General features: G+C 73.4%; 53 protein-coding genes and 1 pseudogene (1 of these 54 only partly in view). 16 read left to right on the top strand and 38 right to left on the bottom strand.

Features of this window, described 5'->3' with window-relative positions; translation table 11 throughout:
* Positions 1-130 precede the first annotated feature (130 nt).
* Complete coding sequence (locus AB0C22_RS10140; protein ID WP_357534545.1) at positions 131-1312, top strand: tyrosine recombinase XerC; 1182 nt, start codon at positions 131-133, stop codon at positions 1310-1312.
* A 182-nt stretch (positions 1313-1494) separates the two neighbouring features.
* Positions 1495-2676, top strand: a complete 1182-nt coding sequence (locus AB0C22_RS10145) for an aminotransferase class V-fold PLP-dependent enzyme (RefSeq protein WP_357534547.1) — start codon at positions 1495-1497, stop codon at positions 2674-2676.
* 237 nt (positions 2677-2913) lie between these two features.
* On the opposite strand, the pseudogene AB0C22_RS10150 reads toward AB0C22_RS10145, so the two are convergent.
* Positions 2914-3426 (bottom strand): annotated as a pseudogene (locus tag AB0C22_RS10150) (peptidoglycan DD-metalloendopeptidase family protein); the annotation flags it as partial.
* Between the two features lie 282 nt (positions 3427-3708).
* Between AB0C22_RS10150 and AB0C22_RS10155 the strand changes: the two are divergent.
* Complete coding sequence (locus AB0C22_RS10155) at positions 3709-4815, top strand: sulfite oxidase (protein ID WP_219468336.1); 1107 nt, start codon at positions 3709-3711, stop codon at positions 4813-4815.
* 66 nt (positions 4816-4881) lie between these two features.
* Here the strand turns inward: AB0C22_RS10155 and AB0C22_RS10160 are convergent, their stop codons facing one another.
* From AB0C22_RS10160 to proS, 12 genes are all read right to left on the bottom strand, one after another.
* Positions 4882-5205: a DUF2469 domain-containing protein gene (locus AB0C22_RS10160; protein WP_011905215.1), complete on the bottom strand. Its 324-nt coding sequence runs from the start codon at positions 5203-5205 to the stop codon at positions 4882-4884.
* On the bottom strand, positions 5202-6014 hold the full coding sequence (locus AB0C22_RS10165; RefSeq protein WP_219468333.1) for a ribonuclease HII: 813 nt from the start codon (positions 6012-6014) through the stop codon (positions 5202-5204). Before AB0C22_RS10165 ends, AB0C22_RS10160 begins: the two co-directional genes overlap by 4 nt.
* Positions 6008-6487 carry an NUDIX domain-containing protein gene (locus AB0C22_RS10170; RefSeq protein WP_357534550.1) on the bottom strand — a complete coding sequence of 160 codons (480 nt, stop codon included), beginning with the start codon at positions 6485-6487 and terminating at the stop codon, positions 6008-6010. The genes AB0C22_RS10165 and AB0C22_RS10170 overlap by 7 nt, the downstream gene beginning before the upstream one ends.
* Before the next feature lie 58 nt (positions 6488-6545).
* Positions 6546-7181: a signal peptidase I gene (gene lepB, locus AB0C22_RS10175; protein ID WP_208567189.1), complete on the bottom strand. Its 636-nt coding sequence runs from the start codon at positions 7179-7181 to the stop codon at positions 6546-6548.
* Positions 7178-8155, bottom strand: coding sequence for a signal peptidase I (gene lepB / locus AB0C22_RS10180; protein ID WP_357534552.1), 978 nt, complete (start codon positions 8153-8155; stop codon positions 7178-7180). Before lepB (AB0C22_RS10180) ends, lepB (AB0C22_RS10175) begins: the two co-directional genes overlap by 4 nt.
* A 193-nt stretch (positions 8156-8348) precedes the next feature.
* Entirely contained in the window at positions 8349-8705 is a 357-nt protein-coding gene (gene rplS, locus AB0C22_RS10185) for a 50S ribosomal protein L19 (protein WP_007456548.1), read from the bottom strand.
* Between the two features lie 142 nt (positions 8706-8847).
* Positions 8848-9636: a tRNA (guanosine(37)-N1)-methyltransferase TrmD gene (trmD, locus tag AB0C22_RS10190; protein WP_219468325.1), complete on the bottom strand. Its 789-nt coding sequence runs from the start codon at positions 9634-9636 to the stop codon at positions 8848-8850.
* 16 nt (positions 9637-9652) lie between these two features.
* Entirely contained in the window at positions 9653-10237 is a 585-nt protein-coding gene (gene rimM / locus AB0C22_RS10195) for a ribosome maturation factor RimM (RefSeq protein WP_219470760.1), read from the bottom strand.
* Positions 10238-10239: 2 nt separating this feature from the next.
* On the bottom strand, positions 10240-10500 hold the full coding sequence (locus AB0C22_RS10200) for an RNA-binding protein (protein ID WP_172862164.1): 261 nt from the start codon (positions 10498-10500) through the stop codon (positions 10240-10242).
* A complete protein-coding gene (gene rpsP / locus AB0C22_RS10205) occupies positions 10475-10966 on the bottom strand; it encodes a 30S ribosomal protein S16 (RefSeq protein ID WP_208567192.1) in 492 nt (163 codons plus the stop codon). Before rpsP ends, AB0C22_RS10200 begins: the two co-directional genes overlap by 26 nt.
* A gap of 287 nt (positions 10967-11253) precedes the next feature.
* A complete protein-coding gene (locus AB0C22_RS10210; RefSeq protein ID WP_219468322.1) occupies positions 11254-11901 on the bottom strand; it encodes a DUF402 domain-containing protein in 648 nt (215 codons plus the stop codon).
* A gap of 206 nt (positions 11902-12107) precedes the next feature.
* Entirely contained in the window at positions 12108-13514 is a 1407-nt protein-coding gene (gene proS / locus AB0C22_RS10215) for a proline--tRNA ligase (protein WP_219468320.1), read from the bottom strand.
* A 69-nt stretch (positions 13515-13583) separates the two neighbouring features.
* On the opposite strand from proS, the gene AB0C22_RS10220 reads away from it, so the two are divergent.
* On the top strand, positions 13584-14105 hold the full coding sequence (locus AB0C22_RS10220; protein ID WP_219468316.1) for a hypothetical protein: 522 nt from the start codon (positions 13584-13586) through the stop codon (positions 14103-14105).
* Positions 14106-14189: 84 nt separating this feature from the next.
* On the opposite strand, the gene AB0C22_RS10225 is transcribed toward AB0C22_RS10220, so the two are convergent.
* The 12 genes from AB0C22_RS10225 to ftsY form a co-directional block, all read right to left on the bottom strand.
* Positions 14190-15269, bottom strand: a complete 1080-nt coding sequence (locus tag AB0C22_RS10225; protein WP_219468309.1) for an amidohydrolase family protein — start codon at positions 15267-15269, stop codon at positions 14190-14192.
* Positions 15270-15287: 18 nt separating this feature from the next.
* Positions 15288-15869, bottom strand: coding sequence for a Uma2 family endonuclease (locus AB0C22_RS10230; RefSeq protein ID WP_219468306.1), 582 nt, complete (start codon positions 15867-15869; stop codon positions 15288-15290).
* Between the two features lie 68 nt (positions 15870-15937).
* The gene (ffh, locus tag AB0C22_RS10235; protein WP_208567196.1) at positions 15938-17494 is read right to left on the bottom strand and encodes a signal recognition particle protein; all 1557 of its coding nucleotides are present in this window, start codon (positions 17492-17494) and stop codon (positions 15938-15940) included.
* A gap of 175 nt (positions 17495-17669) precedes the next feature.
* Entirely contained in the window at positions 17670-18326 is a 657-nt protein-coding gene (locus AB0C22_RS10240) for a response regulator transcription factor (protein WP_219468303.1), read from the bottom strand.
* Positions 18323-19450: a sensor histidine kinase gene (locus tag AB0C22_RS10245; protein WP_357534557.1), complete on the bottom strand. Its 1128-nt coding sequence runs from the start codon at positions 19448-19450 to the stop codon at positions 18323-18325. Before AB0C22_RS10245 ends, AB0C22_RS10240 begins: the two co-directional genes overlap by 4 nt.
* A 19-nt stretch (positions 19451-19469) precedes the next feature.
* Positions 19470-20291: an ABC transporter permease gene (locus AB0C22_RS10250; protein WP_357534559.1), complete on the bottom strand. Its 822-nt coding sequence runs from the start codon at positions 20289-20291 to the stop codon at positions 19470-19472.
* Positions 20281-21183, bottom strand: a complete 903-nt coding sequence (locus AB0C22_RS10255; RefSeq protein ID WP_219468294.1) for an ABC transporter ATP-binding protein — start codon at positions 21181-21183, stop codon at positions 20281-20283. The genes AB0C22_RS10250 and AB0C22_RS10255 overlap by 11 nt, the downstream gene beginning before the upstream one ends.
* Positions 21184-21309: 126 nt before the next feature.
* The gene (locus tag AB0C22_RS10260) at positions 21310-23634 is read right to left on the bottom strand and encodes a [protein-PII] uridylyltransferase (protein WP_357534562.1); all 2325 of its coding nucleotides are present in this window, start codon (positions 23632-23634) and stop codon (positions 21310-21312) included.
* 13 nt (positions 23635-23647) lie between these two features.
* Positions 23648-23986 carry a P-II family nitrogen regulator gene (locus tag AB0C22_RS10265; protein ID WP_067307311.1) on the bottom strand — a complete coding sequence of 113 codons (339 nt, stop codon included), beginning with the start codon at positions 23984-23986 and terminating at the stop codon, positions 23648-23650.
* A 25-nt stretch (positions 23987-24011) separates the two neighbouring features.
* Positions 24012-25424, bottom strand: a complete 1413-nt coding sequence (locus AB0C22_RS10270) for an ammonium transporter (protein ID WP_208567198.1) — start codon at positions 25422-25424, stop codon at positions 24012-24014.
* A 340-nt stretch (positions 25425-25764) separates the two neighbouring features.
* The gene (locus tag AB0C22_RS10275) at positions 25765-26628 is read right to left on the bottom strand and encodes an aminoglycoside phosphotransferase family protein (RefSeq protein ID WP_172898393.1); all 864 of its coding nucleotides are present in this window, start codon (positions 26626-26628) and stop codon (positions 25765-25767) included.
* A gap of 7 nt (positions 26629-26635) precedes the next feature.
* Positions 26636-27817, bottom strand: coding sequence for a signal recognition particle-docking protein FtsY (gene ftsY / locus AB0C22_RS10280; RefSeq protein ID WP_357534564.1), 1182 nt, complete (start codon positions 27815-27817; stop codon positions 26636-26638).
* A gap of 148 nt (positions 27818-27965) precedes the next feature.
* Between ftsY and AB0C22_RS10285 the strand changes: the two genes are divergently transcribed.
* The 6 genes from AB0C22_RS10285 to AB0C22_RS10310 all read left to right on the top strand — a co-directional run bounded on the left by AB0C22_RS10285 (position 27966) and on the right by AB0C22_RS10310 (position 35665).
* Entirely contained in the window at positions 27966-29678 is a 1713-nt protein-coding gene (locus tag AB0C22_RS10285) for an alkaline phosphatase D family protein (protein WP_357534566.1), read from the top strand.
* A 23-nt stretch (positions 29679-29701) separates the two neighbouring features.
* Positions 29702-30139: a MarR family transcriptional regulator gene (locus AB0C22_RS10290; protein WP_307826066.1), complete on the top strand. Its 438-nt coding sequence runs from the start codon at positions 29702-29704 to the stop codon at positions 30137-30139.
* 313 nt (positions 30140-30452) lie between these two features.
* Positions 30453-32072, top strand: a complete 1620-nt coding sequence (locus tag AB0C22_RS10295; protein ID WP_219468280.1) for an MDR family MFS transporter — start codon at positions 30453-30455, stop codon at positions 32070-32072.
* Positions 32069-32560 carry a universal stress protein gene (locus tag AB0C22_RS10300; RefSeq protein WP_357534568.1) on the top strand — a complete coding sequence of 164 codons (492 nt, stop codon included), beginning with the start codon at positions 32069-32071 and terminating at the stop codon, positions 32558-32560. The genes AB0C22_RS10295 and AB0C22_RS10300 overlap by 4 nt, the downstream gene beginning before the upstream one ends.
* 125 nt (positions 32561-32685) lie before the next feature.
* A complete protein-coding gene (locus tag AB0C22_RS10305) occupies positions 32686-33207 on the top strand; it encodes a DinB family protein (RefSeq protein ID WP_357534570.1) in 522 nt (173 codons plus the stop codon).
* Between the two features lie 169 nt (positions 33208-33376).
* On the top strand, positions 33377-35665 hold the full coding sequence (locus AB0C22_RS10310; RefSeq protein WP_357534572.1) for a tetratricopeptide repeat protein: 2289 nt from the start codon (positions 33377-33379) through the stop codon (positions 35663-35665).
* Between the two features lie 15 nt (positions 35666-35680).
* Here AB0C22_RS10310 and AB0C22_RS10315 read toward each other — a convergent pair whose 3' ends face one another.
* From AB0C22_RS10315 to AB0C22_RS10325, 3 genes are all read right to left on the bottom strand, one after another.
* Positions 35681-36298, bottom strand: a complete 618-nt coding sequence (locus AB0C22_RS10315) for an HAD-IA family hydrolase (RefSeq protein ID WP_357534574.1) — start codon at positions 36296-36298, stop codon at positions 35681-35683.
* A complete protein-coding gene (gene smc, locus AB0C22_RS10320; protein ID WP_357534576.1) occupies positions 36298-39906 on the bottom strand; it encodes a chromosome segregation protein SMC in 3609 nt (1202 codons plus the stop codon). The genes AB0C22_RS10315 and smc overlap by 1 nt, the downstream gene beginning before the upstream one ends.
* A gap of 290 nt (positions 39907-40196) precedes the next feature.
* Complete coding sequence (locus tag AB0C22_RS10325) at positions 40197-40391, bottom strand: hypothetical protein (protein WP_067305353.1); 195 nt, start codon at positions 40389-40391, stop codon at positions 40197-40199.
* Between the two features lie 374 nt (positions 40392-40765).
* On the opposite strand from AB0C22_RS10325, the gene AB0C22_RS10330 reads away from it, so the two are divergent.
* Together AB0C22_RS10330 and AB0C22_RS10335 are read left to right on the top strand one after the other, a co-directional pair.
* Positions 40766-42547, top strand: coding sequence for a CAP domain-containing protein (locus AB0C22_RS10330; RefSeq protein WP_357534579.1), 1782 nt, complete (start codon positions 40766-40768; stop codon positions 42545-42547).
* Positions 42548-42654: 107 nt separating this feature from the next.
* Complete coding sequence (locus tag AB0C22_RS10335; RefSeq protein WP_357534581.1) at positions 42655-43560, top strand: endo alpha-1,4 polygalactosaminidase; 906 nt, start codon at positions 42655-42657, stop codon at positions 43558-43560.
* A gap of 123 nt (positions 43561-43683) precedes the next feature.
* On the opposite strand, the gene AB0C22_RS10340 is transcribed toward AB0C22_RS10335, so the two are convergent.
* The 9 genes from AB0C22_RS10340 to rsmD form a co-directional block, all read right to left on the bottom strand.
* The gene (locus AB0C22_RS10340) at positions 43684-45903 is read right to left on the bottom strand and encodes an MMPL family transporter (protein ID WP_357534583.1); all 2220 of its coding nucleotides are present in this window, start codon (positions 45901-45903) and stop codon (positions 43684-43686) included.
* Between the two features lie 223 nt (positions 45904-46126).
* Complete coding sequence (mutM, locus tag AB0C22_RS10345; RefSeq protein ID WP_219468259.1) at positions 46127-46984, bottom strand: bifunctional DNA-formamidopyrimidine glycosylase/DNA-(apurinic or apyrimidinic site) lyase; 858 nt, start codon at positions 46982-46984, stop codon at positions 46127-46129.
* Entirely contained in the window at positions 46977-47774 is a 798-nt protein-coding gene (gene rnc, locus AB0C22_RS10350; protein WP_357534585.1) for a ribonuclease III, read from the bottom strand. Before rnc ends, mutM begins: the two co-directional genes overlap by 8 nt.
* A gap of 108 nt (positions 47775-47882) precedes the next feature.
* Positions 47883-48905, bottom strand: coding sequence for a phosphate acyltransferase PlsX (locus AB0C22_RS10355; protein ID WP_219470756.1), 1023 nt, complete (start codon positions 48903-48905; stop codon positions 47883-47885).
* A gap of 114 nt (positions 48906-49019) precedes the next feature.
* Entirely contained in the window at positions 49020-49193 is a 174-nt protein-coding gene (gene rpmF / locus AB0C22_RS10360; RefSeq protein ID WP_088646032.1) for a 50S ribosomal protein L32, read from the bottom strand.
* A gap of 5 nt (positions 49194-49198) precedes the next feature.
* The gene (locus AB0C22_RS10365) at positions 49199-49762 is read right to left on the bottom strand and encodes a YceD family protein (protein WP_208567211.1); all 564 of its coding nucleotides are present in this window, start codon (positions 49760-49762) and stop codon (positions 49199-49201) included.
* Between the two features lie 110 nt (positions 49763-49872).
* Positions 49873-50370 (bottom strand): hypothetical protein, encoded by a 498-nt coding sequence (locus AB0C22_RS10370; protein WP_208567212.1) that lies wholly within the window; start codon positions 50368-50370, stop codon positions 49873-49875.
* A gap of 175 nt (positions 50371-50545) precedes the next feature.
* Complete coding sequence (gene coaD, locus AB0C22_RS10375; RefSeq protein ID WP_219468256.1) at positions 50546-51031, bottom strand: pantetheine-phosphate adenylyltransferase; 486 nt, start codon at positions 51029-51031, stop codon at positions 50546-50548.
* Positions 51028-51591, bottom strand: a complete 564-nt coding sequence (gene rsmD / locus AB0C22_RS10380) for a 16S rRNA (guanine(966)-N(2))-methyltransferase RsmD (RefSeq protein ID WP_219468253.1) — start codon at positions 51589-51591, stop codon at positions 51028-51030. The genes coaD and rsmD overlap by 4 nt, the downstream gene beginning before the upstream one ends.
* 306 nt (positions 51592-51897) lie before the next feature.
* Here rsmD and AB0C22_RS10385 point away from each other — a divergent pair, with 306 nt between their 5' ends.
* From AB0C22_RS10385 to AB0C22_RS10400, 4 genes are all read left to right on the top strand, one after another.
* Positions 51898-53163 (top strand): cell wall anchor protein, encoded by a 1266-nt coding sequence (locus AB0C22_RS10385; protein ID WP_357534587.1) that lies wholly within the window; start codon positions 51898-51900, stop codon positions 53161-53163.
* Between the two features lie 98 nt (positions 53164-53261).
* Positions 53262-54137: an ABC transporter ATP-binding protein gene (locus AB0C22_RS10390; RefSeq protein WP_255597919.1), complete on the top strand. Its 876-nt coding sequence runs from the start codon at positions 53262-53264 to the stop codon at positions 54135-54137.
* Complete coding sequence (locus AB0C22_RS10395) at positions 54134-54895, top strand: ABC transporter permease (protein ID WP_357534589.1); 762 nt, start codon at positions 54134-54136, stop codon at positions 54893-54895. The genes AB0C22_RS10390 and AB0C22_RS10395 overlap by 4 nt, the downstream gene beginning before the upstream one ends.
* A gap of 30 nt (positions 54896-54925) precedes the next feature.
* Positions 54926-55696, top strand: a complete 771-nt coding sequence (locus AB0C22_RS10400) for a MerR family transcriptional regulator (protein ID WP_357534591.1) — start codon at positions 54926-54928, stop codon at positions 55694-55696.
* A 129-nt stretch (positions 55697-55825) separates the two neighbouring features.
* Here the strand turns inward: AB0C22_RS10400 and recG are convergent, their stop codons facing one another.
* Positions 55826-57671, bottom strand: the 3' portion of a protein-coding gene (gene recG / locus AB0C22_RS10405) for an ATP-dependent DNA helicase RecG (protein ID WP_219468245.1). The gene runs 359 nt beyond the window's last position; 1846 of the gene's 2205 nt are visible here — the last part of the coding sequence; the start codon falls outside the window, past its right edge; the stop codon is at positions 55826-55828.

Raw genomic sequence — 57671 nt, forward strand, 5'->3', positions numbered from 1 at the left:
GCCGTCGCGCTCGCTCCTGCCGCTGGCGTCGGTGCCCGTAAGCTGGGTCGGTGGATCCGGACCCGAGGGCAGGTCGGCGGCCGCCGCACCCCGGCAGCGTCCACCGGCCGGTCTCGGCACGGGCGTGGCGATGAGCCGGCGAGCTCCGGGCACCCGGGTCACCCACCAGGCCCTGCCACCGGCCATGCGGGACGCCGTGGACGAGTTCGCCGCGCACCTGGCCCAGGTGCGCAACCGGTCCCCGCACACCGTCCGGGCGTACGTCGCCGACCTGGTGTCACTGCTCGACCATGCCGTCCGGATGGGCTGTGCCGCACCCGGCGACCTGGACCTGGGCGTGCTACGCAGTTGGCTGGCGAAGCAGCGGACGACCGGCACGGCCGCCAGTTCGGCGGCCCGTCGAGCCGCTGCGGTGCGGACCTTCAGCGGGTGGGCCCACCGCTGCGGTCTGCTGGTCACGGATGTGGCCGCCCCGTTGGCCACCCCGAAGACGCGTCGGGAGTTGCCGGTGGTGCTCCGGGCCGACCAGGCCGCCACCCTGGTCGAGGCTCCGGGTCGGGGTCGGCCTCCCACCCCGGGCAGCGGCGGGCCCGCCGTCCCGGGCCGCGGCGACACCCCCGACGAGGGGCCTCCCACCCCGGGCGACAGCACCTCTCCCGCCTCGGACGACAGCACCTCTCCCGCCTCGGACGACAGCACCTCTCCCGCTTCGGGCGGTAGCGGACCTACCGCTTCGGGCGAGGGCGGACCTACGTCCCCGGGCGGGGGCGGGGGCGGAGCCGTCGGGTCGGTGGCCGGGGCGGACGAGCCGCTGCTGTTGCGCGACCGGGCGTTGCTGGAACTGCTCTACGCGACCGGCGCGCGGATCAGCGAGGTGTGCGGGTTGGACAGCACGGACGTCGACCACGACCGTCGGGTGGTCCGGGTCCTCGGCAAGGGCAACCGGGAGCGCACGGTCCCGTACGGGCTGCCGGCCCAGCGGGCCGTCGACAGGTGGCTGGCGGTCGGCCGGCCCGCACTGGCCGGCCCGGACTCCGACCGGGCACTGTTCCTCGGTGCCCGGGGCGGCCGGCTGCACCCGACGATGGCCCGGCGGATCGTCGCCGGCTGGGCCAGAGCCGCCGGGCTGCCTCCGACCAGCCCCCACGGGCTGCGCCACTCGGCGGCAACCCACCTGCTCGACGGCGGCGCGGACCTGCGGGCGGTGCAGGAGCTGCTGGGGCACTCGTCCCTGGCGAGCACCCAGATCTACACCCACGTGTCGGTGGAGCGGTTGCGTGCCGCCTACCGCCAGGCCCACCCCCGGGCCTGACCTGCCAGCCGACCAGCCCCGGCCCGGCCAGTCCCGCCGGCCCCGGCGCGTCAGGTCGGCGTAGACCACCGCGGGTAACTGGCCGGCCCGCAGGACCGACCGCCGCAGCGAGGGGGCGTCGGACCACAGTGGCCGGCGACGATCGGTCCTCCGGGCCCCGGCGTGCGGGCTACGATCACCGGATGAGCGTCCCGCCGCCGCCCGAGTCGATTCCCGGGGCCCGACTGCTCTTCACCCTCGACCCCTCGGTCAGTTATCTCAACCACGGGGCGTTCGGCGCGGTGCCGGTCGGGGTGCAGCGGACCCAGCAGCGGTTGCGCGACGAGATGGAAGCCAACCCGCAGCGCTTCTTCGGCCAGTCACTGACCGACCGGCTCGCCCACACCCGGCGGCACCTGGCCGCTTTCCTCGGTGCCGATCCGGAGGGCACCGCCCTGGTCGGCAACACCACCACGGGGGTGGCCGTCGCCCTCCAGTCACTCGGTCTGCGCCCCGACGACGAGGTACTCAGCACCGACCACGGGTACGGCGCGGTGCACCTCTCCGTCGCCCGGGAATGCCGCCGGACGGGTGCGACCGCCCGTAGCCTGCACCTGCCCCTGTCGGCCAGCGACGCGCAGCTCGTGGAGATCGTGCGGGCCGGGCTGCGCCCGGGACGGACCCGGTTGCTGCTGGTCGACCAGCTCACCTCGGCCACCGCCCGGTTGCTGCCGGTCGCCGCGCTGGTGGCCGTGGCCCGCGAACACGGCGTCGCCGTGCTGGTGGACGCCGCGCACGTGCCCGGGATGCTGCCCGTCCAGGTCGACGCGATCGGGGCCGACTTCTGGGTGGGCAACCTGCACAAGTGGGGGTTCGCGCCCCGTGGCACGGCCGTCCTGGTGGTCGCCCCACGGTGGCGGGACCGGATCGAGCCGCTGGTGGTGTCCTGGCAGCAGGCGAGCGGTTTCCCGGGCAACGTCGAGTGGCAGGCCACACTCGACTACACGGGTTGGCTGAGCGCCCCGGCCGGGCTCTACACATTGCGTAGCCTCGGGCTGGAGCGGGTCCGCGCGCACAACGCGGCACTGGCGGCGTACGGGCAGCGGGTGGTCGCCGACGCGCTCGGGGTGCCGCCGACCGACCTGCCCGACCCGGGCGGGCCGGGGGTGGCGATGCGGATCGTGCCGTTGCCACCGGGCGTCGCCGGCACGTTGGAGGCCGCCGGTGCGTTGCGGGCCCGGATCGCCGACCGGCTCGCCGCCGAGGTGTCGGTGATGGCCTGGAACGGGCGGGGGTGGCTCCGGCTCTGCGGTCAGGTCTACAACACCCCCGACGAGTACGAGCGGTTGGCCTCCCGGCTGCCGGCGTTGCTGGTCCAGGGGTGACGGGGCTCCTGCCGGGCGCTGACCGCACCGGCAGGGTGGCCGTTCGTCCCGCCGGGCGATCCCGTCCGGCCCCTGGTCCCACCGCTGACCGGTGTCGAGGGCGCCAATCCGGACCAGCAGGGGGCCGCCGCGCCGGACCAGCAGATGGTCAGCGCCGGGGGCGGCATCCGGGGTGAACCGGTCGGCGGAGTCGCCGGGCCCGTCGACCCGGAGGAGACCCACCTCGGCGGGTGTCGCCACCGGGAGCAGCCGGACCGGGCCGAGCCCCAGCAGGGCCAGCGGGTCGAGGTATTCCTGGCCCCGCCGGACCCCCCAGTGCAGGCACCCGCCGGTCGGGGTGGACACCCCCGCCACGGGGCAGCCCGGATGCCCGCCCAGCAGCACACCCAGCGGTGCGCCGCCCGCCACGACGTCGCCGGGGAGCACCTCGGGGCGGACCGGTTCGTAGGTGGTCCGCAGCCCGCCGGAGTGGCCGACGGTGACCACCGGGCGGCCGGCGACCATGCCGGCGAACAGCACGGTGCCGGCTGCGGCGGCCCGGACGGCGGCCCCGGGTACGGCGGCGAGGTCCACGCCCCGGTGACCCGCCAGCCAGGGCAGCGGAGGCGGGTCGAACCGGCGCACCGGCCGGGGTGGCCCGTCGAGTGGCCACCGGAACACCGGGGCCGGCCCGGCCCGGACCGGGGCGGACGGGGGTGGGGTGGACCGGGGTGGGGTGGACCGCCCGGGAACCCAGTGGGGGCCGAACATGAGCACGGCGGCCCCGAGGGCCACCACCTGCCGCAGTGTTGTGCGCATCACCGCAGCATGTCGGGGCCGGCGGACCGACGCCACGGACCGGCTGTCCGCTGTGGATGACGGGACCGGCTGTGGAAAACGCCCACCCGGCCTGTCGCTCTGCTATGCCCCTGTGCCGGCGTGCGGGCGGCGGTCGGGGAGAGCGCAGGGGGACGGCCGTGGTCCGGCGGTGTCGGCCCCGCAGCGGGGCTAGGCTGGCGGCATCGCAGGCGGGCGCAGACCGGGAGGCCACCGATGACCACCATCAACGAGGTGAGCCGACCGTCGCGGGTCGCCGGGCCGGACGAGGCGATCAGCGCGGAGGAGCTGCAACTGGCTGCCCGCAACCACGGCATCCCACTCGAAGCGTTGCGCTACGACGTCACCCCGGCCGGCCTGCACTACCTGCTCATCCACTACGACATCCCCGACCTCGACGCGGTGACCCACACGCTGACCGTGGACGGCGCGGTACGTCAGCCGCTCCGGCTCGGGCTGACCGAGCTGCGCGAACGCCCCCGGGTGACGCGGCGGGTCACGCTGGAGTGCGCCGGCAACGGGCGGGCGCTGCTGCACCCCCGCCCGGTCAGCCAGCCGTGGTTGGTGGAGGCGGTGGGCAACGCCGAGTGGACCGGCACCCCGTTGGCGCCGTTACTGCGTGAGGCCGGGATCGCGCCCGACGCGGTGGACGTGGTGTTCACCGGCGCCGACCACGGTGTGGAACGCGGGGTGGAGCAGGACTACCAGCGGGCCCTGCCGGTCGCCGACGCGCTGCGCGACGAGGTGCTGCTGGCGTACGAGATGAACGGCGCTCCGCTGCTGCCCCAGCACGGCGCACCGCTGCGGCTGATCGTCCCCGGCTGGTACGGCATGGCGCACGTCAAGTGGCTACGGTCGATCAACGTGCTGACCGGGGAGTTCGACGGCTACCAGAACGCGGTGGCCTACCGGCTGCGGCGCGACGCCGACGACCCGGGTGTGCCGGTGACCCGGATCGAGCCCCGGGCGCTGGTCCGGCCGCCGGGCTTCCCGGACTTCATGTCCCGCAGCAGGGTGCTGCGTCCGGGGCCGTGCACGGTGGACGGACGTGCCTGGTCGGGGCACGCCCCGGTGGTCGCGGTGGAGGTGACCACGGACGGCGGGGTGACCTGGACGCCGGCCGTCCTGGACCCGCCCAGCGGTGGCGAGTGGTCCTGGCGGCGCTGGCGGTACGAGTGGACGCCGCAGCCCGGCCGGTACGCGCTGGCCGCGCGGGCGACCGACGCGTCGGGGCGTACCCAGCCGGTGGAGCAGCCGTGGAACCGGGGTGGTTTCGCCAACAACCTGGTCCAACGGGTCGACGTGCTCGTCGTCGAGGAGTGAGGTCGGCGGCAGGGTGAACAACCCTGGCCCGGTGTCGGCGGGTGGGGGCCGACGCGGGGCGGGGGGTCAGCTACCGAAACCCGAGTCGGCGGGCAGCGAGATATCGGGCTTCTCCAGCTCCTCGACGTTGACGTCCTTGAACGTCATCACCCGGACGTTCTTGACGAAGCGGGCCGGACGGTACATGTCCCAGACCCAGGCGTCGTGCATCTCGACCTCGAAGTAGACCTCGCCGTCGGAGTTGCGCACGTGCAGGTCCACCTGGTTGGCCAGGTAGAAGCGGCGTTCCGTCTCCACCACGTAGGAGAACTGACGGACAATGTCGCGGTACTCCCGGTAGAGCTGCAGCTCCATCTCGGTCTCGTACTTTTCGAGATCTTCCGCGCTCATCGCACTCCGCCTTCCATGACCACATCTTCCCCCACCGGTGCCGGAGGCCGAGGCTGCTCGCCCAACGCCACGCCGACGGTACCCCCTGCCGTGCCCGAGCGCTCCATCGGCTCGGGAGCGGCTGCGCCGAGCGGCCGACGGGCCCGGGGCGGGGCACCCTCCCGGCCCGACACGGCGGCCACATTGACGTACGAGAACCGGTGCTCCACGCAGGGCCCACGCTCGCGCAGCGCCTCGGTGTGCTCGGCCGTGATGTACCCCTTGTGCTCGGCGAAGCCGTAGCCCGGGTGGTGTCCGTCCAGCTCCACCATGATCCGGTCCCGGGTGACCTTGGCCAGTACGCTCGCCGCCGCCACGCAGGCCGCCACCCGGTCACCCTTCCAGACCGCCAGCCCCGGCACGTCCAGCCCGTCCACCCCGAAGCCGTCGGTGAGCACGTACTCCGGTCGGGTGGTCAGTGAGGCCAGGGCCCGGCGCATCGCGGCGAGGTTGCACACGTGCAGCCCCCGGGCGTCGACCTCCTCGGCCGGGATGACCACCACCGCGTACGCCAGGGCACGGGCGACGACCTCGGCGTAGACCCGCTCCCGGCTGGCCGGGGTGAGCAGTTTGGAGTCGGCCAGCCCCTCGATCTCGCCGCGTCGTCCCTCGGGGAGCACCGCGGCGGCGGCCACCAGCGGGCCGGCGCAGGCACCCCGGCCGGCCTCGTCCGCGCCCGCGACGTGCCGGAAGCCGCGCCGTTGCAGGGCCCGTTCCAGCGCGTAGAGCCCCCCGTCGCGGCGCACCACCGTGCGCGGCGGGGTCAGCACGACGCCTCCGGGGCCGGGGCGGCGGCCAGCACCTGGGTGAGCAGGGCGGCCAGGTCGGCCGGGTAGCACCGCTCGGTGGTGTCGGCCAGCTCGGCCGCCGACCACCAGCGGTGTCCGGTGACGCTGGCCCGTTCGATCTCGTCGAACCCGGCCGTGTCGACCTCCCAGGTGGGCACCCGGACCACGAAGAACTCCTGTTCCTGGCGGTACCACACGCCGTCGAAGGGAAACTCCACCGTCTCGGAGCGGACCGACCCGCCCAGCTCGGCCGGGGTCAGCCGCAGCCCGGTCTCCTCGGCCAGCTCGCGGGCCGCCCCGGCCGCCGGGGACTCCCCCGGGGTGAGCCCACCACCGGGGGTGAACCAGTACTGGTGACCCGGGCGGGCCGGGTCGACGCCCGCGAAGAGGAGCACCCGGCCGGACGCGTCGACGAGCAGCACCCGGGCCGCACGACGGGGGTGGAAGACGGTCACCGCATCAGCCTGCCAGACGGTGTCGACGCTCGGCCACGCCCGGGTGGTCGCGAACCGGTCAGGGGTTGGGAATCCCGTCGAACGACTTGGGCACGGTGAGCCAGGTGGCCCGGTCGAACGGCCAGAACACGGTGAAGGCCCGGCCCACGACCTCACCCTCGGGGATGGTGGCGCTGTCGATGTTGCGACCGGACTGCTGCCAGTGCTCCAGGGAGTCCCCGGAGGCCGAGCGGTGGTCACCCATCACCCAGAGCCGCCCCGCCGGGACGGTGATGTCGAACTCCTGGTCGGCGGGCTTGTCCTGCTGGCCGTTGGCGGAGTAGATGTAGGGCTCGTCGAGGGACTTGCCGTTGATCGTCAGCCGGTCCTGCGCGTCGCAGCAGACCACGTGGTCGCCGCCGACCCCGATCACCCGCTTGATGAAGTCCTCGCCGTCGGGGTTGCCACTCCACTCGGTCGGTGCCTTGAACACCACCACCTCACCCCGGTGCGGTGAGCGGAAGTCGTAGACCAGCTTGTTGACCAGCACCCGATCGTCGATCTTGAGAGTGTTCTCCATGGACGGCGACGGGATGAAGAAGGTCTGCAGCACGAATGCGCGGACCAGCACCGCCACCAGAATCGCGACGCCCAGGAGAATGGGCAGCTCCTTCCAGAAGGAGCTGCGCGGCTTGTCGGTCTGCTCGTCAATCACGGGTGGAGCCTACGTCGCCGGAGCCGCCCGGGCCGCCCGGAACGCCGGAGGCGTCCCGGCCACCCGGAGCGCCGCAGCCGTTCCCGGCGCAGGCGTGGGGGCCGCCCGGGGCCGGGGGGCCACACCCGTCGCCCGGAGCGCACGACGGCCGCGAGCAGCGCGGCGACCGGCAGGAGCAGGACCACGTCACCGGTGGGGGTCGGCCGGACCGGCGCCGGGGCGTTGGGCGCGGCAGCGGAGTCCGACAGCCGTTCGAAGGTGGCCGGCACGGGCAGCGACGCCCACCGCGACGACGGCCACACCACCATGAACGCCCGGCCGATCACGTTGTCGATCGGCACCGGCCCCTGGCAGCGGGCGTCCTGGGAGACCAGCCGGTGGTCGCCCATCACGAAGATCTGACCAGGGGGTACGACCACCTCGTCGAACCGGCGGGACCGGCACTCCTTGGGGTTCGGCGGCACGTCCAGCGGTGAGTCACGCACCACGTACGGCTCGTCCAGCGGGATGCCGTTGACCAGCACCCGACCCTGGTCGTCGCAGCACTTGACCCGGTCGCCGGGCAACCCGATCACCCGCTTGATGAAGTCCTTCTCGCCGGGGCGGCCCACGCCGACCAGGTCGCCGAGGGTTCGCCCGATCTTGCCGACGGCACCGGTCGGCGGCACGGGACTCTCCAGGGCGACCCACTTGTCGGTGCCCCGGAACACCACCACCTCACCGCGCAGCGGGTCACGTACGTCGTAGACGACCTTGTTGACCAGCACCCGGTCGCCGATGAGGAGGGTGTCCTCCATCGAACTGGACGGGATGAAGAAGGCCTGGAGCAGGAAGGTGCGGATCAGCACCGCCAGACAGAAGGCCACGATCAGCAGGAGCGGCAGCTCCTGCCAGAGGGGCATCTGCCGACGGGTGGGTCGGGTCCGCCGACGCCACGGGTCGGCTGTGCCGTTCGAGTCGAGCACCTGCACCACGCCACTCCCCGGTCCGCAGAAACGACACTACCGCCCGGGAGCCTCGTCGAGGCCCCACGGGCGGCAGCGGACGATCGGAGTGCCGCGATCTGGGTCGCGACACCACCTGCCGGACTGCGCCCGTACCGATCAGCGTAGTGCGCTCTGGTCGATACGACATCCGCGCAGGTCAGGCGGCCTGGCGAGCGGGAAGTCAGCTGGGCTGCTTCTCCCGCTTCTCCTTGATCTTGGCCTTCTTGCCGCGCAGCTCGCGCAGGTAGTAGAGCTTGGCCCGGCGGACGTCGCCACGGGTCACGATCTCGATCCGGTCGATGCCCGGGCCGTTGAGCGGGTAGGTCCGCTCCACGCCCACCCCGAAGCTGACCTTGCGGACCGAGAAGGTCTCGCGCAGACCGTCACCCTGGCGGCGGATGACGACGCCCTGGAAGATCTGGACCCGGGACCGGTTGCCCTCGACGACCCGCGCGTGCACCTTGACGGTGTCACCGGCACGGAAGTCGGGGAGGTCGGTGCGCTTCGACTGGGCGTCAAGGGCGTCCAGGATGTTCATCGCTGCGTCCTCGTGATGCTCACGGCGCACCGTCAGTCGGTGCGCGGATGGGTGATTCTGATCCCCGGTGCCGGTCGGCGGGCCGACCCTGTCCGGGGATCCTCGCAGCCGCCCACGGGCGCGGACGGATGCGGCAACCCCCCTACTTTGCCACATCCCCCGGGGGCAGCGGAAACCCACCCCGCTCCAGCGTCGCCACGTCCCGTTTGTCAAGGATCTCCGGGGGCAACGCGGCGAGCATGTCCGGTCGCCGGGTGCCGGTACGGGTCAACGCCTCGTCCCGTCGCCAGCGGGCGATCCGGCCGTGGTCGCCCGAGCGGAGCACCTCGGGCACCTCGTGCCCCCGCCAACTCGCCGGTTTGGTGTACATCGGGGCTTCCAGCAGGCCGTGCGCGTGCGACTCGTCGTCCAGCGAACCGGCGTTGCCGAGCACCCCGGGCAACAGCCGGGTGACCGCCTCCAGGATCACCAGCACCGCCACCTCGCCACCGAAGAGCACGTAGTCGCCGAGTGACACCTCGGTGACCCGCAGCCGGGTCGAGGCGTGGTCGAGCACCCGCTGGTCGATGCCCTCGTACCGGCCGCAGGCGAAGAGCAGGTGCGACTCGGTGGCCAACTCGTGCGCCATCGCCTGGGTGAACGGCACGCCGGCCGGGGAGGGCACCAGCAGCCGGGGCAGGGTCAGGCCGTCCGGAGCCAACTCGTCGGGGGCCAACGCGTCAAGCGCCTCGCCCCACGGCTCCGGCCGCATCACCATGCCCGGCCCGCCACCGTAGGGCGTGTCGTCGACCGTGCGGTGCACGTCGCGGGTCCAGGTCCGCAGGTCGTGCACGGCCAACCGGAGCAGGCCCTGTTCCCGGGCCCGCCCGATCAGGGACAGATCCAGTGGGGCGAAGTAGTCCGGGAAGATCGACACGATGTCGACGCGCATGAGGGTGGCTTCCGGTCTAGAGGTCGAGCAGACCGGCCGGCGGGTCGACGACGACGCGTCCGCCGGCGAGATCGACCTCCGGGACGATCGCCTTGACGAACGGGATCAGCGCGCTGCCCCCCTGCGGGCGGCGCAGGACGAGCAGGTCGGAGGCGGGCGCATGGTCGATCTTGACCACCTCGCCGAGGTGCTCACCGGCCGGGGTCACCACGGCCAGGCCGACCAACTGGTGGTCGTGGAACTCCTCCGGGTCCTCCGGTGGGGCGACGGAGGCGCTGTCCACTCCGAGCAGGGTGCCGCGCAGCGCCTCGGCGGTCTCCCGGTCGAGGACCCCCTCGAAGGCCACCAGCATCCGGCCCTGGTGCCAACGGGCCGCCTCGATGGTCAGCTCGTCGGGGACCAGGTACGCCACCCCCGGGTCGGCGGTCGCGGCCGGCTCGGCCCCGCCCCGACGGGGGGTCTCCACCCGGGGCGGCACCCCCGGCTCGGTGCTCAGCACCGCGCCGGGGGCGAACCGCGCCTCGGGCTCGTCGGTCCGCACCTCCACGGTGACCTCACCGCGGATGCCGTGCGGCTTGCCGATCCTGCCGACGATGAGCAGCATCAGTACGAGTCGACGATGTCGACGCGTACCCCGCGTCCTCCGATGGAGCCGATCACCTGACGCAGCGCCTTGGCGGTCCGACCGGACCGCCCGATCACCGTGCCGAGATCCTCCGGGTGCACGCGGACTTCCAGCCGCTTGCCCCGACGGGAGTCGACCATGCGGACGCGCACGTCGTCCGGGTGGTCGACGATCCCCTTGACCAGGTGCTCCAGGGCGGGACGCAGCGGCATGTCAGGCCTGCTCACCGGAGTCGGCAGCAGCGGCCGGGGCCTCGGCCGGAGCCTCGGTCTTCGGCGCTTCGGTCTTCGGCGCCTCGGGCTCGGCCGGGGACTCCGCCTTGGCGGCCTTGCGGGCCGGCTTGGCCGGGGTCTCCGGAGCCAGGCCGGCAGCGGCCTTCGCCTCGGCCTCGTACGCCGCCTTGCGGTCGGCGCGCTCGGCGGCGACCTTGAGCGGCGGCGGGGCCGGCAGGCCCTTGAACTTCTGCCAGTCGCCGGTCAGCTCCAGCAGCCGCTGGACGGCCTCGCTCGGCTGCGCGCCGACCGAGAGCCAGTACTGGACCCGCTCCGACTTGACCTCGATGATCGAGGGGTCTTCCTTCGGCTGGTAGATGCCCACGAACTCGATCGCGCGACCGTCGCGCTTGGTGCGCGAGTCCGCGATGACGATGCGGTACTGCGGGTTGCGGATCTTGCCCATCCGCAGGAGCCGGATCTTTACGGCCACAGTTGTTTCGCTCCTGTTGCGATTTCACCGACCCGGCTACGGGCGGTGCACGGGTGAGCGTCGACCGGCACAGTGGGGTTGGGCCGGAGACTGCTCGGTGGACTGGCGACGCGCCCGGGTTAGAGGGCGCCGGACGCGCGCCGGATACCAGCGACCCATTCTGCCAGATCGCGCACCGGATGCTCACATCGGGCCGGCCCGACGGCAGGCGTCGGTCCCGGCGGGGCCATCCGACCACCGCCGCCACGCGCCCCGACGACGGCCCAGCCAGGTGAGCTACGACACATTCACCGCGCGGGCGGTCGGTCCCAACCCGGCGGCAGCTCCGTCGGGGACGTCCAGTCGGCCGGCGGGACGAAGTCGCACCAGGTGCCGTCGAACGGGAACTTCCCCGCCTCGGCGAGGGCGATCACCCGCTCCCCCTCGGCACGGACCGCCTGCTCGTCGGTCACCCAGTAGTGGTCGGGAAAGGCCAGCCGCTCGGTGAACTCGCCCTCGTCCTTCCACTGCCAACTGAGATCGGGACGGACCACCACGTCCAGGTCCTGGTCGACCACGTCCACCCCGGCCACCGACCCGTCGTCCCACCGGACACCGGGCTCCTCCAGGTTGACGTACCAGGCGACGAAGCGGTCCTGCTCGTCGCGGAAGAACCAGACCGAGTGCGCCGCCCCCGTGGGCAGGAACTCCAGCAGCGCAGGGCCGTCCCACCGGCCCCGGGCCAGCCGGTAGGACGAGGCGATCCACTCGGTGAACGGCATCGCCCGCATGCCCAGGCCCGCCTCGGACACCTCGTGCGCCACCGGCGTGTCCCGGGCCACCCAGAGCAGCAGACCCCGGTCGTCGTCGCCGACCACCCGGGCCGGCCGGACCCACCCGATCCGGCCCCGCCGCACGTTGCGGTGCATGATCAACTGACCTGGCGCGAAACGCATCACACCTCCACAGGTCTGGACGGGCTTCCTGCGCCCCGGCCCACCGCCGCACCCGGGACGAACAGTGCGGGCCGGCTTTCGGCGTACCCGCGACGAACGGGGCAGCCGGGTCCGGGGCCGGTTGCGCGGCGACGCGGTCGCCGCGCCCAGGCCGGTCGGCGACCCGGGAGCCGGACCTGCGGGCCCCCGGGCTGCGGTGGGCCGCCTCAGTAGGCGCGGGCCAGGATGGCGGTCAGGTCCGGCTCGTCCTCGCTGTCCGGGACGGAACCGTCGGCGCGCAGCAGGCACCGGACGGTGACGCCCTGGCCGTTGGCCTCAGCCTCGCCCGGCACGCCGACGGCCGACCACGGCACCATGGCCCAGCCGGTGGCAGCCGCCTCGATCGCCTCGGCGAGGGTGGACACCTCGACGGTGCGAGACCGCCGGTGGGCCAGCGCCTCGTCGTGCAACGCCTGCTGGTCGGCCTCCAGAGCGGCCAGGACCGCGCCGACGACGTCCGCGACCGGGGTGGGGGCCTTCGAGCCGTCCGTCCGCCGGACCACGACCGCGTTGCCGGCGGCCAGGTCGCGGGGGCCGACCTCGACGCGTACCGGATAGCCGCGCAGCTCGGCGTCGACGGCCCGACGGCCGAACGCGGTGTCGGTGCGGTCGTCGAGCGCGACCCGGACCCCGGCGTCGCGCAGCGCGTCGCGCAGCTTGGCCGCCGCCTCGCCCACGCCGTCGCCCGCCTTGACGATCATGACGTACGCCTGGATCGGGGCCAGCCTCGGCGGCACCCGCAGCCCGTTGTCGTCACCGTGCGCCATGATCAGCCCGCCGAGCATCCGGGTCGAGGTGCCCCAGGAGGTGGTCCAGGCGTGCTCCCGGCCACCCTCGGCCGAGGAGTAGCTGATGTCGAACGCCTTGGCGAAGTTCTGCCCCAGCTCGTGACTGGTGCCGAGCTGCAGCGCCTTGCCGTCGCCCATCATGCCTTCGCAGGTGTAGGTGGCGGTCGCCCCGGCGAAGCGCTCCCGGGCGGTCTTCAGCCCGACCACCACCGGGATGCCCAGCACGTTGACCATCAGGTCCTCGTACGCCTCGTGCAGGATCTTGCGGGCGTAGGCGCGGGCGTCGGCACGGGTGGCGTGCGCGGTGTGCCCCTCCTGCCAGAGGAACTCGCTGGTGCGCAGGAAGATCCGGGGGCGCAACTCCCAGCGGACCACATTGGCCCACTGGTTGAGCAGCAGCGGCAGGTCCCGGTACGAGTCGATCCACTTGGCCATGAACTCGCCGATCACCGTCTCGCTGGTGGGGCGCACCACCACCGGCTCGGCGAGCTGCTTGCCGCCACCGTGGGTGACCACCGCCAGCTCCGGTGAGAAGCCCTCGACGTGCTCGGCCTCCCGCTTGAGGTAGCTCTCCGGGATGAACAGCGGGAAGTACGCGTTCTCCGCGCCGGCCGCCTTGATCCGGGCGTCCATCTCGGCCTGCATCCGCTCCCAGATGGCGTAGCCGGCCGGTCGGATGACCATGGTCCCCCGGACCGGGCCGTTGTCGGCCAGCTTCGCCTTGGCGATCAGGTCCTGGTACCAGCGGGGAAAGTCCTCCGCACGGGGAGTGAGCACGCGAGCCATGACCGCACATCCTATGCGCCCCCCGACGGGTCGGCGCAGCCGGGCGTGCCCGCACTACCATCTGCCGTCATGCTCTGCGACCCGGCACCGGCCCTGGCCCCGCTCGCCGCCCGCTGGGTGGCCTGGGTGGCCGCGCACCGTCAGCCGGTCAACCCGGTCAAGGACGACACCGGCCGGCACGGCGGACGTCACCAGCCGGACGACGTATGGTTCCTCGCGGGCACGTTCGGCGGTGGGGTCAGCCGGCGCTGCGTGGTGCCGGCGGGCCGTCCCCTGTTCTTCCCGGCGTTCAGCTACTGGCAGCCCGGCCGCCGCGACGAGCCGGCCGAGCCGATGCCCGACGCCAGCGGGCACGCCGAACTGGACGGGGCCGCGGTGCCGGTACGGCCGGCCGGCTCCGCCGCCTCGTTCCCGGTCCGGGGGTTCTTCAACAACGTCGTCACCACCTGGCCGTGGCCGGTGCAGGTCTCCTGCTGGGGCCTGTGGGGGCTGGTGCCGCCGCCGACGCCGGGCACGCACCGGCTGACCTTCGCCGGGCACGACGGCGCGCGGTTCTGGGTCGAGGCCGAGTACGAACTCGACGTGCGCTGAGCAGCATCCGTGGCCGTCGACCACCGTGGTCGGCGGGCGGGCCGGCCGCGGGCGACCCGGCCGGTCAGCGGACCACCCGGCCGGTCAGCGGACCACCCGGCCGCGCAGGACGATCCGGCTGGGCGCCCGGACCACCCGCAGGTCGCGGCGCGGATCCTCGGGGTAGACGACCAGGTCCGCCAGGCCGCCCTCGACCAGGCCGGGGAAGCCGAGCCACTGTCGGGCCCGCCAGGAGGCGGCGGCGAGGACGTCCACGGCGGGCATGCGGGCCTGCTCGTGCAGCAGCAGCATCTCCTCTGCGGCCAGCCCGTGGTCGATGCCGCCGCCCGCGTCGGTGCCCACGTAGATCGGCACCCCGGCCTCGTGGGCGGCGCGCACCACCTCGGGGAAGCGGTCGCGCAGGGCGAGCATGTGGTCGGCGTAGCCGGGGAACTTGGGGCGGGCCGCGGCGGCGATGCCTCCGAAGGTCCGAATGTTGATCATCGTGGGGACCAGCGCGGTGCCCTGCCGGGCCATCAGGTCGATCAGGTCGAGGCTCAGCCCGGTGCCGTGCTCCACCGAGTCCACCCCGGCGCGCACCATGATCTCCACGGCCGACTCGCTGAACGTGTGCACCGCGGCGCGTACCCCGGCGGCGTGTGCGGCGGCCACGGCGGCGGCCATCGTGTCGGCGTCCCAGGCCGGGGCGAGGTCGCCGACGCCCCGGTCGATCCAGTCGCCGACCAGCTTGACCCAGCCGTTGCCGGCGGCGGCCTGCGCGGTGACCGTCGCGGCCACCTCCGCCGCGTCGACCTCCAGGCCGATGTCGCGCAGGTAGCGCCTCGGTGGGGCGACGTGCCGCCCGGCGCGGGCCAGTCGCGGCAGGTCCGGTTCGTCGTCGAGTTCGGGGTACGGGTACGGCGAGCCGGCGTCGCGCAGCGCGAGCACCCCGGCGTCCCGGTCGGTACGGGCCAACGTACGGGCCTGGTCGAGGGAGGTGACCGGGGTGGCACCCCGGGCGATGCCGAGGTGGCAGTGGGCGTCGACCAGTCCGGGCAGCACGAACCCGGAGTCGGCGACCGTCTCGGCATCGGGCACCGGGTCGAAGGTGACCCGGTCGCCGTCGAGCCAGACGTCCCGGACCTCGTCGTCGGGCAGGAGCACACCGCGCACATGCAGAGCCATGCGCACAGTCCTACCCGATCACGGCCCCTCGGGGGCGAGCAGGTCGTTCTTCCGGGCGGTCAACGCCGGCAGGTCGACCGAGACCTTCCACGGCTGCTCGGTGACGAACAGGTCCTCGGTGTGGGTGAGCTGCTCGTAGTCGCGGCCGCCGGGACCGAGCGCGTACTCGGTCAGCGTGATCCGGTCCTGGAGCGGGTCGACCACCCAGTACGAACGCACTCCGGCGTGCGCGTAGACCTTCGCCTTGTCGTACATGTCGCGGAAGGTGGAGGTGGGTGACACCATCTCCACGGCGAGCAGAGCGTCCTCGACGGGCAGCGGGCTACGAGTAGCGTTCCCCCGCCGGACCACGACGACGTCCGGCCGGGGCTCGTTGCGTCGGTCCACCCGCATCGAGAGATCGATTCCGACCTGGTATTCCCTCGGGCAGTTCACTCGAAGAGCGAGCAGCAGCTCGACGCACATGTCTTGGTGCAGCAGAGTCGGCGACGGCACGATCAACCTTCCGTTGATCAGTTCGTACGGAAGGTCCTTCGGCAGGTCGCCGAGGTCGTCGACCGTCCACTCGTGCCGTTCGGGCAGGATCGGGGCTGCGGTCATGACATCTCCTTCCAGGGGGCGGAAACACCCTAAGCGCCCGCCCCGTCGCCCACCGTAACCGACACGCGTCAGCGGGGCCGGTTGTCGCCCCTGCCGAGCTTGTTGAAGTCGATCTTCGGAAGCTTGAAGCCCGGCGGCAGGCCCTGGCCGCCCGCCAGGTCGTTCGGGTCCATCCCCGGCGGGAGCTGCGGCATGCCACCCGGGAAGCCGCCCGGCAGCCCGGCGCCCGCGCCGCTACGCGGCCGGTTGCCGCCCTTGGTGCCCTTGCGCTTGTTCTTCGGCGACTTGGTGGCCTTGCGCCGGCCCCCGCCGGGCAGGCCCATCATGCCGCCCATCTGCTTCATCATCTTCTGCGCGTCGGCGAAGCGGTTGAGCAGCTGGTTGACGTCCATGACGGTCACCCCGGAACCACCGGCGATACGGGCCCGCCGGGACCCGTTGATGATCTTCGGGTTGGTCCGCTCGGCCGGGGTCATCGACCGGATGATCGCGGTGACCCGGTCGAAGTGCTTGTCGTCCAGCTCGGCGAGCTGGTCCTTCATCTGCCCCATGCCGGGCATCATGGCCAGCACGTTGGCGATCGGGCCCATCCGCCGCACCGCGATGAGCTGGTCGAGGAAGTCCTCCAGGGTGAACTGCTCACCGCCCATCAGCTTGGCGGTCATCTTCTCCTTCTGATCGGTGTCGAAGGCCTGTTCGGCCTGCTCGATCAGAGTGAGGACGTCGCCCATGCCGAGGATCCGGCTGGCCATCCGGTCGGGGTGGAAGACGTCGAAGTCCTCCAGCTTTTCACCGGTGGAGGCGAACAGGATCGGCTGGCCGGTGACCTCGCGTACCGACAGTGCGGCGCCACCCCGGGCGTCGCCGTCGAGCTTGGACAGCACCACGCCGGTGATGCCGACGCCGTCGCGGAACGCCTCGGCGGTGCGGACCGCGTCCTGACCGACCATCGCGTCGATGACGAAGATGACCTCGTCGGGGTCGACCGCGTCGCGGATGTCGGCGGCCTGCTGCATCATCTCGGCGTCGATGCCGAGCCGGCCGGCGGTGTCGACGATGACGATGTCCCGGGCGGCCCGCTTGGCGTGCTCGATCGAGGCGCGGGCGACCTGCACCGGGTCACCGGTGCCGTTGCCGGGCTCCGGGGCGTACACCTCGACGCCGGCGCGGCCACCGAGCACCTGGAGCTGCCCGACGGCGTTGGGACGCTGGAGGTCGGCGGCGACCAGCAGCGGCTGGTGCCCCTGGGCCTTGAGCCAGCGGGCCAGCTTGCCGGCGAGGGTGGTCTTACCGGAACCCTGGAGGCCGGCCAGCATGATCACGGTCGGCGGCTGCTTGGCGAACTGGAGCCGGCGGCCCTCGCCGCCGAGCACGTTGATCAGCTCTTCGTTGACGATCTTGACGATCTGCTGGGCCGGGTTGAGCGCCTGGGAGACCTCCGCGCTGCGGGCCCGCTCCTTGACGTTGGTGATGAAGCCCTTGACCACCGGCAGCGCGACGTCCGCCTCCAGCAGCGCCAGCCGGATCTCACGGGCGGTGGCGTCGATGTCGGCATCGGTGAGCCGGCCCTTGCCGCGGAGCTTGGTGAAGATTCCGGACAGGCGGTCACTCAAGGTGTCAAACACGCGAACATCCCGTTTGTCGTCAGCGGCGGGCACAGGTGCGGCCGGGCCGGCTGTCCAGCCCACCGTTAGGGTAGCCCGCCGGCCGCACGCCCGCTCCGGCCCCGCACGCCACGCCCCGCGCCACGCCGAAGGCAGCGGACGCGCGTTTCCCCCACCCCCGCCGGCACCACCCGGGTCAGGACACCACCAGTCCCGACTGGTAGGCGAAGACCACCAGTTGGGCCCGGTCCCGGGTACCCAGCTTGACCATGGCCCGGCTGACATGGGTACGCGCGGTGGCCGGGCTGACCCACAGCCGGTCGGCGATCTCGGCGTTGCTCAACCCCTCGCCGACCAGGGCCACCACCTCGCGCTCCCGGTGGGTGAGCGACCCCAGCCGGGGATGCGGACGCGGGACCCGGGCCGGGCGGGTGGCGAACTCCCGCACCACCCGCCTGGTCACCGACGGCGACAGCAGCGCCTCACCCTCGGCGACCAGGCGGATCGCCCGCAGCAGCTCGACCGGGCGGGTGTCCTTGGTGAGAAAACCGCTGGCCCCGTGCCGGAGGGCGTCAAAGACGTACTCGTCCAGCTCGAACGTGGTCAGCACCACCACCCGGGTACCGGCCAGCGTCGGATCCCCGACGATGCGCCGGGTGGCCTCGATGCCGTCGACGCCGGGCATCCGCACGTCCATCAACACCACGTCGGGGCGTTCCCGACGGGCCACCTCCACGGCGGCGAGCCCGTCGGCGGCCTCCCCGACGACGGTCAGGTCGTCCTCGCTCTCCACCAGCGTCCGCAACCCGATCCGGACCAGGTCCTGGTCGTCGGCGAGCAGCACCCGGATCATGCGACCTCCCGCGTCGGCAGCGTGGCGTACACCCGGAAACCGCCGGACGCGGCCGGCCCGGCGCTGAAGGTACCGCCCAGCGCGGTGACCCGCTCCCGCATGCCGGCCAGACCGAAACCGGTGGACGGCTCGGGCACGGCGGGCCGGCCCCGGCCGGTGTCGGTGACCTCCACCGTGACCTCGTCCTCGGCATAGCCGATGCGGACCTCGGCGGTGGCCGGCCCGGCGTGCCGCAGCACATTGGTCAGCGCCTCCTGCGCCACCCGGTACACGGCGAGGTCCACCGCCACCGGCAGTGGCCGCGGCGTCCCGGTCGTCGCCACGGCCACCGACACGCCGGTGCCGGCCAGCCGCTCGCGCAACTGCGTGAGCTGGGCCAGCCCGGGTGTCGGCCCGCGCCCGCCGACCGCCTCCTCGCGGCGCACCACGGTGAGGGTGACCCGCAGCTCGTCCAGGGCCGCCTTGCTGGTCCGGCTGATCGCGGTGAGCGCCGTCTCGGCCTGCTCCGGCCGGCGCGCGAGCAGGTGCAGCGCGATCTCGGCCTGGAGGTGGATCGCGGCGAGGCCATGGCCCACCACGTCGTGCACCTCGCGGGCCACCCGCAGCCGCTCCGCGTCGGCCAGCCGGCGGGCCTCGTCCGCCCGCCCCCGGGCGGCGCCCTCCCGGCTCAGCCGCACCGCCGCCCCCACCGCGAACGGCACCACCACCCACGCGGCGACCGGCATCAACGCGACCGGGCCGAGTGGACGCACGCCGACGAACACCTGGACCAGCAGCGCCGCCAGCACGACCGCGCCCGCCGTCGCCGCGACGCGGACCGGCCGGTGCGCAGCCACCGTGTAGACCGCCACCAGGAACGACAGCAGGATCGGCCCGTACGGCTGCCCGAGCACCAGGTAGCCGGTGGTCGCGGCGGCGGCCACCGCCAGCGTGGCCGCCGGCCAGCGCCGGCGCACCGCCACCACGAGCGCCGCCACCACGACCAGCGGGTAGGCGCCCGGGCCTGCGGGCACGCCCTGGTTCAGGCCGGCCGGCGCGGTGCCGACCAACCCGATCGCCAGCAGGACCAGGGCGAGCAGGCCGTCGAGGAGCCACCGTCCCCGGTCCCCGCTCTCACGCGCCACGTCCCTCCCCCGTCCCGGCTCAGCCGATGTCCCGCCGGCGCAGCAGCACCGCGCCGACCGCTGCGAAACCCACCAGGTACGCGGTGACCACCAGCGCCGCCTGCCCACCACCGACCGTGGCCGCGACGCCGGGGGTGTCGCCGGGCGCACCCAACGCGGCCACCAGCGCCCCGGCGTTCGGGCCGGGCAGCCCCAGTTGAGCCGTCGCCACCCAGTCGACAAGCGGCGCGGCGATCGCGGCGAGCAGATTCTGCACGACGAGCATCCACACCAGTCCCAGGCCGACCGGCAGCGCCACCGCACGCAGCGCGACCGCCAGTACGGCACCGAGCATGGTCCACATGGTGGCGATGAGCCAGCCCGCGCCGATGCCGGTCACCAGGTCACCGGTCGACGGCCAGCGCACCGGCTGTCCCTCGACGGACGCGATGAGCGCGGCGGCCACCGCGCCGAGCACGAACACCGCCAGCACCACCGCCAGCGCGGCGACGGCAAGGGTGAGCAGCTTGCCGCCGTACACCTGGAGCCGGGTGGGTCCCTGGGTGAGCAGGGTCTTCCAGGTCCCCCAGCCGTACTCCCCGCCGACCGTGAGCACGCCGAGGATCAGCAGGATCGCGCCGAGGAAGATCGGCAACCCGCCGAGGGAGTTGCCGACCAGGTGGTCGGGGAGCATCGCGGGCAGCGCCCGGTCGGTGTTCGGTCCGTCGGCGTCGCCGGCCACCCCGGCGTACGGGAAGAGGTAGGTGAAGATCAGCGAGAGCGCCAGCGCGACGGCCAGCAGCAGCCAGCCGGCCGGGCGTCGCACCAGCTTGACCAGTTCGGCGCGGAAACTACGCGACATCGGCCGTCCCCTTCCCCACCAGGTCGAAGAAGACCTCCTCCAGATCCCGTTCCCGGGGCCGCAGTTCGCGTACGGCCAGGCCGGCACCGACCAGTTCGGTGTTCAGCCACGCCGCCCGCTCCGGCTCGACCGAAAGCTCCAGTCCACCGTCGACGATCCGGACCCGGTCGACGCCGACGAGTTCCCGGGCCCGGGCCGCCGCCTCGTCCAACGGGTCGGCGAGCAGTCGCAGCCCGGCCGCGCCACGCAACTCCGCGACGCTGCCCTCGGCCACCAGTGCACCCCGGGCGAGCACACCGACCCGGTCGCAGACCTGCTCGACCTCGCCGAGCAGGTGGCTGGAGACCAGCACGGTGCGACCGGCCGCGCCGAGCCGCCGGATCAACGTCCGCATGTCCGCCATGCCGGCCGGGTCCAGGCCGTTCGTCGGCTCGTCCAGGATCAGCAGCGGCGGGTCCTTGAGCAGGGCGGCGGCTACCCCGAGCCGCTGTTTCATGCCCAACGAGTAGCCGGCGTACCGGTCGCCCGCCCGGTCGGCGAGGTCGACCAGGCCGAGGACCGCGTCGACCCGGTCCGCCCCGACCCCGGCGAGGCGGGCCAGCACCCGCAGGTTCTCCCGCCCGGACAGGTACGGGTAGAAGGCCGGCCCCTCGATCAGCGCGCCGACACCGGCGAGCCACCCCGCACCAGGCGTACGGCCGAACAGCCGCACCGCCCCGGTGCTGGGACGGACCAGGCCCAGCAGCATGCGCAGGGTGGTGGTCTTACCGGCGCCGTTGGGGCCGAGGAAGCCGTACACCTCGCCGGCCCGGACGGTCAGGTCGAGATCCCGCACGGCGGTCAGTCCGCCGTACCGCTTGGTGAGCGCTTCGGTCTGCACTGGCAGGTTCATGCCCCGAGGATCGCGTCGCCGGGCCTTCGGCGCGTCGGCCCGGCGGCGGCTCCCGGCATACGTCGACGGGCGTACCGCACTGCCCGGAAGTTGCCCGGCAAGGCCGGGAGAGACGGCGGCGCGGTCCTACACCGCGGCGAGGACGGCGGCCTCGATGTGGGCCCGCTGCTCGTCCGACGGCCAACCACCGACCAGGTAGAACGCGTCGACCACGTCACCGCCGAGGGTGGAGATCCGGGCGGCGCGCACCTGCGCCCCGGCCTCGTCCAACGCGCAGGTGACCCGGTAGAGCAGGCCCGCCGCGTCGGCGGCGCGCAGCTCCAGCAGGACCGCGTCGGTGGCCGCCTCCCGGTGCCAGACCACCCTCGGCGCGGCACCCTGGCTGCGCGCGGCGAGCGCCCGGCCCCGCAGCCGCTGGGTGACCGAGACGTCGCCGGTGACCGCGCGGCGCAGGTCGGCACTGAGCGCGATCGGGTCCGGGGCCATCCCGTAGCGCGGCTGCACCCGGCACTCGACCAGGGCCCGGTCGTCGACCGTGGCGGCGTCCGCCGAGATCACGTCCAGCCGGTGCAGGGCCAGGCAGCCGGCCACCGTGGCGAGCAGTCCCCGCCGGTCGGCTGCGGCCACCGCCACCCGGTCGTCGGTCAGGTGCACGACCGGCAGCGGCCCGGCGACCAGCGCCGGGTCGGGGTCCGGCGGGGCGGGCACCATGCCGGTGTCCAGGGTGGTCCGTACCCGGGCGACCAGCTCGGCGATCAGCCGCCCCTTCCAGCCGGACCAGGCGGCCGGGCCGGTGGCGGCGGCGTCGGCCAGCACCAGGGCGTGCAGCAGCTCCAGGGTGGTGGTGTCACCGACCCGCTCGGCCACCCCGGCGATCGTCTTCGGGTCGGACAGGTCGCGGCGGGTGGCCACGTCGGGCAGCAGCAGGTGCAGCCGGACCAGCGTGCCGATCAACGCCGCCTCCCCGGCGGGCAGGCCGATCCGGGTGGCCACCGCCTGGGCGAGCGGGGCACCGACGGTCGAGTGGTCGCCGTCCAGCCCCTTGCCGATGTCGTGCAGGAACGCGCCGATCAGCAGCAGGTCGGGGCGCTCGACGTCACGGGTGTGCCGGCTCGCCTCGTACGCGGCCTGCACCAGGTGCCGGTCGAGGGTGAACCGGTGCACCGGGTTGTGCTGCGGCAGGCTGCGCAGCCGGGTCCACTCGGGCAGCCAGCCGTCGATCAGGCCGTACCGGTCGCAGGTCTCCCAGGCGGGCACCAGGCCGGGGCCGGCACCGAGCAGGGTGACGAACGCGGACCGGGCGGCCGGTGGCCAGGGCGCGGGCAGCGGCGGGCAGTACGCGGCCAGCCACTCGCAGGTGGCCCGCGCGATCGGCAGCCGGGTGGTGGCGGCGGCGGCGGCGATCCGCAGCGACAGGCTCGGGTCGGGGCGGGCCCCGATGGCGGTCCGGGCGAGCACCAGCTCCCCGTCGTGCTCGACGACGTCCCGGGCCACCGGGCGGCGCAGCGGCCGGCCGTCGGCGCCCCGGCGGCGGCCGGAGCGGAGCCGGTCGGCGGCCCGCCAGGCGTCGTCGAGGGCGTGGCTGACGGTGCGGGCGTCACCGGCGACCCGGCGCAGCAGGGCGTCGCCGTCGCCGGTCTCCGCCCGCATCCCGGCGTCGGTGGCCTCCGGGGTCGGCTGGCGCAGGCCGAGCAGCGCGGCCACCCCGGCGCGTTCCTGGGCGACCAGCCGGTCGACCCGGCGGCCCACCTGCCGGTGCAGGGCGTCGCGAGTGTCCAGCAGCCGCAGGTGGGCGGCGCGGACGGCGGGACGCAGCGCGTCGGTGATCCCGGCGGTGGCGATGGCCCGCAGGATGCCCACGTCGCGCAGCCCGCCGGCGGCCTCCTTCAGGTCACCTTCGAGCAGGAAGGCCAGTTCACCGTGGGTACGCCAGCGCACCTCGGTGATCTCCCGCAGGGCGGGCAGCTGGCGTACGGCGGTCCGCCGCCAGTGGTCGGTGGCGGTGCGGGTGAGGGTGTCGGCCAGCGCCGGGTCACCGGCGACGAAGCGGGCGTCGAGCAGGGCCAGGGCGACCTTGACGTCGTCCTGGGCCACCGACAGCGCCTCGGCGAGGGTACGCACCGAGTGGTCGAGCCGGACCCCGGCGTCCCAGATCGGGTACCACAGCGAGGCGGCCAGCTCGTCCACCCCGGCCACCCCGGCGTGCAGCAGCACCAGGTCGAGGTCGCCGTACGGGGCGCACTGTCGACGGCCGAGGCCACCGACGGCGATCAGCGCGATGCCCTCCCGCTTCGGCAGCAGCCCGCGCAGCCAGGTGTCGAAGGCCTCCGCCCGGCCCGCCCGGGCCGGTTCCCCGATCCCCGCCGGGACCCCGACGACCCCGTCGACCAAGAGGTTCCCGTCTCCGTTTCCGGTGTCATCCGACGTGTTCCTCTTGATCGACGGGGTCATCTGGGGGGTCCTCCTACAGGGCGTCGAGGCCGCGTTCGCCGGTACGGACCCGGACGACCTCTTCCACGCCGGTCACCCAGACCTTGCCGTCACCGATCTTGCCGGTCCGGGCGGCGGCCACGATCGCGTCGACGACCTTGTCGACGTCCATCTCGTCGGTGAGCACCTCGACCCGGATCTTGGGCAGGAACTCGACCGTGTACTCGGCACCCCGGTAGACCTCGGTGTGCCCCTTCTGACGTCCGTACCCCTGGACCTCGCTGACGGTCAGGCCGGCCACGCCGAGGGCGTGCAGGGCCTCCTTCACCGCGTCCAGTTGGTACGGCTTGATGACCGCGGTCACCAGCTTCATGTCCAAGCCCTCCATTCTCCGAACGTTAACCGGCGACCTTCTCGTCCACGGGCGCGGTGGCCGGTTCGGGGGCCCCCGGGGAGGCCGGCTTCGCGCCGCCGGGGGTGATCCCGGCCATCGCGAACGCACCGCCACCGGCACCGCCGGTGCTCGGGGACAGGTCGTAACCGCTCTCCGCGTGCTCGCTGATGTCGATGCCCTCGACCTCGTCGTCGGCCTTGACCCGGAAACCGAGGGTCTTGTCGATGACGAAGGCGAGCACCCAGGCGACACCGAACGACCAGGCGGTCACGATCAGGCCGGCGAGGGCCTGGCGGCCGAACTGGGTGACGCCGCCGCCGTAGAACAGGCCGTCGGAGGCGCCGACCACGTCGCTGATCGCGGCGTTGACCGAGTTGGTGGCGAACAGGCCGAGCCAGAGCGACCCGATCCAGCCACCGACGAAGTGCACGCCGACCACGTCGAGCGAGTCGTCGTAGCCGAGCTTGTACTTCAGGCTGATGGCCAGGGCGCAGACCACACCGGCGACGATGCCGAGCAGGACCGCCGCCCAGGGGGCGATGAACCCACAGGCCGGGGTGATGGCGACCAGACCGGCGACGGCACCGGACGAGGCACCGACCATGGTCGGCTTCTTGTCCTTGATCCACTCCACCGCGATCCAGCCGAGCACCGCAGCGGCGGTGGCGAGCTGGGTGTTGATGAAGGCCAGCCCGGCGACCGAGTCGACGGTGAGCTCCGACCCGGCGTTGAAGCCGAACCAGCCGAACCACAGCAGGCCGGCGCCGAGCGCGACCAGCGGGATGTTGTGCGGCTTCATGCCCTCACGCGGCCAGCCCAGCCGCTTGCCGAGCACCAGGGCGACGGCGAGAGCCGCCGCACCGGCGTTGATGTGCACCGCGGTACCACCGGCGAAGTCCAACGCGTGGATCTTGGCGCCGATGATGCCGCCGCCCCACACCCAGTGGGCGACCGGGAAGTAGACCAGGGTGGCCCAGCCGAAGGCGAACAGCAGCCAGCCGCCGAACTTGGCCCGGTCGGAGATCGCGCCGCTGATCAGCGCGACGGTGATCACCGCGAAGACCATCTGGAACGCCATGAACACGTACAGCGGGACGCCGATGCCGCTGGGGTTCTCCGCCGTGGCGCCCCACAGGTCGGTCTCGGCGAGGAAGGTCTTGGTGCCCAGGTAGGCACCGGGGTCGCCCCAGAAACCGTTGACGTCGGTCCCGAAGGCGATGCTGAAACCGTAGAACCACCACAGAACAGAGATGAGCCCGATGGCGGAGAAGCTCATCATCATCATGTTGAGCACGCCCTTGGCCCGGTTGAGGCCGCCGTAGAACAGCGCCAGTCCCGGGGTCATGAGCAGCACGAGAGCGGTCGAAACCAGCAGCCAAACGGTGTTGCCGCCGTCGATCGTCGGTGCTTCAGGCACGCTGGCCTCCTAAAGGTGAAGTTCCCTCCTTCGCGGCTTCCGGGGCAGCGTCGCCCGTACGCCGGTTGGGCGGAAGCTTGGTCGGCGGCTGTTTCCTGGACCGACACCCCTCGATTTCCGACACGTGACGGGTTGTTTCCGGCGTGTGAAGAACCTCGATCATGAAAACCGGGAAACGAAAGAGTGGCCGTCCGGTGACGAACGGCCGCTCTTTCCCCGATGGCGGCTGATCGCCGGGGTGGTCCGGGTGGTGGGCGCGTGGGGTGACCGGGCCCGGCTCGCGTGGGGCCGCCGGGCCGGGCGCGCGGGACGCGCCGGGCGCGCACCGGCCCCGAGCGGGTCAGCGGAGGGCGTGCTCCAGGGCGTGCCGTTCGTAGTCGAGCAGGCGCAGGTCGCGCATCGGGCGCCGAAGGTGACCCTTGTGCACGATCCGGACGAACGCCGGCTCCCCCGCCGCGGCCATCCGCCGGATGCCCTCCACGTGGTCGACGATCCGCTTGCGGATGGTCCGGATCAGCCGGTGCCGGTCCCGGGGGATCAGCCCGTACGCGTCGGCGAACAGCCGCAGCCGGCGGGGGCGGTCCGGGTGCTTCCAGCCGAGCGTGATCGAGTCCCGGTCGGCGAAGATCGGCACCCAGGTCCACGCCGCGTACGCCACGTCGTAGATCCGGGCCCCGGGCGAGGCGAGGTCGAAGTCGATCAGGCCGAGGGTGCCGTCGGGCCGCCAGATCACGTTGTGCGGGGCGGCGTCGTGGTGGCAGATCACCTCGGTGTCCGGTGGCGGCGGCCCGAACGAGCGCCAGACCGCGCCGGGCGGCGGGGCGAAACCGTACTGGGCGTCGTGGAACATCCGCAGCATGGTGGCCACCGTCACCAGCGCCTCGTCGGTGACCCAGTGCGGGGCCAGCGGGTACTCCCCGCACTCCCCTTCGAGGTAGGACAGCACCTCCCGGTTGCGCTCGTCCATCCCCAGCGCCCGGGGAGCGCCGGTGAACCCGACGTACTCCAGGTGGCGCAGGAGGGCGTGCACCGAGGGCGTCCACGGGCCGGCGTTGCGCCGGACGGTGTCGCCGACCCGGACCACGGTGCTCACGTTCCCGCCGTGCAGCGGGATCTCCTGCGAGGTCACGTACGGTCTCCCCAGGCCCGGCGCCGCATGGCGGGGGTCACGCCACCCGGCGTACGCGCGATCGTCGTTGCTCACCGCGAGGTTACGCGTCCCGGGCGAGCGGCTCGGTGCCGAGCAGCGCGTCGACGAACTGCGCCGGGTCGAACGGGGCCAGATCGTCCGCGCCCTCGCCGAGACCGACCAGCTTGACCGGGATGCCGAGCTTGCGCTGGACGGCGATCACGATGCCGCCCTTGGCCGTCCCGTCGAGCTTGGTCAGCACCACGCCCGTCACGTTCACCACCTCGGTGAAGACCCGGGCCTGTTCCAGCCCGTTCTGCCCGGTGGTGGCGTCCAGGATCAGCAGCGTCTCGTCGATCGGGCCGTGCTTCTCCACCACCCGCTTGACCTTGCCCAGCTCGTCCATCAGGCCGATCTTGTTCTGCAACCGGCCGGCGGTGTCGATGAGCACGGTGTCGGTGCCGGCGTCGATGCCCCGGCGGACCGCGTCGAAGGCCACGCTGGCCGGGTCGGCGCCCTCGGCGCCCCGGACCGTCTCGGCGCCCACCCGGCCGCCCCAGGTCTCCAGCTGGTCGGCGGCGGCGGCGCGGAAGGTGTCGGCCGCGCCGAGGGTGACCGAGCGGCCGTCGGCGACCAGCACCCGGGCGATCTTGCCGCAGGTGGTGGTCTTGCCGGCGCCGTTGACCCCGACCACCAGCAGCACCGCCGGCATGCCGTCGCGGCCGGTGGTGCGCAACGAGCGGTCCAGTCCCGGGTCGAGGGCGGTGACCAGCTCGGTGGCGAGCAGGTCGCGCAGCTCACCGGCGGAGCGGGTGCCGAGCACCCGGGTCCGCTCGCGGAGCCGGTCGACGATGTCCCGGGTGGCGTCGATGCCGACGTCAGCGGTGATCAGGCTGTCCTCGATCTCCTCCCAGGCGTCCTCGTCGAGGTGGTCGCGGGCGAGCAGGCCGAGCAGGCCCTTGCCGAAGGCGTTCTGCGAGCGGGCCAGCCGCGACCGCAGCCGGACCAGCCGGCCCGCGGTCGGCTCGGGGACCTCCAGCGGTGGGGCCGTGACCACCGGCGGCTCGACCAGGACACCGGTGGACAGGTCGGACTCCGCCGCCTCGACGGGTGGCCCGGCGAGGTCCTCCTCGGCCCGGGTGTCGACCTCGGTCTGCGGCAGCGGGGGTGCGGCACGCCGACGCAGCCGGGGCACGACCAGGCCGAGGCCGCCGAGGATCAGCACGCCGAGCAGGGCCAGTGCGACGAGGAGGTAGTCCGTCATGCCGAAATCCTGTCAGATGCCGGCGACGGCGTCCCACTCACCGCCTCCGGAGCTGAGCGAGCTGCGGGTACGCTCGCCGCTGCCGGGGGTGACCCACCCGCCCACGGGGTAGAAAAGATGAAACGTCCTCTCCTCGGAGGTGCCACCAATGCCTGAGCCCCGTCTGCTCATCGGCCCGTTGCTGCGCCGGGTCGTCGGCACCCGGGCGACGGTGTGGGTGGAGACCAGCGGGCCCGCGGTGGTCACCGTCCGCACGGCCGACGGCGCCACCGGCTCCGCGCCGACCTTCTCCGCGTACGAGCACCACTACGCGCTGGTGGTGGTGGAGGGGCTCACCCCGGACCACACCACCAGCTACGAGGTGCTTGTCGACGACGAGTTGGTCTGGCCGGTGGCCCGCGACGGGTTCCCGCCCAGCGTGATCCGGACCAGGGCGGCCGACGACCGGGACCAGCCGGTCAGCCTGATCTTCGGGTCGTGCCGGGAGACCACCCAGCACAACACCACCCGCAAGCTGCCCCCGGACGCGCTTGACGCGTACGCCCGGCGGTTGATGGCCGCGCCCGACCCGGACGACCTGCCCGACCTGCTGGTGCTGCTCGGCGACCAGGTCTATGCCGACGTCACCTCGCCCACGGTCAAACGGTTGCTCAAGCGGCGTCGGCGGCGGCCGAAGGACGCCCCGGCCGACCAGGTGGTCAGCTTCGACGAGTACACCAAGCTCTATCTGGAGTCGTGGCGCGACCCGGAGATCCGCTGGCTGCTGTCCACGGTGCCGAGCGTGATGATCTTCGACGACCACGAGGTGATCGACGACTGGAACACCTCGAAGTCGTGGCGGGCCGACATGCGCGAGCAGGCCTGGTGGGCCGAGCGGATCCGCAGCGGCCTGGCCTCCTACTGGGTCTACCAGCACCTGGGCAACCTCGCCCCGGACGAGATCGCCGCCGACCCGCTCTATGCCAAGGTGGTCGCCGCCGAGGACGCCACCGCGGTGCTGCGCGAGTTCGGCGAGCGGGTGGACTCCGAGGCCGACGAGGCGCACGACACCGAACGCTGGCGGGCCGTGCAGTACCAGTGGAGCTACGCGCTGGACCTGGGCCGGACCCGGCTGGTCATGCTGGACAACCGGTGCAGCCGGGTGCTCGAACCGGGCGTCCGGTCGATGCTGCCCGCCGGTGAGTGGTCCTGGTTCCTGGACCGGGCCCACGGGGTCTACGACCACCTGGTGATCGGCGCGTCGCTGCCCTGGCTGCTGCCGCCGGGCATCCACCACGTGGAGGCGTGGAACGAGAAACTGGCCGACTCCGGCCGGCCGTGGGTCGCCGGGCTGGCCGAGAAGCTGCGCCGGGCGCTCGACCTGGAGCACTGGGCCGCGTTCCGCCGTTCGTTCGACGCCCTCGGCGCGCTGTTCGTGCGGCTGGGCAGCGGCACCCCGGGCAGCACCGGGGACCGGATCGGCGCGGGGCCCGCGTACCCGGCGCCGGCGTCGATCAGCGTGCTCTCCGGCGACGTGCACCACTCGTACGTGGCCCGCGCCCGGTTCGACGACCCGGCGGTGCGTACCCCGGTGCACCAGCTCACCTGTTCCCCGATCCACAACCAGGTGCCGGCGGCGATGCGCCCGCTGATGAAGCTGGGCTGGAGCGCCGGACCGGCGGCGGCCACCCGGGCGCTGGCCCGCTCCGCCGGGGTACGCCGCCCGACGGTGCGCTGGAAGAAGCTGGCCGGCCCGTACTTCGGCAACGCGGTGAGCACGCTGCGGCACACCGGGCGGGAGGCGGTGGTGCTGATCGAGGGCACCACCAGCGACGGGCACCTGCGTGAGGTGGCCCGGCAGCGGCTCTCCTCGGCGAAGTGACCTCCGCCACGTACCCTCGTGCCGTGGACGATCATCTGCCCGAGACGCTGCGCGTGTTGGAGCACGAACTCACGGCGCTGCTCCGCCGGGGCCGGGCACTGTCCTGGGAGATCGCCCGGGAGGTGCACCCCAACCTGGAGCCGAACGCGTACGGCCTGCTGCTGTGGTTGCGCCGGTCCGGGTCGACCCGACTGACCGACCTGGCCGCTGAGCTGGGCATCGGCAAGGGCACGCTGAGCCGGCAGATCCAGGGGCTGGAGGCGCTGGGCCTGGTGCGCCGCGATCCGGACCCGGTCGACCGGCGGGCGGCGCAGCTGCGGCTGACCGAGGAGGGCACCCGGCGGTTCGACGCCGCCCGGTCCGCCCGGATGGACCAGATCAACCGGTCGATGGAGACCTGGCCGAAGCGGGACGTCGAGGAGTTCGCCCGCCTGATGCACCGGTTCAACGAGACCTTCTGACCCTGTCGCGCCACTCCCCGGCTCCGGCGGGCGTCACCTGCTGACCCCGTTGCGGCCCGGCGGTGCGACGCGCCGACCCCGCCGCACCCCGGCCCGGCCCGACCCCGCCGCGCCCCGGCCCGGCCCGACCCCGCCGCGCCCCGGCCCGACCCGACCCCGCCGCGCCCCGGCCCGACCCCGCCCCGCCCCGGCCCGGCCCGGCCCGGCCCGGGGTCAAGGGAATAGAGCCAGGTCACCTCCGGTTGTTGCTTGGGGCAACGAACGCTTACGGTTGCCCGAGGCACCCTTTTCACCACCAGCGGAGGCAACGACGATGACCCAGGCGACAGCGCCCACCCGGGCGACCGGCGTCGAGATGACCCACCGGCAGATCCTGGAGGCCCTCTCCGGACTGCTGCTGGGCATGTTCGTCGCGATCCTCTCCTCCACGGTCGTCTCCAACGCGCTGCCGCGGATCATCACCGAACTCAAGGGCGGCCAGTCCGCCTACACGTGGGTGGTCACCTCGACCCTGCTGGCGACCACCGCGACCACCCCGATCTGGGGCAAGCTCGCCGACCTGACCAGCAAGAAGCTGCTGGTCCAGCTCTCCCTGGCCATCTTCGTGCTGGGCTCCGTGCTGGCCGGCCTGTCCCAGTCCACCGAGCAGCTCATCGCCTGCCGGGTGCTCCAGGGCGTCGGCGCGGGCGGCCTCACCGCCCTGGCCCAGGTGATCATGGCGACGATGATCGCGCCCCGCGAGCGCGGCCGGTACAGCGGCTACCTCGGCGCGGTGCTGGCCGTCGGCACCATCGGCGGCCCGCTGATCGGCGGCGTCATCGTCGACACCTCCTGGCTCGGCTGGCGCTGGTGCTTCTACGTCGGCGTGCCGTTCGCCATCGCCGCCCTGGTGGTGCTCCAGAAGACCCTGCACCTGCCGGTCGTCAGGCGCCAGGTGAAGATCGACTGGTGGGGCGCGACCCTGATCACCGCCGCCGTGTCGCTGCTGCTGATCTGGGTCACCCTGGCCGGCGACAAGTACGACTGGATCTCCGGGCAGAGCGCCGCCATGGTGATCGGCGCGATCGCCCTCGGCGTGCTCGCCGTCCGCGTCGAGAACCGGGCCAGCGAGCCGATGATCCCGCCGAGGCTGTTCCGCAACCGGACCATCACCCTCGCCGTCGTCGCCAGCATCGCCGTCGGCGTCGGGATGTTCGGCGCATCGGTCTTCCTCGGCCAGTACTTCCAGATCAGCCGGGGCGAGAGCCCGACCATGTCCGGTCTGATGACCATGCCGATGATCCTCGGCCTGCTGATCTCCTCCGTCGTCGTCGGCCGGATCATCACCCGGACCGGCCGCTGGAAGCGCTACCTGGTCGCCGGATCGGCGCTGCTCACCGCCGGCTTCGCGCTGATGGGCACGATCCGCTACGACACCCCCTACTGGCACCTGTCCATCTACATGGCGCTGATCGGGCTCGGGCTCGGCATGACCATGCAGAACCTCGTCCTCGCCGTGCAGAACACCGTCGACGCCCACGAACTCGGCGCGGCCAGCTCGGTGGTGGCGTTCTTCCGCAGCCTCGGCGGCGCGGTCGGCGTGTCCGTGCTCGGCGCGGTCCTCAGCCACCGGGTCAAGGACTACATCGCCGACGGACTCACCGCGCTGGGCATCCCGGCCACCGGCTCGGGCAGCGGCGGCGTGCTGCCCAACGTGCACACCCTGCCGGGGCCGATCCGGACCGTGGTGGAGAGCGCCTACGGCCACGGCGCGGGTGACATCTTCCTGGTTGCCGCCCCGTTCGGGCTGATCTCCCTGATCGCGGTGATCTTCATCAAGGAGATCCCGCTACGCCAGCACACCGGGGACGCCCGGACCGACACCGTCGCGCAGGAGTCCACCGTCGCGGCGGCTGCCGGGGCGGCGGTGGTCCGCACCGGGACCGACCGGTGAGCGTCCCCGTCGAGCGTGAGCAGTACGGCCCGCAGGCCCGCCCGCAGGAGTTCGAGCGGGGCACCGACGGACCCCGGGTCGTGCTGGTCGGGGTCGACGGCAGCCGCACCTCGCTACGGGCCGCCTCCTACGCGGCAGGGCTGGCCCGTCGACAGGGCGCCGGACTGGTGGTGGTCTTCGTCAGCGCACCGGCCGGCTACACCGGCCTGATGCCCGGGGTGGTGGCCGGGGCGGTCCAGCAGACCCACGACGAACTCGCCGACGACCTGCGACAGGAGTGCCGCCGGGGCGCGGAGGAGCTGGGGCTGCCGGTGACGTTCCTGTGCCGGCGCGGCGACGCGTACACCGAGTTGCGGGCGGCAGCCGACGAGTCCCGGGCGGACCTGGTGGTGGTCGGCTCCTCCGAGCAGGCCGGGCACCGGCTGGTCGGTTCCGTCGCCACCCGCCTGGTCCGCACCGGCCGCTGGCCGGTCCTCGTCGTCCCCTGACCGGGCAGGGTCGGCGACCGCCGCCTGCGCCGGGTCGTCGCCGGGCATCCGGGCCGGGTGGTGCCGCCGACGGCGCGACGAATAACGGTCGCGGAATGTCGGACCGGGCGACGAGGATGCCGGACATGACCTGGCGAGCACCGGACATCACCCGGACCCCTGAACTCCCCGTCGGCGACGAGCGGGCCATGCTGGAGAGCTGGCTCGACTACCACCGGCAGACCCTGCTGCTCAAGTGTGCCGGGCTCACCGGCGAGCAGTTGCGCACCCCGAGCGTGCCGCCGTCCGAGCTCACCCTGCTCGGCCTGGTCCGGCACCTGGGCGAGGTGGAGGCCTGGTGGTTCCGGGAGAACTTCGCCGGGCAGCAGTTCGACTACCCGTACGGTTCCGTGGACGACCCGGACGCCGACCTCGACGTGAGCCACGCCGACGCCGAGGCCGACTTCGCCACCTACCACGAGCAGATCGAGCTGGCCCGGGCCGCCGCCGTGGGCCGCTCGCTCGACGAGACGTTCACCGAGGTGGGTCCCAAGAAACGGACCTTCAGCCTGCGCTGGGTCTACCTGCACCTGATCGAGGAGTACGCCCGGCACAACGGGCACGCCGACCTGCTCCGGGAACGCCTCGACGGGGTCACCGGCGAGTGACCCCGCCGCCGGTCGGCGCGGCCCACCCGTCCGCCGGCCGGCCCGACCCCGGCCTGGGGTGTTGCGGGCACCCGTCGTGACCGGATGACCGGACATCACCATCCGTGAGGCCGTAGGAGCGCTCCGGAGCACCGATGAGCGGCGTGCGTCCACACGGGATGATGGAGACATGGGTGAGGTCTTCCGCCGTCGCCCGCCCGGCCGGCGGGCGGTGATGTTGCTGCTGGCGGCGTTGCTGGCTGCCGCGGTGGCCATCGTGCTGCTGCGTCGTCCCGTCGATGGCGCAGCGCTGCGCCCCGGCTGGGCCGGCACCGAGCAGGCCGGTTGGATCGCCGGCATCGTCAGCGCGGTGTTCTCCCTGGTCGGCACCATCGCCGCCGTGCAGGCCCTGCGGGTCGGCCGAGCCGACCGTGCCCCGGCGACCGGCCGTCTGGTGCAGGTCGGACGGCTGCCGCAGTCCGCGTCCTGGTTCCAGGACCGACGTGCGCAGCTGGACCTGACCCGCGTCGCCCGGACCGGCCGCACCGCGGTGCTCACCCAGGTGCTCTCCGGGATGGGCGGTGTCGGCAAGACCCAACTCGCGGCCCAGTTCGCCCGACGCCTGACCCACGCCGGCGAACTCGACCTGCTGGTCTGGATCACCGCCATCAGCCGGGACGCCATCCTCGCCGGTTACGCCCAGGCGGCCCGGCAACTACGCCTGGTCGATCCGACGGTGGACCTGGAGCAGGCCGCCGCGACACTGCTGAACTGGTGCGAACGCACCGACCGCCGCTGGCTGGTGGTGCTGGACAACCTCGACACGCCGGCCCACGCGGCCGGCTGGTGGCCGCCCGCCAACCGCCACGGGCGCACGATCGTCACCACCCGCCGACGTGACGCCGTACTCGCCGCCGAGGGTCGCGTCCTGGTCGAGGTGGGGCTCTTCAGCGAGGCCGAGGCCGCAGGCTATCTGCACCGGGCCATCGCCGACCCGGGTCGGCTGGCCGAGGCCCGGCAACTCGCCGCCGACCTCGGCCATCTGCCGCTGGCCGTCGCCCAGGCCGCCGCCTTCATCCGGGACCGGGGGCTCGACTGCGCCGGTTACCGCCGGCTGCTCACCGACCGCCGGCGGCGGCTCGACGAGTTGGTGCCCCAGCCGGACGCCCTCCCCGACGACCACCGGGCCACGGTGGCGGCGACCTGGGCGCTGTCCATCGACGCCGCCGACGCGGCGGCCCCCGCCGGCCTGGCCCGGCCGGTGCTGAATCTGGTCGCGCTGCTGGACCCCAACGGCGTCCCCACCGCCCTGCTCAGCACCACGGCCGTACTGACCTATCTGACCGAGGCACGCGGCACCGACGACGTCGTCGGGGTGGACGACGTGGGTCGCGCCCTGCACAACCTGCACCGGCTCAACCTGATCACGCACGATCCGCACGGTGGCAGCCTCCGGGTGCACGCGCTGGTGCAGCGCGCCGCACGGGACGAGCTCACCGGCGACCAGCTCAGCCGGACCACCCGGACCGCCGCCGCCGCGCTGCTGGGCCAGTGGCCCGGGGGCGAGACCCGCCCCGCCGTCAATCAGGCGTTCCGGGCGAACGCCGTCGCGCTCCGCGATCATGCCGGTGACCTGCTGCTCCGCGACGAATCTCGCGACGTGTTGATCAGCCTCTACAGCAGCCTGGGTAACGCCGGGCTGATCAGGGCCGCCAGCGACGGCCTGGAGCGGACCATTGCCGACTCGCTGCGGCTGTACGGGCCGGACCACGCCGGAACACTCAACTTCCGCCTCCTGCACGCCTTCTACCGGGGCAGGGGCGGAGATGCCGCCGGGGCGGCGGACGAATTCGTCACGCTCGCCGCCGACTGCGTCCGGGTGCTGGGCCCGGACGCCCCGCTCACATTGACCACCCGGCACAACATCGCCTTCTGGCGGGGCGAGGCGGGCGATCCCGCCGGAGCCGCCGAAGCCACCGCCGAGGTCTTCGCCGACCTTCTCCGGGTGAACGGCCCGGATCACCCCGATACCCTGATCACCCGGGGCAGCCTGGCCTGGCTCCGGGGACAGGCCGGTGATCCGGCCGGTGCGGTCGTCGCGCTCCGTGAGCTGCTCGCCGACTGCCAGCGGCTGCTGGGCCCCGAGCACGACGCGACCCTGAAAGCCCGCAACGGCCTGGCCTTCCAGCTCGGCGTCACCGGTGAGCACGCCGCCGCGGTGAGCGAGACCCGGGCGCTGGTCGCGGACTACACCCGGGTGCTCGGCGCCGAGCACCCGCAGACCCTGTCCGCGCAACGGACCCTGGCCTCGTGGCGGGGGCACGCAGGGGATCCGGCGGGTGCCGCCGACGCCCTGGAGCAGTTGCTGGCCACCTGTCTGCGGGTGGTCGGACCGGACCATCCGCTCACCGCGAATACCGCCGAGTCCCTGACGTACTGGCGGCAGCATGAACAGCCCGACGGCATCAGCGACGAGTGACCCGCCCGCCCGGGGTCAGAGCCCCAGCGCCGCCCGCAGATAGCGCAGCCCCTCCGGCCCACTCCACCGGTACGCCGACAGCCCGGCCGCCCGTGCCCCCCGGACCGCCCAGTCCTCGTCGTCGACGAACAGCACCCGCGCGGGCGGGGTCTCCAGCGCTTCGCAGGCAGCCTGGAAGTACTCCTTCGCCGGCTTGTGCACCCCGACGACCGAGGAGTTGACCACCACGTCCAGCTCGCCGACCAGGCCCAACTCGGCGAGGTCGGTGTCGAGCAGGTCGGTGGCGTTGGTGCCCAGCCCGACCCGGACCCCGGCGGCCCGCACCTCGCGGACGAACGCCAGCACGTCGGCGTCGACCTCACCCCGGTAGCGCTGCCACTGCTGCACCGCCGCCCGCGCCCGGTCCGGGCCGACCGACTCGGTCAGCGCGTCAGCCACGCTGGACACCCAGTCGGCGTGGCTGACCTGACCGGTCAGCACCGGTTGCAGCCGCCCCCAGTGCATGGCGATCTCGCCGAGCACCCCGGCGGAGAGGCCGTACTCCCGCTCGATGCCGGCGGCCACCGCCGGGTCCCAGTGGCGCAGCACGCCGTCGAAGTCGAGCAGGAGCGCCGTCGGCCGTTCCCGTGCCACTACTGATTCTCCTCAGTTCGGTCGGACCGCTCGTCGTCGGTCCGGTTGAGCCGTTGGCTGATCACCTGGGTGACGCCGCTGCGCATGGTCACGCCGTAGAGCGCGTCGGCGATCTCCATGGTCCGCTTCTGGTGGGTGATGACGATCAGCTGGCTCTTCTCCCGCAACTGGGCCAGCAGCGTGATCAACCGACCCAGGTTCACGTCGTCGAGGGCCGCCTCCACCTCGTCCATGATGTAGAACGGGCTGGGCCGGGCCCGGAAGATCGCCACCAGCATCGCCACCGCCGTCAGCGACCGCTCACCACCGGAGAGCAGCGACAACCGTTTGATCTTCTTGCCGGGTGGCCGGGCCTCCACCTCCACGCCGGTGGTGAGCAGGTCGTCGGGTTCGGTGAGGATCAACCGGCCCTCGCCGCCGGGGAAGAGCACGGTGAAGACCTGCTCGAACTCGCGGGCGGTGTCGGCGAACGCGCTGGCGAAGACCTCCAGGATCCGCTCGTCGACGTCCTTGACCACGGTGAGCAGGTCACGCCGGGTGGCCTTGAGGTCCTCCAGCTGCTCGGAGAGGAACTTGAAGCGCTCCTCCAGGGCGGCGAACTCCTCCAGCGCGAGCGGGTTGACCTTGCCGAGCAGGGCCAGTTCCCGTTCCGCCTTGGCGGCCCGCTTCTCCTGCACCGGCCGCTCGTAGCGGACCGGCTCGGGCACCGGCAGGCCGTCGCGTTCGGCGGTCGCGACGTCCACCGGGGTCGGCGGGACGGGCTGCGCCGGGCCGTACTCGGCGAGCAGGGTCTCCAGGTCCAGGCCGAAATCCTCGGCGGCCTTGGCTTCCAACTGCTCGATGCGCAGCCGCTGCTCGGCGCGGGCCACCTCGTCGCGGTGCACCTGGCTGGTCAACCGCTCCAGCTCCGCGCCGAGCCGCTTCGCCGCCCCGCGTACCTCCTGGAGTTCGGCTTCCCGGGCGGCGCGTTCGCGGGCGACCGCGTCGCGGTGCTCCTCGGCGCGCGCGACGGAGGTGCCCAGCCGGGTGAGTGCCTCACGGGCCCCGCCGACCACGGCCCGGGCGATCGCCGCACCCCGGGTCCGGGCCGCCCGCCGGGCCGCCGCCCGCTCCCGGGCCGCCCGCTCGGCGGTGGCCTGCCGGGCCAGCGAGTCGGCCCGGCCGGCGATCGAGGCGACGCGCTCCTCGGCGGTACGCACCGCGAGCCGGACCTCCATCTCGTTCTGCCGGGCCCGGGGCACCATCGCGGCGAGCTGGTCCCGGTCCTCGGTGGAGGGTTCCGCGTCGATCGGGGTGTCCTCGGCGAGCCGCAGCCGCTCCGCCAGCTCGGCGAGGGCGGTCAGGTCACGTTCCCGGGCCGCCTCGGCGCGGGACCGGCTCTCACCGAGCCGGTCGGTCTCCGCCCTGGCCGAACGGGCCGCCGCACCCAGCTCGGCCAGCCGGCGGGCGGCGGCGTTGCGGTGGCTCTCCGCCTCCCGTTTCGCGGCGGCGGCGTGCTGCACCGCCTCCTTCGCGGCGGCCACCTCGGCCCGGGCGTCGACGAGCTGGTCGCGCAGCTCCGCACCGGTCCGTTCAGCGGTGAGCCGGTTGGTGCGGGCCTCCTCCACGGCGGCCTGCACCTCGATGAAGCTGGCCGCCTTGGCCGACCCGCCGGCCGCCGCGTACGCCCCGACCACGTCGCCGTCCGGGGTGACCGCGCGCAGCTCCGGGTTGTCCGCGACCAGCTCGGCGGCGGCGGCGAGGTCGTCGACCAGCGCCACGTCACGCAGCGCCCGGTGTACGGCGGGACGCAGCTCGGGGGCGCACTCCACCAGGTCCGGCGCCCACCGGGCGGACTCCGGAAGCCGGGGGCGCAGCGCGTCGGCGGAGCCGGTCATGCCGGGTCCGGCGGGGCCGCCGACCAGCAGGCCGGCCCGGCCGGCGTCGGAGATCTTCAGCAGCCGCATCGCCTCGACGGCCTCGTCCACCCCGGTGACCGCCACCGCGTCGGCGAGCCCACCGAGCGCGGCGGCGAGCGCCGCCTCATGGCCGGCGGCGACGGTGAGCAGCCCGGCCAGGCTGCCCAGCAGGCCGGGCACCTCGTCGGCGCGGGCCAGCAGCGCCCCGGCACCGTCCTTGCGGCGCAGGCCCAGGGCGAGCGCCTCCTCGCGGGCCTTCCACGTCGCGGCGTCCTTCTCGGCGGCCCGCTCGGTGTCGGTCAACGCCCGGACGATGGCCTGGGCCCGTTCGTGGGCGGCCACCGCCTCGGCGTGCCGGTCGTCGAGTTCGGCGTTGTCCCGGTCGGCCTCGGTGGACTGTTCGGCGACCGCGTCCAGCTCGGCCTGGGCCTGGTCGGCGCGGGCCAGGGCATCGGCATGCGCGGCGGCGAGCCGGTCGATCTCCTCGCCGGCGCTGGTGGTGCGGGCCCGCGCCGAGTTCACCTGCCCGGTCAGCCGGGCCAGGCCCTCCCGCCGGTCGGCGATCGCCTTGGCGGCGGCGACGAGTTCCCGTTCGGCGGCGGCGAGCTGGCGTTCCAGCTCCTGCCGGTGCTCGACGGCCTCGGCGAGCCGGATCTGGTCGTCGGTGAGCGCCGCGCGCAGCTCCTCCTCCTGCTCGCGGACCCGCTGCGACTCGGCCTCCAGCTGGTCGGGGTCCCGGCCGGGTCGCTCGTCGTCGCCGGTGGCGCTGAGGTGGCGCAGCCGTTCCCGGGCCACCTGCTCCACCGAGCGGAACCGTTCGGCGAGGGCGGAGAGCTTGTACCAGGTGTCCTGGGCGGCGGCGAGCAGCGGCGCGTCCTCGGCGAGCGCCGCCTCCAGCTCACCGAGACGGCCCTGCACCTCGGTGTGCTCGCCCTCGATCTGTTCGCGCCGCTCCCGCAGCGCCGTCTCGTCGGCGATCTCCTTGTCCAGGGTGACCCGCAGGGTGTGCAGGTCGTCGGCGAGCAGCCGGAGCCGGGCGTCGCGCAGGTTGGCCTGGATGGCGGCGGCCCGGCGGGCCACCTCGGCCTGCCGGCCCAGTGGCTTGAGCTGGCGGCGCAGCTCGGCGGTGAGGTCGGTCAGCCGGTTGAGGTTGACCTGCATCGCGTCGAGCTTCCGCAGCGCTTTCTCCTTGCGCTTGCGGTGCTTGAGCACGCCGGCCGCCTCCTCGATGAACGAGCGGCGGTCCTCCGGTTTGGCGTGCAACATGCCGTCGAGCCGGCCCTGACCGACGATGATGTGCATCTCCCGGCCGATGCCGGAGTCGCTGAGCAGCTCCTGGATGTCGAGCAGCCGGCACGAATCGCCGTTGATCTCGTACTCGCTCTCGCCGGAGCGGAACATCCGGCGGGTGATGGAGACCTCGGTGTACTCGATCGGCAGCGCGCCGTCGGTGTTGTCGATGGTGAGGGTGACCTCGGCCCGGCCCAGCGGCGCCCGCCCGGCGGTGCCGGCGAAGATGACGTCCTCCATCTTGCCGCCGCGCAGCGCCTTGGCGCCCTGCTCGCCCAGCACCCAGGCGATCGCGTCGACGACGTTGGACTTGCCGGAGCCGTTCGGGCCGACCACGCAGGTGATCCCGGGCTCCAGCTTCAACGTCGTGGCGGAGGCGAAGGACTTGAACCCCTTCACCGTCAGACTCTTGAGATGCACCTGTCCGATCCTCGTCCGGTGGCCACCGCAGGCGTCGCGGGCTGCGCGGACCTGGTGAACCCGCAGACTAACCCGTCGGTACGCGGTGGCCGGCACGCGACCCGCCCCGGCCCCCGGTGCCGCACCCCGTACGGTCCGGAAAATGATCGGGTGTGCTACGCCACATCGAGTGACAAGATCACGAATTGACGCCCGGGAGAATTGCCGGCGACAGCACTGCGCGCCGGCACAAAAAAGTGTCGGCGCGCTATTTCGCGGTGGTGCTGTTCAGTTTTCTGCGGTGCCGAAGATCAGGTGAGCGCCGGCTCGGCCAGCCGGAGGAGGTCGTCCACCTCCGCCGCAGCCGCCGCGAGCCGATCATTGTCGGCGCGCAGGCGCGTGATCTCGAACTCCAGGGCCTGCACCCTGGAACGCAGTCGGGTGACCTCGTCGAGCAGACGCCGGTCGGGCGCTGCACCTACGTGGCCGTACAGGGCCTTCGCCATGCTAACTCCTTGATATGCGCTGCCGGAAAAGCCGGCCAACGCGCGCCCATTTCGTGTTCGCGACTACTACCGGGCCACCGAGTTCCGGGCGTGGCTGGGCGCGACTGGCGACACCTACATATTGAGCGATAATCCGCCGTTCGTCAAGTTCTCGCAGGCCGTAGATCATCTACACGCCTACCCTGACGACTGCGCCGGGGGCCGTAAGGCTCGGACACTCTCTGTCCGGACTTCTTGACTCTACGCCTTCCCCGGCGGCTACGGTGACCCTGGATGTCTGCCCGGCCTTAACTCTTCCTTAGCCGCGTTGCCGCTGTTCCCGTTGCCGCCGTAGCGTCACCCCGGCCCGCAACCGACCCGTGGAGGCGACAGGCGTGTACGGCTCGACCGATCCGAACGACCCGGACGCCGCATACCGACGGCCGCAGCCGTCGGCGGACGACCCGGCCTGGCTGACCGACCGTCCCGAGCCCCGCTCGGCGTACCTCTTCGGTGACGACCCGACGCCGGACGGCCCGGATCGGACCGGCCCCGACCCGGCCGGCACCTCCGCCGGGCGCTTCGCGGGTGGACCCGACCGCTGGGCCGCCGGACCGCCACCCGCCGGTGACCACCGGCCCGACGCGGCACCCGGCCAGCACCCGGCGGAACCGACCGGAACGTGGCGGAACGAGCCGGCGGACCGGTGGCGCGACGAGCCGACCGGCCGGTGGACCGCAGCGGCCGCCGGGCAGTGGCCGACCGCCGACCGGACCGACCGTCGGCAGGACGAACCGACCGGGACCTGGCAGGACGGACCGACCGGGACCTGGCAGGACGACCGGACCGACCGCTGGCAGGCTGACCAGACCGGTCCCACGCAGGGCGGGCCCGCCGGTTCGTGGCAGGACACGCCGACCGGGCCGTGGCACGGCGAAACCGACGGGCAGTGGCAGGGCGAAACCGACGGGCAGTGGCAGGGCGAACCGGCCGGTGGCTGGCAGGGCGGGCACGCCGACCGGTGGCCGGACACGCAGGGCGGGCAGACCGACCAGTGGCACGGCGAGCAGGCCGGGCCGCGGGGTGGCGAGCAGGCCGGGCCGCGGGGTGGCGAGCAGGCCGGGCCGTGGAACGGCGATGCCGCCGACCGCTGGCAGGACACGCACGGCGAGCCGGCCGACCGGTGGCAGGACGAGCAGACCGGGCGGTGGCAGGGCGAATCGGCCGGGACGTGGGGTGGGGACACGCACCCGGCCACCGGGCAGGACGGGCCCTGGGTGGGCGAACCGGACGGGCGGCAGGCGTACCTGAGCGGAGCCGGTTGCGGGCCTGCCGACCGGAACGCCACCGCGCTCGCCTCGGCGGTCGTGCCGGCCGGCGGACCGACGACACCCACCGGCAACGTCCGGCCGACACCCACCGGCCCCGGCCGGCCGCGTCGCCGGCTGAAGCGTCCACTGCTCATCGGCGGGGCCGCCGCCGCGGCGACCCTGGTGGTGAGCCTGGGCATCGGCGCGCTGATGCTGCCCGACGACGAGCGCACCGACCCGGCCGCCCTCGACGAACCGGTGGCCACCGCGCCGGTCATCCCGGACACCGCACCGAGCACCACCGCCCCGACCTCCCCCAGCCCGTCGCCGAGCCCGTCGGCGGCGTCGCCGAGCCCGTCGCCGAGCCGGAGCGTCACGCCGACGCCCGCCCCGAGCCGGACCCAGCCGGCGTCCCGGCAGACCACCCGGGGCGGCAGCATCCCCACCGCGGCGACCACCACCCGGGCCGCGGTCAGCGGCGGCGGGGGCAGCCAGGTCCAGCAGGTCGTCGACCTGGTCAACGCCGAACGGGCCAAGGCCGGCTGCGCCGCCGTCACGGTGGACGCCAAGCTGACCCTCGCCGCCCAGCAGCACAGCCAGGACCAGGCCGACCACAAGAACATGACGCACACCGGCAGCGACGGCAGCGACGCCGGCCAGCGGCTGGACCGGGCCGGTTACACCTGGCGCACCTACGGCGAGAACGTCGCCTGGAACCAGCAGACCCCGGCTGCGGTGATGGACGCCTGGATGAACAGCTCCGGCCACCGGGCCAACATCCTCAACTGCGCGTTCACCGAGATCGGCGTGGGTGTGGCCGACAGCAACGGGCCGTACTGGACGCAGGACTTCGCCGCCCCGCGCTGACCGGGGACGGCCGGCCCCCGGCGACGACGTGACCGCGTCGTCGCCGGGGGCTTCTCGTTTGACCGGGTGAGGCGTGCGACGTACCGCACGGGACCCGGGAGCCGCCGATGCGCATCCGGCCGTCAGCGTCCGCGACGCGCGGCGGCTCGCCGCTGCCCACCCGGCCACCGCTGCGCCACCCGGCCCGCCGGGTGCTGTCGGCCACGCTGGCACTCACCCTGCTGACCCCGGTGTACGCCTGCCGTCCCGACCTCGGCCCGCCCGGCGCACCGACCCCGTGGCCGCCCGGCACGGCCCGGCAGTGGCGGTGGCAGTGGCAGCTCACCGGCCCGGTCGACACCACCGTCGACGCCGACGTCTTCCTCCTCGACCCGGTCCGGGTGAGCACCGCCGAGACCGGGGCGTTGCGTCGGCGCGACCGGCGGCTGATCTGTCACGTGCCGGTCGGGACGTACGCCGGGACGGATCCGGACGCCGCGCGCTACCCGGCGGCGGTCGGCGGCGGTGCGGCCGGGCGGCCCGGGAGCCGGTGGGTCGACATCCGGCGGTGGGACCTGCTGCGTCCCGTCCTGGCCGACCGGTTCCGGCTCTGCCGGGGCAAGGGTTTCGGCGCGGTGGCCCTCGTCGACGCCGACGGGTACGCCCACCGGTCGGGTTTCCCGCTCGACTTCGACGACCAGTTGGCTTTCAACCGGCGGTCCGCCGCGCTGGCCCGGGCCCTGGGTCTCTCCCCCGGCCTGGTCGGCGACGTCGCGCAGGTGGCCGCACTGGCCCCGGAATTCGACTTCGCGGTCGACGAGGAGTGCGTCCGGCTGCGCCGCTGCGCCAAGCTGCTCCCCTTCGCCGACGCGGACAAGCCGGTCTTCCAGGTCGAGTACGCCGGGGACCCGGCGGGTTTCTGCGTGACGACCGTCGGCTACGGCTTCGCCTCGATCCGCAAGAACCGCACCCTGGACGCCTGGCGCGTGCCCTGTCCCACCGTCCCCGGGCCGGTCCCCGGCACGCCGGGGTGACCCGGACCGCGAGCTGCGGTCCGGGTCACCCGCGCCGCCGGCCACGGCGCTGCACCACCCGCAAGGGCGGTCACCGGCGGCGAGTGGGCAGGGCGGCGGCCCCGGGGCTGGTGGAACGGCCGGTCAGTGTGCCCCGACCAGCTCCGGCGTCGGGCCGGCCGGTGGGGTGGCGGCGGGCCGGCTGCGCCCGCGCAGGAAGCGGGGCGCCCACCAGTTGGCCTCGCCGAGCAGGGTCATCACCGACGGCAGCACCACCGCCCGGATGATCGTGGCGTCCAGCAGGATCGCCGCGGCCAGCCCGATGCCGAGCTGCTTCATGTCGATCGTGCTGAGCGAGGCGAAGATCGCGAACACCCCGACCATCACGATCGCCGCGCTGGTCACCACCCCCGCCGAGGAGGTGATGCCGTAGGCGACCGCGTCGGCGTTGGACCGGCCGGCGCGTACCGCCTCCCGGATCCGGCTGACCACGAAGACGTGGTAGTCCATGGAGAGCCCGAAGAGCACCACGAACAGGAACAGCGGCAGCCAGGAGACGATCGCCCCCATCGAGGTGAAACCGAGCAGGTCCTGCGCCCAGTCGCCCTGGAAGACCAGCACCAGCAGGCCGTAGGCGGCCCCGGCGGAGAGCAGGTTGAGCAGGATCGAGGTGAGGGCGACCACCACCGACCGGAACGTCCAGGTCATCACGAGGAAGGTCAGCGCCAGCACGAACGCCATCACCAGCGGCAGCTTCTCCCGGATGTGCCGGGCGTAGTCCTCGCTGGCGGCCACCCCGCCACCGACGGCGTACTCGACGCCGGGGATGCCACGCAGTGCGGCGGGCAGCAGGTCGTCGCGGAGTTCGTGCAGGGAGCTCACCGACCGGTCGTCCCGGCTGGCGTACGGGGTGGCCACCTCCAGCACCGACACCCGGCGGTCCGCCGACACCTCGATCTTCGGGCCGTCCGCCTCCACGGGGGCGAACAGCGGGTCGGCGGCGGCGGTGCGGGCCAGCCCGGTCAGCGCGGCGCGCACCTGTTCGGCCTGGTCGGCGGGGGCCCGGACGGCGACCGTGTGGCTGGTGCCGGTGCTCGGGAAGGCGGCGGTCAGCCGGTCGTACGCCTGCATCGCCGGGGTGGTCCGGGGCAGGTCCTCCATGCCGGGGAACTTCAGCTTCATGCCGAGCGCCGGGGCGGCCAGGGCGAGCAGCAGCCCCACCGAGACGATCAGGGTGGCCCGGGGCGCGCGCAGCGCGGGCCGCAGCACCGCCGGCCAGAACCGGGGCCGGGCCGGCTGCCCGTGCCGTCCGGTGCGGGGCGCGGTGAGCCGCCACAGCAGCGGCACCCGGGGGCGGTCCACCCAGCGGCCCAGCTTGGCCAGCAGTGCCGGCAGCACGGTCAGCGAGCCGGTCACCGCGACGGCGACCACCAGGATCGAGCCGACGGCGAGGGACGAGAAGACCACGTCGTCGGCGAGCATCAGGCCGGCCATCGAGATGATCACCGCGAAGCCGGAGACGACCACGGCGTGCCCGGAGGTCTCGGCGGCGATCTCCACCGCGTCCAGCCCGGACCGGCCCTTGGCCCGTTCCTCCCGTTCCCGTCGGACGTAGAACAGCGAGTAGTCCACCCCGACGGCCATCCCGATCAGCAGGATCACGCTGGAGGTGGTGTCGGTGGCGGGCACCAGGTGGGAGGCGAGGGTGGACAGCCCCATCGCGGCGGCCACCGAGGAGAGCGCCAGCAGCACCGGCACCCCGGCGGCGATCAGCGCGCCGAACGCGACGATCAGGATGGCCAGGGTGACCGGCAGGCTGAGCAACTCGGCCCGCTTGAAGTCCCGGCCCAGGGTGTCGTCCAGGGCCTGGTTGATCGACGGGCCGCCGACCTGCTCGATCCGCAACTGCGGGTGGGCGGCCTGGGCGGCGGCGGTGGCGTCACGCAGCGGCTGCACCCGGTCGGCGGCGGTCTCCGGATCGCCGGCCATGGTGACCGGCACCAGCAGCGCGGTACCGTCGCGCGACGGCACCGGCTCGCCCACCGACGCCACCCCGGTGATCTGCCGCAGCCGGTCGGCCGCGTCGGTCGCCGCGGCCTGCGCGGCGGCCCGGTCCAGGGTGCCGGTACGCGGGGTGATCAGGATGTTCTCCACCGCCGGATCGGTGAACTTTCCCTCGGTGACGATCACGTCGGCGTGACCGGACTCGCCGATCGCCTGGTCCGCGCCGGTGGCCTCGTTCAGGCCGGCGGCGTTGCCACCGACGAAACACACCGCCACGAAGACCACCCAGAGCGCGATCGCGCGCCACGGGTGCTCGGCGCTCCACCGCGCCAACCGCACCGTCACCGGTCTGCCGCCCATCTCCGTCGGGCCCCCTTCCCGTCGGCGCCCTGCCGACCGTGCTGACGCTAGGGACGGCGACGCCGGGGCACATCGGGGATCGGCCCCGGCCCACCCCGGACGCCGCGGAGGCGGCCGGGCCGGGCCGCCCGGGACGACCGACCGGGTGGATCAGCGTAAATCCGGCACCGGCCCGGAGTGCCGTCGGCGCGGCACACCGGTGCAACCCCGAACCGGGTCGGGGTCACCCCCTGAGGGCACCCCGGGGGCGGGGCTGACAGCGCGGGCAGCTGTACGACGACCGGTTCATGAACGCCTCCCGGCGGATCGGCGCCCCGCAACGCCGGCAGGGTTCCCCTTCCCGGCCGTAGGCGTTGAGCGACCTGTCGAAGTAGCCGCTCTCCCCGTTGACGTTGACGTACAGGTCGTCGAAGCTCGTGCCGCCCTGCTTGATCGCCTCGGCCAGGACGTCCCGTACGTGCCCGAGCAGCCGACCCGCGGCGGGGGCGGTCACCGCGTCGGTGGGGCGGGCCCCGTGCAGCCGGGCCCGCCACAGCGCCTCGTCGGCGTAGATGTTGCCCACCCCGGAGATCAGCGTCTGGTCCAGCAGGGCCCGCTTGACCTCCGTACGCCGTCGGCGCAGGGCGGTGACGAATCCGGTGTCGGAGAATTCCGGGTCCATCGGGTCGCGGGCGATGTGCGCGATCTCGGCGGGCAGAACGGCGCCGCCCTCGCTGACCGCGAGCCCACCGAACGTCCGCTGGTCGACGAAGCGCAGTTGCGGGCCGTCGTCGGTGAACCGGAACCGGACCCGCAGGTGCAGCTCGTCGGCCGCCTCGGCCGGCTGGAGCAGCAACTGCCCCGACATGCCCAGGTGGCCGACGAGCGCGTCACCGCTGTCCAGTGGCAGCCAGAGGTACTTGCCGCGCCGGCGTACGTCGGTCACCGTCCGGCCGGCAAGCACGTCGGCGAAGTGCGCCGGGCCGGGGACGTGTCGCCGCACGGCCCGGGGGTGGCGCACCTCCACCGTCGAGATCCGTCGACCGGTGACCCACTGGGCCAGCCCCTGCCGCACCGTCTCGACCTCGGGCAGTTCAGGCACGACCCAGACCCGCCTCGGCGGTCTCGTCGGCCGCCGGCTCCTGCGCGTCGGGTGGTGCGGCCTCCGCGCGGTCCCGCTCGGCCTGCGCGGTCAGCTCCCGCCAGGCCGCGTCGGCGGCCCGCTGTTCGGCCTCCTTCTTACTGCGCCCCTCGGATCCGCCGTAGCGGTTGCCGGCCACCACCACCCAGGCGGTGAAGGTCTTCAGGTGGTCGGGTCCGGTGCCCTCGATCCGGTACTCGGGCACGCCCAGCCCCAGCGCGGCGGTCAGCTCCTGGAGGCTGGTCTTCCAGTCCAGGGCGGCGCCCCGGCCCGCCGACTCGGCCATCAGCGGATCGAACAGCCGGTGGATGACCTCCGCCGCGGTGTCCAGCCCGTACTGGAGGTAGATCGCGCCGAGCAACGCCTCCAGGGTGTCGGCGAGGATGCTCGCCTTGTCCCGGCCGCCGGTGCTCTCCTCCCCCTTGCCGAGCAGCAGGTAGGCGCCGAGCCCGTCGGGGCCGAGCCCCCGGGCGACGTCGGCCAGGGCACGCATGTTGACCACGCTGGCCCGCAGCTTCGCCAGTTGCCCCTCGGGCAGGTCCGGGTGGTTGCGGAACAACGCGGTGGTGATCACCACGCCGAGCACCGAGTCACCGAGGAACTCCAGCCGCTCGTTGGTGGGCAGCCCACCGTTCTCGTAGGCGTACGACCGGTGGGTCAACGCCCGCTCCAGCAGCTCGGGGTCGAGGGTCACCCCGAACGCCGTCTCCAGGTGGGCGACGGGCGCGCGCCGCCGCTTGTCGTTGGTCATGCTCCTACCTCTGCTCCGTTCCCGCCGGCGGGGTACGCGGACTCATGGCCCGTACGCCGGTGACCTGTTCGTTCAGGACTGCGAGGCTGGCCGGCGCACACCTGGTGCTCATGGCCGTCTCCTCGGCTCGCGGCGATCCGCACCGGGAGGATCGGACCCGGCCGATGCCTGCGGGTCCTCCTGGTCGGTGCCGCCGCCGGTCGGCAGGCCGGCGACCTGTTCCCGGACCCGGTCGGTGGCCCGGCGACGCCACAGGTGGGCGGCCAGGGCGATGCCGGAGGCGACGTCGTCGGGGGTCGCCGCGCCGTGGCAGACCACCACGGTGCCGGCCACCCCGAGCAGGGCCGCCGCCCGCGGGGCGTCACCGCCGGCGGGTGGGCCCCCGGTCATCGTGTACGCCCCCTCGATGGCCTTGAGCAGGACGTTACCGGTGAAACCGTCGGTTACCACCACGTCGGCGCGCAGGCCGAGCGTCACGTCGTAGCCCTCGACCAGCCCGACGTAGCGGGCGGCGCAGGGCAGTGGGGCGGCGGCGAGGAGGGGGTCGGCGGTGCGGCGGGGGCGGTCCCCCTTGCCGGTCTCGGTGCCCACCGAGAGCAGGCCGACCCGGGGTGCGACGATGGCGTGCGCGACGGCGGCGTAGGCCGCGCCGAGCACGGCGTGCCGGGCCAGGGTGGCGGGGCGGGGCTCCAGCGAGCCGCCGACGTCGAGCAGGATCACCGGGCCGGAGACGGCCGGCAGGCTCGCCACCAGCGCGGGCCGGCGCACGTCGGCCCAACGGCCGAAGCCGAGGGCGGCGGCGGAGACGGTGGCGCCGGTGGACCCGGCGGAGACCAGGGCGTCGGCGGCGCCGTCGCGGACGGCGGACACGGCCGCGCGGACGGTGCTGTCGGCCCGTGGCGCGTGGTCGGCCGGCCCGGCGGCGGTACGGGTCGCGCGGATGGTGATCCGGGTCCGTTGCTCCGGGGTCAGGGCGTCGACCACCCCGGCCGCGACCTCGGTCGGGCCGACGAGCAGCAGGTGCAGGTCCGGGTCGGCACGCACCGCCCGCAGAGCGCCGTCAACCACGACGGCGGGAGCATCGTCCCCGCCGAGGAGGTCAACGGCGATCCGCGCGGTGCCCGGCTCCATCGCCACGCCGGCCGGAGCGGGCCGATCGACGTCGGAGGGAGCCGGGGCACCGGGCGATCGCCGGGGTGCGCGCGCCACCCGACCTGTGGTCGGGGGTGTCACTCGGCGTCCAGGTCAGACCTCGAGAACCTGGCGGCCGTTGTACGTGCCGCAGACGGAGCACGCCGCGTGCGGCAGCTTGGGGGACTTGCACTGCGGGCAGGCCACGGTCGCGACCACAGCCGCCTTCCAGTTCGCCCGGCGGGACCGGGTGTTGCTGCGCGACATCTTGCGCTTCGGGACGGCCACGGTTCCTACTCCTCTGTACGGTTCAGTTGCGACAGGCTCGCCCAACGCGGGTCGATCTGCTGGTGGCTGTGATCGGCCGGCAGATCGTCCCAGTGCACCCCGCACTCGGGGCACAGTCCTGGGCAGTCCTCCCGGCAGAGCGGGTTGGTCGGCAGCGTGAGCACCACCGCGTCCCGCAGCGCCGGCTCCAGGTCGATCAGATCGTCCTGCATCCGGCCCACCTCGTCCTCGTCGGTCGTGATGTCCGTGGTGCTGTTCTCGTACGCGTACAGCTCCTGGACGTTCACGGTCAACGAGTAGTCGATCGCGCGCAGGCAACGACCGCACTCGCCCTGGACGGGACCGGTGATGGTCCCGGAGACGAGCACGCCCTCGGACACCGACTCCAACCTCAGGTCGAGGTCGAGGTCCGCACCCTCCGGCACGCTGATCAACTCTCCGCCGAGGTCCGCCGGTGCCGGCACGACCCGCCGATGCGTACGCAACGCACCAGGGCGACGCGGCAGGTCCCTCGTGTCGAGGACCAGCGGCGCCCTGGGGTTGAGTGATGAAGGCGAGTGTTTGGGCATAGTCAGACTCCGGCCGGTGAGAGGCCGACAAAAAAGGTTACCTGGGCGACCGCCGGATCGTCGAACCGGGGGCGACGCCCGACCCGTCCGTCGGTGCGATGAGGTGCCGCTCAGAAGGGTAGCGGGCGCTCCGCCTCGTCCCCACCGAAGGTGCCGATCTCCCGCAGCGCGTGCATCTTGTCCCGCCCACGCTCGATCGACGCCAGCGCCCGGGTGAGGAACTGCTCGAAGTTCGCCAGCGCGGTGTCGACGTAGTCGTCGACCTCCTCCCGCAGCCGCTGCGCCTCGGCGCGGGCCTCGGCGATGATCCGGGCCCCCTCGTGCTCGGCGGAGACCGTGATCTCGTTCACCGAGACCAGGCGGGCGTGTTCCGCCTCACCTTCGCTGATGATCCGGTCGGCCTCCCGCTTACCGGCATCCATGATCTTGTCGCGCTCCTCCAGGAGGGCGGCGGCGCGACGCAGGTCGGCGGGGAGGTCGGCGCGCATCTCGTCGAGCGCCGCGATCATCTCGCCCCGGTCGACCATGCAGTTGTTGCGCGACATCGGGACGGAGCGCGCCTGCTCCAGCACGCCGATCAGTTCGTCGATGCGATCGAGCGGGTCCACCGGTACCTCACCCCTGTCGTTCGTCTGCCGACCTACATGATGCGGCCTGCGCCCGACTTCGGCGCTGCACCACATGATGTCGTGCCCGGGCCACCACCGCCCTCACCACCCCGCCACGACGCGCCGCCCCGCCTCCGATCCGCCGCCCCGGCGTCGGTGGGCCGGCGGCGGGCGGTCAGGGGCGCGGGGTGGTGAGCCGGGCCGCGAGCGCCTGCCGGACGGTGTCGGGGACGTGGGAGGAGATGTCGCCGCCCCACTTGGCCACGTCCTTGACCAGGCTGGAGGAGAGGAACGAGTAGAGCGGGTTGGTCGGCATGAACAGGGTCTCCACGCCGGCCAGGCCGATGTTCATCTGGGCCATCTGCAACTCGTAGTCGAAGTCGCTGACCGCCCGCAGGCCCTTGATCAGCACACTCGCCTCCTGCGCCCGGCAGAAGTCGACGAGCAGCCCACGGAAGGACGCCACCCGCACGTTGCCGTACGAGGAGGTCACCTCGCGGAGCATGTCGATCCGCTCCTCGACGGTGAACAGGCCACTCTTGGACTGGTTCACCAGCACACCGACGATCACCTCGTCGAAGAGCCGGCTGGCCCGTCCGATGATGTCGAGGTGTCCGTTGGTGACCGGGTCGAACGAGCCGGGACACACCGCACGTCTCATGATCGGCGACCGTACCAAAGAGTGGTCTCGCCGTAACGCCGGCTGCGTTCGGCGGTGATGCCCCGCACCCAGTCGACCGGGCCGGTACGGGTGGACCGCTCGACCACCACCAGCGCGTCGGGGGCGAGCCAGTCGTGCTCCACCAGCGCGGTCAGGAGGGCGGCGATCTCGGTGTCCGGCACCGCGTAGGGGGGGTCGGCGAAGACCACGTCGTACGACGCGTCGCCGGGGCCGGCCGCGAGCACGCCGGCCACCTTGCCGGTGACCAGCCGGGCGGCCGGGGCGGCCCGGAGCGCGGCGACGTTCTCCCGGATCACCCGGGCGGCCCGGGGATCGGACTCGACCAGCAGCACGTGCTCGGCCCCCCGGGACAGCGCCTCCAGCCCGACCGCGCCGGAGCCGGCGTACAGGTCGGCGAAGCGCGCGCCGACCAGGTCCACCTCGGCGGCGACGGCGCTGAACAGGGCCTCGCGCACCCGGTCGGAGGTGGGGCGGGTGCCGGCGCCGGGGGGTGCGGCGATCCGCCGACCGCCGAGCGTGCCGGCCACGATCCGGGTCACCGTCTTTCCCTGCGCATGCCTGTGACGCTACGCGACCACCGACGCGGGCCGGCGGCGCGGTGCGCCCCGTCCGGGTGACCGAAACATCACCCCCAGTGAATCAATGATCTCAAATACATAACAACACTCCCGGTGCCCGCCGTGCACTATGTCCGTATCGACGGGCCCACTAGGGTCGGCCCGGTGCCGGTGCCGCTCCGCCGGCCAGGGCGTCGCACGGCGTCGTCACGGCGCTCCCGACACGCGCCGTGACCAGGCAACGCCACCCCCGCCGCGCCCTGACGCACCCTCACCCCGGGAGTACGCGTGATCCGTCCCCAGCTGTCGCTCCGGCGACCGCTCGCCGTGACCGCCGCCGCCCTGGCCGGCCTGGCCACGGTCCTCGCCTGCACCACCCCGGCGGGCGCCAGCTCACCCTCGCCGTCCCCCACGCCCACCACGACGGCGAGCGCGACCGCCACCACCCCGGCGGGCGGGCAGTCCACGTCGTCCTGTGTCGCCGCCGCCGACGCGCGTTACACGCACACCTTCGACGGTCCGGCGGGCCGCGCCTCGATCACCCTGACCAACGGCCCACTCTGCCGGGGCGAGGAGCAGGACCTGGCCCTGGTGTCGTACGTGACGCCGTCGGCGACGTTCGCCGTGCCGCAGTACGTGCTCGACAAGTCGATCAAGAAGTTCACCGGGGTCGCCCCGGGCGAGCTGGGGGTGGCCACCCTCGACTTCGCCGTCGAGGTGCCGAACTGCCACACCCAGGTCGACTTCGTCTTCGGCAGCAAGCTGATCGACCCGCTGACCGACACCAGTGACCGGTACGGCGACCGCAAGGTCGGCAGCCCGTCCGGCATCGGCGCCCGCTCCACCGGCCCGCGTGCCTGGTTCAACGGCGGTTCGGGCACCTGCTCGGCGGCCCCCGAGGTGATCGCCGAGTCCGACTGCGACGGCAACGTCGAACTGACCCTGGTCAACCGCAGCGGCAACGCCGCGGCGACGTTCACCATCACCGGCAGCGGTGGCTTCACCGAGAAGGTGACCGTCCCCCTGCGCAAGATCGAGACCCGCAAGCTCAGCGCCGGGGAGGCGCAGGAGATCACCGTGGCCGCCGCCGGCATGAAGGACTTCACCGGTGGGTGGCAGAAGCCCGAGGACTGCCAGCAGCCCGAGGTCGGCACGCCCAACGCCAGCTATGAGTCCAGCTGCGACAAGATGGTCTTCCGGATCAGCAACCCGGAGGACGGCACCCCGCTGACCTCGGTCTTCACCCCCAACAAGGGCGAGCCGAAGAAGCTCACCGTCGAACCGGGACGGACCGGGACGGTCAGCTTCCCCGCCACCAAGGGGCTCACCGTCACCGTCACCGGTGACCTCGACTCCGGCGGCCCGGTGAAGTGGGAGCAGCCGGAGGACTGCCCGTCCACCGGTGGTGGCGGTGGCGGCGGCGACCAGGACGGCGGCCTCCCGGTGACCGGTGCGGCGGCCGGCGCCATCGCCGCCGGCGCGGCCACCCTGCTGGTGGCCGGCGCGGTGCTCTTCCTCGTCGCCCGACGCCGACGGATCCACTTCACCGTCTGACCGCAGCACGCCCCCGGGGCGCGTCGACCGACCGGTCGACGCGCCCCGCGCGTTTCGGGCTTGACCCTGCCGCAGCGTCAACCCCGGATGCTGACGCCATGTCAGCCGATCAATCGACAATGTCGCCGGCCCGCGGGCCCGCCATCCAGGTCCGGAGCCTGACGAAGTCCTACCGGGAACTGCGCGTGCTGCGCGGGGTGGACCTCGACGTGGCACCGGGCAGCATCCTCGCCCTGCTCGGCGCCAACGGGGCGGGGAAGACCACCCTGGTACGCATCCTGGCCACCCTGCTCAAACCCGACGGCGGGACGGCCCACGTGCACGGTCTCGACGTCACCACCCGGGCGGCGAGGGTACGGGAGTCCGTCAGCCTCACCGGCCAGTTCGCCGCCGTCGACGAGATCCTCACCGGCCGGGAGAACCTGGTGCTGGTCGCCCGGCTGCGCCACCTGCGCGACCCCGGTCGGGTCGCCGACGACCTGCTCGGCCGCTTCGCGCTCACCGAGGCGGGAGGCCGGCGGGTGGGCACGTACTCCGGTGGGATGCGCCGTCGCCTCGACATCGCGATGAGCCTCATCGGCGACCCGCCGGTGATCTTCCTCGACGAACCGACCACCGGGCTCGACCCGCAGGGCCGGCTGGAGGTGTGGCAGGCCGTCCGGGAACTCGCCCGGCAGGGCACGACGGTGCTGCTCACCACGCAGTACCTCGACGAGGCAGAGCAGCTCGCCGACCGGATCGCCGTCCTGCACCACGGGCGCATCATCGCCGACGGCACGCTCGCCGAACTCCGCCGGCTGCTCCCGCCCGCCACCGTCGAGTACGTCGAGAAGCAGCCCACCCTGGAGGACGTGTTCCTCGCCATCGTCGGCGACGGCGGCGACGACGGCACCAGCACCCGCACCCGCACCCGCACCGACGACACCGTGGACGCCGTCGCCCCGACGGCACGAGCAGTTGAGGAACCCCGATGACCAGACACTTCCTCGGTGACACCGCCGCCCTGCTGGGGCGGTCACTGCGACACATCAGCCGCAGCCCGGACACCATCATCACCACCGCGATCATGCCGATCGCGTTCCTGCTGCTCTTCGTCTACGTGTTCGGCGGCGCGATCGAAACCGGGTCCGACCGGTACGTCAACTACCTGCTGCCCGGCATCCTGCTCATCACCGTCGTCTCCGGCATCTCCTACACCGCCTACCGGCTCTTCCTGGACCTCAAGGGCGGCATCTTCGAACGGTTCCAGTCCATGCCGATCGCCCGCTCGGCCGTGCTCTGGGCGCACGTGCTGACCTCGCTGGTGGCCAACCTGATCTCACTCGTGGTGGTGGTGCTGGTGGCGCTGGCCATGGGCTTCCGTTCGGGGGCCGGCGTGCTGGGCTGGCTGGCGGTCGCCGGCATCATGCTGCTGTTCACCCTGGCGCTGACCTGGCTCGCGGTCATCCCGGGCCTCACCGCCACCTCCGTCGACGGTGCGAGCGCGTTCTCCTACCCGCTCATCCTGCTGCCGTTCGTCAGCTCGGCCTTCGTGCCCACCGACACCATGCCCGGCCCGGTGCGCGCGTTCGCCGAACACCAGCCGGTGACGTCCATCGTGAACACGATCCGCGCCCTGTTCGCCGGCCAGCCGGTGGGCGGCGACATCTGGACCGCGCTCGCCTGGTGCGCCGGCCTCCTCGTCCTCGCGTACGCCGGCGCGATGGTCGTCCACCACCGCAAGGTCGGTTGACGGTGCTCCCGGGTCGGGCAGGCTGAGGCCATGTTGACGATCGGACGGTTGGCGTCCTACGCCGGGGTGACCATCCGCGCCGTACGGCACTACCACCAGATCGGGTTGCTGCCGGAGCCGGAACGCGACGCCTCCGGCTACCGGACGTACGACGCGGCTGCGGTGGTCCGGCTGGTGAGGATCCGGACCCTCGCCGAGGCCGGCGTCCCGCTGGCCCGGGTCCGCGAACTGCTCGACGCCGACGCGGAGACGTTCACCGCCGCCACCGCCGAGATCGACCGCCAGCTGCGGGCCCAGATCCGGGCGCTGCAGGAGCACCGACGGCGGATCGCCCGGCTCAGCGGCGGTGACACCCTCGCCGTCCCCGCGGAGGTGGTCGACTACCTGGACCGGCTCCGCGCCGCCGGGGTGCCACCGGTCGCCGTCGAGGCCGAACGCGACGGGTGGATCCTGATGGCGGCGCGGTGGCCGGACGCCATCAAGGGGCTGATGGCCGACAAGGTGGCCCAGCTGGACAACCCCCAGGTCATCCAGCTCTACCGGCTGATCGGCCGGGTCGCCGAGAACTGGCAGGACGAGGAGTTGCTGCACGAGACGGCCGACCTGATGGCCGACCTGTTCGCGCAGGCGGAGGCCGCCGGGGAGTTGGAGATGCAGGAGGACGTCACCCCGGACCCCGCGTTCGTCCGGTTGATGGACTCGTTCGCCGACGCCGCCCATCCCGTCGTCAGGCGACTGCGCAGACTCGTCGCCGACCGGGGCTGGACCGGCTGGACCGTCGTCGAGAAACGCCGCCCCTGAGCCGCCGGGCGGTAGCCCTCCGTCCGGGGGACGCCGCCGGGCGGTAGCCCCCCGTCCCGGGGACGCCGGCCGACGGGTCGACCGGCACCCCGACGGCCGACCGCCGTCCCCCACGCCCGGGGGCGGCGGTCAGCCCTTCTCCAGGTATTCCGCGCGTTCCTCGTCGACCAGGGCGGCGACCGAGGCGGCCAGCGCCGGGTGCCGCGCCAACTGCGGGTCCTGCTCGACCAGGGTGAGCGCCTCGGCGCGGGCGTCCCGGATCAGGTCGGCGTCGCGCAGCAGGGACAGCAGCCGCAGGTGCGAGCGACGACCGGACTGGGTCGCCCCCAGCACGTCACCCTCCCGGCGCTGCTCCAGATCCAGCTCGGCCAGCTTGAACCCGTCGGTGGTGGAGGCGACCGCGTCCAACCGTTCCCGCGCCGACGAACCCTCGGCCGCCTCGCTGACCAGCAGGCAGAGCCCGGGGGCCGCGCCCCGGCCGACCCGCCCCCGCAGCTGGTGCAGCTGGGAGACACCGAACCGGTCTGCGTCCAGGACGATCATCACGGTGGCGTTGGGCACGTTCACGCCGACCTCCACCACCGTGGTCGCGACCAGCACGTCCAGGTCGCCGTCGGCGAAGGACCGCATCACCGCGTCCTTCTCGTCGGCGGGCAGCCGCCCGTGCAGGACGCCGATCCGCAGCCCGTGCAGCGGCCCCTCGGCGAGCAGCGGCGCCACCTCGGTCACCGCCAGCGGTGGACGTCGTCCGTTGTCGTCCTCGCGGGGTGGCTCCTCCTCGGCCGCCGGCCCCTCGCCGATGCGCGGGCACACCACGTACGCCTGGTGGCCGGCGGTGACCTCCTCGCGCACCCGCCGCCAGGCCCGGTCCAGGAAGGCTGGTTTCTCCGCCACCGGCACCACGTGCGAGGCGATCGGGGAGCGTCCCTGCGGCAACTGGGACAGGGTGGAGGTCTCCAGGTCGCCGTAGACGGTCATCGCCACCGTGCGGGGGATCGGGGTGGCGGTCATCACCAGCACGTGCGGTGGCTGGTCGGCCTTGGCGCGCAGGGCGTCGCGCTGCTCCACGCCGAAACGGTGCTGCTCGTCGACCACCACCAGGCCCAGGTCGGCGAAGTCGACCCCCTCGTAGAGCAGGGCGTGGGTGCCGAGCACGATGCCGGCCCGCCCCTGCGCCACCTCGGCCAGGGCCCGCCGTCGGGCTGCCGCGCCCAGCGAGCCGGTGACCAGCTCCACCCGGGTCGCGTCGTCGGCCGCCCCCAGCTCACCGGCCTGTGCCAGCGGGCCGAGCAGGTCGAGCATGCCCCGGTGGTGCTGGGCGGCGAGCACCTCGGTCGGGGCGAGCAGTGCCGCCTGACCTCCCGCGTCGACCACCTGGAGCATCGCCCGCAACGCCACCACCGTCTTGCCGGAACCGACCTCGCCCTGCAACAGCCGGTGCATCGGGTGCGGGGTGGCCAGGTCGGCGGCGATCTCGACGCCGACGTCACGCTGGCCGGGGGTCAGCTCGTAGGGCAGCCGGGCGTCGAACGCGTCGAGCAGGCCACCCGCCTTCGCGGGGCGCGGGGTGGCCGGCGAGGACGCCGACCGCAGCTTGCGCTGCACCAGGGTCAGCTGCACGGCGAACGCCTCGTCCCACTTGAGCCGGCGGCGGGCCCGGTACAGCTCCTCCTTGCTGGACGGCCGGTGGATCTCGCGCAGCGCGGTGTCGATGCCGACCAGCTTCCGGCCGACCCGCATCGGCGTGGGCAGCGGGTCGTCCGGCGGGGTGACGGTGTCCAGCACCACCCGGACGCAGCGGGCGATCACCCAGGTCGGCACGGCTGCGGCGGCCGGGTAGACCGGAATCAGCGCCCCGGCGAACTCCTCGACCTCCTCGGAGGCCGCCACCTCACCCTCGCCCCCCTCACCGAGCAGGACGTACTCCGGGCCGTTGAGCTGCCGCTTGCCCCGGAACTCGGTGACCTTGCCGGCG

Origin of the sequence: Micromonospora sp. NPDC048894 (assembly GCF_040649765.1) — a bacterium.
Lineage (GTDB): Bacteria > Actinomycetota > Actinomycetes > Mycobacteriales > Micromonosporaceae > Micromonospora > Micromonospora antibiotica.

Bases quoted from the DNA above. Each gene is read 5' to 3' on its own strand.
- coaD (WP_219468256.1), bottom strand. From the start codon at position 51,031: ATGAGACGTGCGGTGTGTCCCGGCTCGTTCGACCCGGTCACCAACGGA.
- proS (WP_219468320.1), bottom strand. From the start codon at position 13,514: ATGGCTCGCGTGCTCACTCCCCGTGCGGAGGACTTTCCCCGCTGGTAC.
- AB0C22_RS10305 (WP_357534570.1), top strand. From the start codon at position 32,686: ATGACCTGGCGAGCACCGGACATCACCCGGACCCCTGAACTCCCCGTC.
- AB0C22_RS10295 (WP_219468280.1), top strand. From the start codon at position 30,453: ATGACCCAGGCGACAGCGCCCACCCGGGCGACCGGCGTCGAGATGACC.
- AB0C22_RS10225 (WP_219468309.1), bottom strand. From the start codon at position 15,269: ATGGCTCTGCATGTGCGCGGTGTGCTCCTGCCCGACGACGAGGTCCGG.
- AB0C22_RS10240 (WP_219468303.1), bottom strand. From the start codon at position 18,326: ATGATCCGGGTGCTGCTCGCCGACGACCAGGACCTGGTCCGGATCGGG.
- AB0C22_RS10160 (WP_011905215.1), bottom strand. From the start codon at position 5,205: ATGAGCGCGGAAGATCTCGAAAAGTACGAGACCGAGATGGAGCTGCAG.
- AB0C22_RS10355 (WP_219470756.1), bottom strand. From the start codon at position 48,905: ATGGAGCCGGGCACCGCGCGGATCGCCGTTGACCTCCTCGGCGGGGAC.
- AB0C22_RS10230 (WP_219468306.1), bottom strand. From the start codon at position 15,869: ATGACCGCAGCCCCGATCCTGCCCGAACGGCACGAGTGGACGGTCGAC.
- AB0C22_RS10250 (WP_357534559.1), bottom strand. From the start codon at position 20,291: ATGTCGCGTAGTTTCCGCGCCGAACTGGTCAAGCTGGTGCGACGCCCG.
- rnc (WP_357534585.1), bottom strand. From the start codon at position 47,774: ATGACCAACGACAAGCGGCGGCGCGCGCCCGTCGCCCACCTGGAGACG.
- AB0C22_RS10310 (WP_357534572.1), top strand. From the start codon at position 33,377: ATGGGTGAGGTCTTCCGCCGTCGCCCGCCCGGCCGGCGGGCGGTGATG.
- AB0C22_RS10255 (WP_219468294.1), bottom strand. From the start codon at position 21,183: ATGAACCTGCCAGTGCAGACCGAAGCGCTCACCAAGCGGTACGGCGGA.
- rplS (WP_007456548.1), bottom strand. From the start codon at position 8,705: ATGAACATCCTGGACGCCCTTGACGCCCAGTCGAAGCGCACCGACCTC.
- AB0C22_RS10155 (WP_219468336.1), top strand. From the start codon at position 3,709: ATGACCACCATCAACGAGGTGAGCCGACCGTCGCGGGTCGCCGGGCCG.
- AB0C22_RS10365 (WP_208567211.1), bottom strand. From the start codon at position 49,762: ATGCCCAAACACTCGCCTTCATCACTCAACCCCAGGGCGCCGCTGGTC.
- AB0C22_RS10220 (WP_219468316.1), top strand. From the start codon at position 13,584: ATGCTCTGCGACCCGGCACCGGCCCTGGCCCCGCTCGCCGCCCGCTGG.
- AB0C22_RS10400 (WP_357534591.1), top strand. From the start codon at position 54,926: ATGTTGACGATCGGACGGTTGGCGTCCTACGCCGGGGTGACCATCCGC.
- AB0C22_RS10265 (WP_067307311.1), bottom strand. From the start codon at position 23,986: ATGAAGCTGGTGACCGCGGTCATCAAGCCGTACCAACTGGACGCGGTG.
- AB0C22_RS10260 (WP_357534562.1), bottom strand. From the start codon at position 23,634: ATGACCCCGTCGATCAAGAGGAACACGTCGGATGACACCGGAAACGGA.
- AB0C22_RS10390 (WP_255597919.1), top strand. From the start codon at position 53,262: ATGTCAGCCGATCAATCGACAATGTCGCCGGCCCGCGGGCCCGCCATC.
- AB0C22_RS10140 (WP_357534545.1), top strand. From the start codon at position 131: ATGAGCCGGCGAGCTCCGGGCACCCGGGTCACCCACCAGGCCCTGCCA.
- AB0C22_RS10285 (WP_357534566.1), top strand. From the start codon at position 27,966: ATGCCTGAGCCCCGTCTGCTCATCGGCCCGTTGCTGCGCCGGGTCGTC.
- AB0C22_RS10340 (WP_357534583.1), bottom strand. From the start codon at position 45,903: ATGGGCGGCAGACCGGTGACGGTGCGGTTGGCGCGGTGGAGCGCCGAG.
- AB0C22_RS10210 (WP_219468322.1), bottom strand. From the start codon at position 11,901: ATGCGTTTCGCGCCAGGTCAGTTGATCATGCACCGCAACGTGCGGCGG.
- ftsY (WP_357534564.1), bottom strand. From the start codon at position 27,817: ATGACGGACTACCTCCTCGTCGCACTGGCCCTGCTCGGCGTGCTGATC.
- AB0C22_RS10145 (WP_357534547.1), top strand. From the start codon at position 1,495: ATGAGCGTCCCGCCGCCGCCCGAGTCGATTCCCGGGGCCCGACTGCTC.
- trmD (WP_219468325.1), bottom strand. From the start codon at position 9,636: ATGCGCGTCGACATCGTGTCGATCTTCCCGGACTACTTCGCCCCACTG.
- AB0C22_RS10335 (WP_357534581.1), top strand. From the start codon at position 42,655: ATGCGCATCCGGCCGTCAGCGTCCGCGACGCGCGGCGGCTCGCCGCTG.
- AB0C22_RS10325 (WP_067305353.1), bottom strand. From the start codon at position 40,391: ATGGCGAAGGCCCTGTACGGCCACGTAGGTGCAGCGCCCGACCGGCGT.
- AB0C22_RS10395 (WP_357534589.1), top strand. From the start codon at position 54,134: ATGACCAGACACTTCCTCGGTGACACCGCCGCCCTGCTGGGGCGGTCA.